Source organism: Amycolatopsis sp. lyj-109 (genome assembly GCF_046548995.1).
Taxonomy (GTDB): domain Bacteria; phylum Actinomycetota; class Actinomycetes; order Mycobacteriales; family Pseudonocardiaceae; genus Amycolatopsis.
On the sequence record NZ_JAJPWR010000013.1, the window covers coordinates 227050 to 282872 of the forward strand.

The 55823-nt window shown below is 71.2% G+C and carries 55 protein-coding genes and 1 tRNA gene (2 of these 56 only partly in view); 25 read left to right on the top strand and 31 right to left on the bottom strand.

Annotated features, from left to right (window positions below):
- Positions 1-141 carry the 3' portion of a hypothetical protein gene (locus tag ACLJQF_RS28340; RefSeq protein WP_410613133.1) on the top strand. 117 nt of this gene lie to the left of the window's left edge, so 141 of the gene's 258 nt are visible here — the last part of the coding sequence; its start codon lies off the left edge, out of view; it ends in the stop codon at positions 139-141.
- Here ACLJQF_RS28340 and ACLJQF_RS28345 read toward each other — a convergent pair.
- The 8 genes from ACLJQF_RS28345 to ACLJQF_RS28380 form a co-directional block, all read right to left on the bottom strand.
- The gene (locus ACLJQF_RS28345; protein WP_410613135.1) at positions 138-1403 is read right to left on the bottom strand and encodes an MFS transporter; all 1266 of its coding nucleotides are present in this window, start codon (positions 1401-1403) and stop codon (positions 138-140) included. The genes ACLJQF_RS28340 and ACLJQF_RS28345 overlap by 4 nt on opposite strands.
- A 49-nt stretch (positions 1404-1452) precedes the next feature.
- The gene (locus ACLJQF_RS28350; protein ID WP_410613137.1) at positions 1453-1965 is read right to left on the bottom strand and encodes an ArsR/SmtB family transcription factor; all 513 of its coding nucleotides are present in this window, start codon (positions 1963-1965) and stop codon (positions 1453-1455) included.
- A 43-nt stretch (positions 1966-2008) separates the two neighbouring features.
- A complete protein-coding gene (gene pqqB / locus ACLJQF_RS28355) occupies positions 2009-2836 on the bottom strand; it encodes a pyrroloquinoline quinone biosynthesis protein PqqB (RefSeq protein WP_410613139.1) in 828 nt (275 codons plus the stop codon).
- Positions 2833-3897, bottom strand: coding sequence for a pyrroloquinoline quinone biosynthesis protein PqqE (gene pqqE / locus ACLJQF_RS28360; RefSeq protein ID WP_410613141.1), 1065 nt, complete (start codon positions 3895-3897; stop codon positions 2833-2835). The genes pqqB and pqqE overlap by 4 nt, the downstream gene beginning before the upstream one ends.
- Positions 3888-4154 (bottom strand): pyrroloquinoline quinone biosynthesis peptide chaperone PqqD, encoded by a 267-nt coding sequence (gene pqqD / locus ACLJQF_RS28365; RefSeq protein ID WP_410613143.1) that lies wholly within the window; start codon positions 4152-4154, stop codon positions 3888-3890. The genes pqqE and pqqD overlap by 10 nt, the downstream gene beginning before the upstream one ends.
- A complete protein-coding gene (pqqC, locus tag ACLJQF_RS28370) occupies positions 4151-4840 on the bottom strand; it encodes a pyrroloquinoline-quinone synthase PqqC (RefSeq protein WP_410613145.1) in 690 nt (229 codons plus the stop codon). Before pqqC ends, pqqD begins: the two co-directional genes overlap by 4 nt.
- Before the next feature lie 3 nt (positions 4841-4843).
- Positions 4844-4930 carry a pyrroloquinoline quinone precursor peptide PqqA gene (gene pqqA / locus ACLJQF_RS28375; protein WP_043776987.1) on the bottom strand — a complete coding sequence of 29 codons (87 nt, stop codon included), beginning with the start codon at positions 4928-4930 and terminating at the stop codon, positions 4844-4846.
- Between the two features lie 107 nt (positions 4931-5037).
- On the bottom strand, positions 5038-6405 hold the full coding sequence (locus ACLJQF_RS28380) for a WS/DGAT/MGAT family O-acyltransferase (RefSeq protein ID WP_410613147.1): 1368 nt from the start codon (positions 6403-6405) through the stop codon (positions 5038-5040).
- Positions 6406-6485: 80 nt separating this feature from the next.
- Between ACLJQF_RS28380 and ACLJQF_RS28385 the strand changes: the two genes are divergently transcribed.
- From ACLJQF_RS28385 to ACLJQF_RS28410, 6 genes are all read left to right on the top strand, one after another.
- Positions 6486-7670: an NAD(P)/FAD-dependent oxidoreductase gene (locus ACLJQF_RS28385; protein ID WP_410613149.1), complete on the top strand. Its 1185-nt coding sequence runs from the start codon at positions 6486-6488 to the stop codon at positions 7668-7670.
- A 137-nt stretch (positions 7671-7807) separates the two neighbouring features.
- Positions 7808-9430, top strand: coding sequence for a thiamine pyrophosphate-binding protein (locus ACLJQF_RS28390; RefSeq protein WP_410613150.1), 1623 nt, complete (start codon positions 7808-7810; stop codon positions 9428-9430).
- A complete protein-coding gene (locus ACLJQF_RS28395) occupies positions 9427-11445 on the top strand; it encodes a hydantoinase/oxoprolinase family protein (RefSeq protein ID WP_410613152.1) in 2019 nt (672 codons plus the stop codon). The genes ACLJQF_RS28390 and ACLJQF_RS28395 overlap by 4 nt, the downstream gene beginning before the upstream one ends.
- Entirely contained in the window at positions 11442-13199 is a 1758-nt protein-coding gene (locus ACLJQF_RS28400) for a hydantoinase B/oxoprolinase family protein (RefSeq protein ID WP_410613154.1), read from the top strand. The genes ACLJQF_RS28395 and ACLJQF_RS28400 overlap by 4 nt, the downstream gene beginning before the upstream one ends.
- A 2-nt stretch (positions 13200-13201) precedes the next feature.
- Positions 13202-13987 (top strand): SDR family NAD(P)-dependent oxidoreductase, encoded by a 786-nt coding sequence (locus ACLJQF_RS28405; protein ID WP_410613156.1) that lies wholly within the window; start codon positions 13202-13204, stop codon positions 13985-13987.
- 4 nt (positions 13988-13991) lie between these two features.
- Positions 13992-14705 carry a GntR family transcriptional regulator gene (locus tag ACLJQF_RS28410; protein WP_410613158.1) on the top strand — a complete coding sequence of 238 codons (714 nt, stop codon included), beginning with the start codon at positions 13992-13994 and terminating at the stop codon, positions 14703-14705.
- Here the strand turns inward: ACLJQF_RS28410 and ACLJQF_RS28415 are convergent.
- Positions 14659-14874: a hypothetical protein gene (locus ACLJQF_RS28415; protein ID WP_410613160.1), complete on the bottom strand. Its 216-nt coding sequence runs from the start codon at positions 14872-14874 to the stop codon at positions 14659-14661. The two genes, ACLJQF_RS28410 and ACLJQF_RS28415, sit on opposite strands and share 47 nt — an antisense overlap.
- Before the next feature lie 118 nt (positions 14875-14992).
- Between ACLJQF_RS28415 and ACLJQF_RS28420 the strand changes: the two genes are divergently transcribed.
- Positions 14993-15979 carry an ArsR family transcriptional regulator gene (locus ACLJQF_RS28420; RefSeq protein ID WP_410613162.1) on the top strand — a complete coding sequence of 329 codons (987 nt, stop codon included), beginning with the start codon at positions 14993-14995 and terminating at the stop codon, positions 15977-15979.
- Here ACLJQF_RS28420 and ACLJQF_RS28425 read toward each other — a convergent pair.
- Positions 15969-17888, bottom strand: coding sequence for an NPCBM/NEW2 domain-containing protein (locus tag ACLJQF_RS28425; RefSeq protein ID WP_410613164.1), 1920 nt, complete (start codon positions 17886-17888; stop codon positions 15969-15971). The two genes, ACLJQF_RS28420 and ACLJQF_RS28425, sit on opposite strands and share 11 nt — an antisense overlap.
- Positions 17889-18061: 173 nt before the next feature.
- Here ACLJQF_RS28425 and ACLJQF_RS28430 point away from each other — a divergent pair, with 173 nt between their 5' ends.
- Positions 18062-19243 (top strand): CaiB/BaiF CoA transferase family protein, encoded by a 1182-nt coding sequence (locus ACLJQF_RS28430; protein WP_410613166.1) that lies wholly within the window; start codon positions 18062-18064, stop codon positions 19241-19243.
- A gap of 33 nt (positions 19244-19276) precedes the next feature.
- Entirely contained in the window at positions 19277-20545 is a 1269-nt protein-coding gene (locus ACLJQF_RS28435; RefSeq protein WP_410613168.1) for an aspartate aminotransferase family protein, read from the top strand.
- 143 nt (positions 20546-20688) lie between these two features.
- Here the strand turns inward: ACLJQF_RS28435 and ACLJQF_RS28440 are convergent, their stop codons facing one another.
- The 7 genes from ACLJQF_RS28440 to ACLJQF_RS28470 form a co-directional block, all read right to left on the bottom strand.
- Positions 20689-21105, bottom strand: a complete 417-nt coding sequence (locus ACLJQF_RS28440; RefSeq protein WP_410613281.1) for a VOC family protein — start codon at positions 21103-21105, stop codon at positions 20689-20691.
- The gene (locus tag ACLJQF_RS28445) at positions 21105-21302 is read right to left on the bottom strand and encodes a hypothetical protein (protein ID WP_004561810.1); all 198 of its coding nucleotides are present in this window, start codon (positions 21300-21302) and stop codon (positions 21105-21107) included. The genes ACLJQF_RS28440 and ACLJQF_RS28445 overlap by 1 nt, the downstream gene beginning before the upstream one ends.
- A 133-nt stretch (positions 21303-21435) precedes the next feature.
- A complete protein-coding gene (locus tag ACLJQF_RS28450; protein ID WP_410613170.1) occupies positions 21436-21939 on the bottom strand; it encodes a GNAT family N-acetyltransferase in 504 nt (167 codons plus the stop codon).
- Between the two features lie 31 nt (positions 21940-21970).
- Positions 21971-22756, bottom strand: a complete 786-nt coding sequence (locus tag ACLJQF_RS28455; protein WP_410613283.1) for an IclR family transcriptional regulator — start codon at positions 22754-22756, stop codon at positions 21971-21973.
- A gap of 132 nt (positions 22757-22888) precedes the next feature.
- Positions 22889-23584 carry a family 16 glycoside hydrolase gene (locus ACLJQF_RS28460; RefSeq protein ID WP_410613172.1) on the bottom strand — a complete coding sequence of 232 codons (696 nt, stop codon included), beginning with the start codon at positions 23582-23584 and terminating at the stop codon, positions 22889-22891.
- A gap of 82 nt (positions 23585-23666) precedes the next feature.
- A complete protein-coding gene (locus ACLJQF_RS28465) occupies positions 23667-25136 on the bottom strand; it encodes a PH domain-containing protein (protein WP_410613285.1) in 1470 nt (489 codons plus the stop codon).
- Between the two features lie 71 nt (positions 25137-25207).
- Positions 25208-25717, bottom strand: coding sequence for a PH domain-containing protein (locus tag ACLJQF_RS28470; protein WP_410613174.1), 510 nt, complete (start codon positions 25715-25717; stop codon positions 25208-25210).
- 175 nt (positions 25718-25892) lie between these two features.
- Here ACLJQF_RS28470 and ACLJQF_RS28475 point away from each other — a divergent pair, with 175 nt between their 5' ends.
- Together ACLJQF_RS28475 and ACLJQF_RS28480 are read left to right on the top strand one after the other, a co-directional pair.
- The gene (locus ACLJQF_RS28475; protein ID WP_410613176.1) at positions 25893-26810 is read left to right on the top strand and encodes a proteasome assembly chaperone family protein; all 918 of its coding nucleotides are present in this window, start codon (positions 25893-25895) and stop codon (positions 26808-26810) included.
- A complete protein-coding gene (locus tag ACLJQF_RS28480) occupies positions 26810-27541 on the top strand; it encodes a class I SAM-dependent methyltransferase (RefSeq protein WP_410613178.1) in 732 nt (243 codons plus the stop codon). The genes ACLJQF_RS28475 and ACLJQF_RS28480 overlap by 1 nt, the downstream gene beginning before the upstream one ends.
- A 197-nt stretch (positions 27542-27738) precedes the next feature.
- Here ACLJQF_RS28480 and ACLJQF_RS28485 read toward each other — a convergent pair whose 3' ends face one another.
- Positions 27739-28719 carry an MCE family protein gene (locus tag ACLJQF_RS28485; protein ID WP_410613180.1) on the bottom strand — a complete coding sequence of 327 codons (981 nt, stop codon included), beginning with the start codon at positions 28717-28719 and terminating at the stop codon, positions 27739-27741.
- Positions 28720-28779: 60 nt separating this feature from the next.
- Complete coding sequence (locus tag ACLJQF_RS28490) at positions 28780-29970, bottom strand: FAD-dependent monooxygenase (protein ID WP_410613182.1); 1191 nt, start codon at positions 29968-29970, stop codon at positions 28780-28782.
- Positions 29971-30086: 116 nt separating this feature from the next.
- Here ACLJQF_RS28490 and ACLJQF_RS28495 point away from each other — a divergent pair, with 116 nt between their 5' ends.
- Positions 30087-30746: a TetR/AcrR family transcriptional regulator gene (locus tag ACLJQF_RS28495; protein WP_410613184.1), complete on the top strand. Its 660-nt coding sequence runs from the start codon at positions 30087-30089 to the stop codon at positions 30744-30746.
- On the opposite strand, the gene ACLJQF_RS28500 is transcribed toward ACLJQF_RS28495, so the two are convergent.
- From ACLJQF_RS28500 to ACLJQF_RS28520, 5 genes are all read right to left on the bottom strand, one after another.
- Complete coding sequence (locus tag ACLJQF_RS28500) at positions 30743-31018, bottom strand: YggT family protein (protein ID WP_410613186.1); 276 nt, start codon at positions 31016-31018, stop codon at positions 30743-30745. The two genes, ACLJQF_RS28495 and ACLJQF_RS28500, sit on opposite strands and share 4 nt — an antisense overlap.
- 363 nt (positions 31019-31381) lie before the next feature.
- The gene (locus ACLJQF_RS28505) at positions 31382-34123 is read right to left on the bottom strand and encodes a beta-L-arabinofuranosidase domain-containing protein (RefSeq protein WP_410613188.1); all 2742 of its coding nucleotides are present in this window, start codon (positions 34121-34123) and stop codon (positions 31382-31384) included.
- A gap of 103 nt (positions 34124-34226) precedes the next feature.
- Positions 34227-35387 carry a right-handed parallel beta-helix repeat-containing protein gene (locus ACLJQF_RS28510; RefSeq protein ID WP_410613190.1) on the bottom strand — a complete coding sequence of 387 codons (1161 nt, stop codon included), beginning with the start codon at positions 35385-35387 and terminating at the stop codon, positions 34227-34229.
- Positions 35388-35600: 213 nt separating this feature from the next.
- Complete coding sequence (locus ACLJQF_RS28515; protein WP_410613192.1) at positions 35601-36083, bottom strand: hypothetical protein; 483 nt, start codon at positions 36081-36083, stop codon at positions 35601-35603.
- A 52-nt stretch (positions 36084-36135) separates the two neighbouring features.
- Positions 36136-36801: a hypothetical protein gene (locus tag ACLJQF_RS28520; RefSeq protein WP_410613194.1), complete on the bottom strand. Its 666-nt coding sequence runs from the start codon at positions 36799-36801 to the stop codon at positions 36136-36138.
- A 207-nt stretch (positions 36802-37008) separates the two neighbouring features.
- Between ACLJQF_RS28520 and ACLJQF_RS28525 the strand changes: the two genes are divergently transcribed.
- A complete protein-coding gene (locus ACLJQF_RS28525; protein WP_410613196.1) occupies positions 37009-40125 on the top strand; it encodes a BTAD domain-containing putative transcriptional regulator in 3117 nt (1038 codons plus the stop codon).
- Between the two features lie 7 nt (positions 40126-40132).
- Here the strand turns inward: ACLJQF_RS28525 and ACLJQF_RS28530 are convergent, their stop codons facing one another.
- On the bottom strand, positions 40133-40543 hold the full coding sequence (locus tag ACLJQF_RS28530) for a hypothetical protein (RefSeq protein ID WP_410613198.1): 411 nt from the start codon (positions 40541-40543) through the stop codon (positions 40133-40135).
- Positions 40544-40728: 185 nt separating this feature from the next.
- Here ACLJQF_RS28530 and ACLJQF_RS28535 point away from each other — a divergent pair, with 185 nt between their 5' ends.
- Positions 40729-41559, top strand: a complete 831-nt coding sequence (locus tag ACLJQF_RS28535; RefSeq protein ID WP_410613199.1) for a DUF4394 domain-containing protein — start codon at positions 40729-40731, stop codon at positions 41557-41559.
- A 96-nt stretch (positions 41560-41655) separates the two neighbouring features.
- Here the strand turns inward: ACLJQF_RS28535 and ACLJQF_RS28540 are convergent, their stop codons facing one another.
- On the bottom strand, positions 41656-42045 hold the full coding sequence (locus ACLJQF_RS28540; protein ID WP_410613201.1) for a hypothetical protein: 390 nt from the start codon (positions 42043-42045) through the stop codon (positions 41656-41658).
- A gap of 75 nt (positions 42046-42120) precedes the next feature.
- Positions 42121-42972 carry a helix-turn-helix domain-containing protein gene (locus ACLJQF_RS28545; RefSeq protein ID WP_410613203.1) on the bottom strand — a complete coding sequence of 284 codons (852 nt, stop codon included), beginning with the start codon at positions 42970-42972 and terminating at the stop codon, positions 42121-42123.
- Positions 42973-43225: 253 nt separating this feature from the next.
- Between ACLJQF_RS28545 and ACLJQF_RS28550 the strand changes: the two genes are divergently transcribed.
- The 3 genes from ACLJQF_RS28550 to ACLJQF_RS28560 all read left to right on the top strand — a co-directional run bounded on the left by ACLJQF_RS28550 (position 43226) and on the right by ACLJQF_RS28560 (position 45604).
- Positions 43226-44377 (top strand): sensor histidine kinase, encoded by a 1152-nt coding sequence (locus ACLJQF_RS28550; RefSeq protein ID WP_410613205.1) that lies wholly within the window; start codon positions 43226-43228, stop codon positions 44375-44377.
- A 59-nt stretch (positions 44378-44436) separates the two neighbouring features.
- Positions 44437-45120 (top strand): response regulator, encoded by a 684-nt coding sequence (locus ACLJQF_RS28555; protein ID WP_410613207.1) that lies wholly within the window; start codon positions 44437-44439, stop codon positions 45118-45120.
- Positions 45121-45238: 118 nt separating this feature from the next.
- The gene (locus ACLJQF_RS28560; protein ID WP_410613209.1) at positions 45239-45604 is read left to right on the top strand and encodes a hypothetical protein; all 366 of its coding nucleotides are present in this window, start codon (positions 45239-45241) and stop codon (positions 45602-45604) included.
- A 78-nt stretch (positions 45605-45682) separates the two neighbouring features.
- On the opposite strand, the gene ACLJQF_RS28565 is transcribed toward ACLJQF_RS28560, so the two are convergent.
- Positions 45683-45758, bottom strand: a tRNA-Arg gene (locus tag ACLJQF_RS28565).
- Positions 45759-45908: 150 nt separating this feature from the next.
- Here ACLJQF_RS28565 and ACLJQF_RS28570 point away from each other — a divergent pair.
- The gene (locus ACLJQF_RS28570; protein ID WP_410613211.1) at positions 45909-47009 is read left to right on the top strand and encodes an epoxide hydrolase family protein; all 1101 of its coding nucleotides are present in this window, start codon (positions 45909-45911) and stop codon (positions 47007-47009) included.
- Here ACLJQF_RS28570 and ACLJQF_RS28575 read toward each other — a convergent pair.
- Positions 47006-47842, bottom strand: coding sequence for an SDR family oxidoreductase (locus ACLJQF_RS28575; RefSeq protein WP_410613213.1), 837 nt, complete (start codon positions 47840-47842; stop codon positions 47006-47008). The genes ACLJQF_RS28570 and ACLJQF_RS28575 overlap by 4 nt on opposite strands.
- 105 nt (positions 47843-47947) lie before the next feature.
- Between ACLJQF_RS28575 and ACLJQF_RS28580 the strand changes: the two genes are divergently transcribed.
- Positions 47948-48367 (top strand): MarR family winged helix-turn-helix transcriptional regulator, encoded by a 420-nt coding sequence (locus ACLJQF_RS28580; RefSeq protein ID WP_410613215.1) that lies wholly within the window; start codon positions 47948-47950, stop codon positions 48365-48367.
- A gap of 153 nt (positions 48368-48520) precedes the next feature.
- On the top strand, positions 48521-49441 hold the full coding sequence (locus ACLJQF_RS28585; RefSeq protein ID WP_410613217.1) for a cation diffusion facilitator family transporter: 921 nt from the start codon (positions 48521-48523) through the stop codon (positions 49439-49441).
- A gap of 4 nt (positions 49442-49445) precedes the next feature.
- Here the strand turns inward: ACLJQF_RS28585 and ACLJQF_RS28590 are convergent, their stop codons facing one another.
- Together ACLJQF_RS28590 and ACLJQF_RS28595 are read right to left on the bottom strand one after the other, a co-directional pair.
- A complete protein-coding gene (locus ACLJQF_RS28590; RefSeq protein ID WP_410613219.1) occupies positions 49446-50159 on the bottom strand; it encodes a DUF305 domain-containing protein in 714 nt (237 codons plus the stop codon).
- The gene (locus ACLJQF_RS28595; RefSeq protein ID WP_410613221.1) at positions 50156-50968 is read right to left on the bottom strand and encodes a DUF3105 domain-containing protein; all 813 of its coding nucleotides are present in this window, start codon (positions 50966-50968) and stop codon (positions 50156-50158) included. Before ACLJQF_RS28595 ends, ACLJQF_RS28590 begins: the two co-directional genes overlap by 4 nt.
- Before the next feature lie 257 nt (positions 50969-51225).
- Between ACLJQF_RS28595 and argS the strand changes: the two genes are divergently transcribed.
- The 4 genes in view from argS to thrC are tightly spaced (at most 5 nt apart) and all read left to right on the top strand, a layout consistent with a single transcriptional unit that may run on beyond the window.
- Complete coding sequence (gene argS, locus ACLJQF_RS28600; RefSeq protein WP_410613223.1) at positions 51226-52881, top strand: arginine--tRNA ligase; 1656 nt, start codon at positions 51226-51228, stop codon at positions 52879-52881.
- 3 nt (positions 52882-52884) lie between these two features.
- Positions 52885-54315: a diaminopimelate decarboxylase gene (gene lysA / locus ACLJQF_RS28605; protein WP_410613225.1), complete on the top strand. Its 1431-nt coding sequence runs from the start codon at positions 52885-52887 to the stop codon at positions 54313-54315.
- Positions 54316-54320: 5 nt separating this feature from the next.
- Positions 54321-55634: a homoserine dehydrogenase gene (locus ACLJQF_RS28610; RefSeq protein ID WP_410613227.1), complete on the top strand. Its 1314-nt coding sequence runs from the start codon at positions 54321-54323 to the stop codon at positions 55632-55634.
- Positions 55631-55823 carry the start of a threonine synthase gene (gene thrC, locus ACLJQF_RS28615; RefSeq protein WP_410613229.1) on the top strand. It continues 869 nt past the right edge of the window, so only the first 193 of its 1062 coding nucleotides appear in the window; the start codon lies at positions 55631-55633; the stop codon falls past the right edge of the window. Before ACLJQF_RS28610 ends, thrC begins: the two co-directional genes overlap by 4 nt.

Consider the following 55823-nt stretch of genomic DNA (forward strand, 5'->3'; position numbering starts at 1 on the left):
CGGGTTGGTGACGGCAAGGCGGCGCTGGTCCCGCTGGAGACCGGCGGCGAGCTGCTGAAGGCGCTGCGCGAGACACTGGAGAGCTGGTGGCGGCTCGACGGTCACCGCGACCTGACGTCCGGACCCCGCGTGGGCCGCTAGCTTCCGCCCGAGCCGCCCGAGCCGCCCGAGCCGCCCGAGCCGACCGAGCCGACCGGTGCCCGGCGGACCAGCCCGCGCACCTGCGAGCTGCACAACACGAGCGCCGTCGCGCCGACGACCAGGGCGGCGCCGCCGAAGAGCGTCGCCGAGCGGCCGGTGTGTTCGGCCAGCGGGCCCGCGCTGATCTGGCCGAGCGGCATCGCGATGAACGAGCCGAGCATGTCGTAGGAGTAGACGCGGGCGAGCCTGTCGGGCGGGATGTTCTCCTGCAGCGACACGTCCCACGCGACGGAGAACTGTTCGATCGCGATGCCCGCGAGGAACATCGCGGCCAGCAGCGGAAGCAGGTACGGCGTCTGGCCGAGGGCGAGCATCGGCAGGGCGTCGACCATGATCAGCGCGACGCCGGCGAACAGCATCCGCCGCGGTTGCCAGTGGGCGGCCAGGACGCCGCCGAGCAGGGAGCCGGCGGTCTGCACGGCCAGCGCGAGCCCCCAGCCGGTGCGGCCGAAGGTGTCGTCGGCGACGAGCGGGCCGATCACCAGCAGCGCGCCCGCGTTCACGGCGTTGACGATCATGAACTGCAGCACCACGAGCCACACCCACGACCGGGCGCGGAACTCCCGCCACCCTTCGGCGAGCTCGGCGAGCGGGCGGCTGCCGGGAACGCGTTCACCGCGCGGCAGCCGGATCCGCCGGTAGGCCAGCGCGGCGGCGAGGAAGAGCAGCGAGTTCCCGGCGAGCGCCCACCCGGAGCCGGCGAAGGCGACGAGCACGCCGGCCAGCCCGGCCCCGGCGATGCGGCCGGTGTTGGAAAGCAGCCGGACCAGGGCGTTCGCCTGGGCGAGCAGCGGAGCGGGCACGGTCAACGGCGTGAGCGAGGCGGCCGCGGGCAGCGAGATGGCCGAGACGGCACCGTTGACGAACCCGAGCCCGGCCAGCAGGGGCACAGAGGCGAATCCACAAAGGACGCTGGCGGCGACGGCGGCCTGGGTGAGGGCGGCGGCGGTTTCGGTGCCCTGCAGGATCACCGACCGGGGAAGCCGGTCGGCCAGCATCCCGCCGAACAGCAGGAGAAGCACGTTGGCGATCGACCGGGCCCCGACGACGATCCCGAGATCGACGGCGGATCCGGTGAGGTCGACGACGGCGAAGGCCAAGGCGAAGGGAGCAACGGCGTTCCCGAAGTCGGCGAGGCTCCGGCCGGCGACTAGGGCGCGGAACCGGGTTTCCCGCAGCGGGGCGAGGAGTGGAGTGGTCACGGCAACGGCTCCGGAGCAAGAAGGCGAGTGGGATGCGCGGCGGCTGACGTCACGAATCCGCGCTCCCCAGCTCGAACAGGGCCAAGCTCGCGCTCACCCGTACCGTCCCCGGCGTCCGCGGTGGCTTCGCCGCGGCGTGCAGCTCCTCGCTCAATGCCGTCGCCTTCTCCAGCAGCCGCGCCCACAGCTCCGGGTCCACCCACAGCTCCGCGTCCGTCAACGACGCCGGGCGGTCGACCGCTCGCGAATCCGCGCGTCTCAGCAGCTCGTTCGCGATCGCCTTCGTCAGGAGCTTCTCCTCGCCCGGCGCGCGGGTAGTCAGGCGCTTGCCCGAGTCCGGCTGGTGGCGGTAGCGCTTGGCCCGGCCGCCGCGGATGTGGACCTCCTCGGCCACCTCCAGCAGGCCGGCGTCGTGCAGGCGGCGGATGTGGTAACTCACGTTCGCCTGTGTTTCGCCGAGTTCGCGGGCCGCTTCCGCCGCGCTCAGGGCCGTGCCCGTCAGCAACGACAGGATGCGCAGGCGCAGCGGGTGGGCCAGGACCCGGAGGTGGTCGTGGGGCATGTCCCCAGTCAACCACAACTGTCAAAGAGTTATTTGGGGGTCGTCAGAACGAGAACCGAGCGCCGTCCGGAGGCAGCGACGCGCCCGCGGCCAGTACCGCGGCGTGCTCGGCCGACGCCGGGTCGAGGACCGGGTTCGTGTTGTTCACGTGCGTGAACGCCCAGGGCCGCCCGGCCACCCGGGGCAGCGTCGCCGTGATCGGCAGGTGCCCCATCGCGAGCTGGTCCGGCCCGCCCACCCCGGCCATCTCGTCCGGCGCGTAGAACGTCCCGTCCAGCACCACGAGAGAAGCGTCCGCCACGAACGCGTCGAACCCGGTGGGCCAGCTCCGCAGGCACGGCGCGTACACGAGCACCCCGCCGGTCGCCGGGTCGGAGATCCGGTAGGCGACCACCCAGGGGCCGTCGGCGCCGGCCGAGGCGTACTTGGGCCGCTTGTCGCTCACCGGCAGCACGTCGACGCGCAACCCGGGAATGTCCACATCGGACGACCACGTCCAGCCGCCGTAGCCGTCCACGATGGCGCGGAACGGCGACAGCGCGGACAGGGCCGCCGGTGGCGCCCACACCGGGAGCCCGCCCGACTCGCGCAACATCAGCAGGCCCAGCGCGTGGTCGAGTTCGGCGTCCGTCAGCAGCACGCCCCGCAGCGGGATCTCGCGCGGCCCCGGCCCGGCCCGCAGCTCCGGCGTCCCGAGGATCTGCGCCCGGATGTCCGGCGAACAGTTCAGCAGGTACCAGCCGACGCCGTCCGCGCTGATCGCGACGCAGTCCTGCGAGCGCGGTTCCAGTCCCGCTACACAGTAGCGGCACGCGCAATTCCACTGTGGACACCCGCCGCCCGCCGCGGTGCCGAGCAGGATCACCTTCACCGGCGCATGACCAGATCGGTCTCCGGCGGACGGGTCAGGATCAGATCGACCACGCCGCGTTCAGGCGACCGCGAGCACACCGGGTCGGTCGCCGCGGCGTCACCGGTGAGCAGGAACGCCTGGCAGCGGCAGCCGCCGAAGTCGAGCCCGCGGCGGTCGCACGTGCGGCACGGCTCGGTCATCCACTCCTCGCCGCGGTAGGCGTTGAACGACGACGAGCGGTACCAGATCTCGGCCAGCGGTGTATCCCGAACGGACGACAGCGAAAGCGTCGAGATCGCCGACGCCGCCGGGCACGGCAGCACCGTCCCGTCCGGTGCCACGGTCAGTTGCCGCGCACCCCAGCCGTACATGCACGGCTTCGGGTACGGCTCGTGGTAGTCGGCCACGACGTAGACGATTTCCATCGTGCCCCGCAGGCGCGCGATCGCCGCCCGCACCAGTGGCTCCGCGGCCGCGAGCTGCGAGGCGGTCGGCATCAGCGCGTCCCGGTTGCGCAGCGCCCAGCCGTAGTACTGGGTGTTCGCCAGCTCCAGCCGGTCCGCGCCCATCCGCTCGGCCAGCTCGATGATCCCGGCGATCTGGTCGTGGTTGCGCCGGTGCAGCACCACGTTCAACGACAGCGGCAGCCCGGACTCCTTCACCAGCGCCGCCGCAACGAGCTTCCGGTCGTGCGCCTTCGCCCCGGCCAGCAGGTCGGCCCGCTCCCGGGTCGCGCCCTGCGCCGACAGCTGGACGTGCGCCAGCCCGCGCTCGACGAGGTCGCCGAGCCGCGAAGCCGTCAGGCCGAGCCCCGAAGTGACCAGGTTGACGTAGCAGCCGAGCCCGCTCGCGTGCGCGACCAGCTCGGGCAGGTCCGGCCGGAGCAACGGCTCGCCGCCGGACATGTGCACCTGCAGCACACCCAGTTCCCGCGCCTGGGACAGCACCGCCAGCCAGTCCGCAGTGGACAGTTCGGCGGCGCGAGAGGTCAGTTCCACCGGGTTCGAGCAATGAGGACAGTGCAGCGGGCAGCGGTGGGTCAGCTCGGCCAGCAGGCCCAGCGGCGGGCTCACGTCCATGCGACGACCCGCCGTTCGTTCAGCCGGGACAGCACGGAAAGGACGTCCTGCGCGAGCACGCCGGAGTAGCGCCGGGAAAGCGCCGCCGTGATCTCGGTGACGGACCGGGCGCCGTCGCAGAGCTCGAGCACCGCGGCCGCGGTGGCGTTCGGCACCAGGACGCCTTCGGGGAACAGCAGCACGTGTGTCTCCCGGACGTGGTCGAAGGACAGCCGCACGCCGCGGCGCAGCTGCGGGACGGACTCGGCGGTGATCACGCGGCCGCCCGCTCGATCGCGTCGAGCATCGACCACAGGACGTCGCATTTGAAGGCCAGCGCGGAGATCGCGCGGTCCTGCTGTTCGCGCGTGACGCAGTGGCGGACCACGATGTCGAGGGTGTCCTTGCCCTCGCCGGCGACCTTGTCGATCCGGTTGGTGAAGTAGGCGAGGTCGTCGGGGGCGATCCACGCATAATGAGCGAGCATGTCCGCCACCCGCTGCTGCATCAGGTGCCCGGCGAACATCTCGGTCAGTCCCGACGCGACGGCCTCCTGCCACGGTTTCGTCCGGGCGAAGGTCACGTAGGCGTCCACGGCGAACCGGACGCCGGGAGCGACGTGCCGTTCATCGAGAACCTCGTCGCGGTCCAGCCCGACCGCCGTGCAGAGCCGCAGCCAGCGTTCGATCCCGCCGGTGCCGGCGCTCACGCCGTCGTGGTAGACGATCCGGTCGAGCCACTGGCGGCGGATCTCCGGCACCGGGCAGTTGCTGATGATCGCCGCGTCCTTCTGGGGCAGCACGCACTGGTAGTACCAGCGGTTCGCCGCCCAGATCCGCAGCGCGCGCTCGTCGAGCTCGCCCGCGTGCAGCCGGCGGTGGAACGGGTGCGTTCCCCAGTACCGGCCGGAAAGTCCGCGCAGGGCGTCGATGAATGCGCTTTCCGGGAGTGGCTCGACCGGCATCGGTCAGTCCGCCATGCGGGCCGCGTAGGCGGTGACCTCCATCGGGGTTTCGTACTCGACGAAGTCCGGGGTCGTCCACTCCTCGGTCATGCCCTGCTCCTCTCTACGGGGGTGATCGTCGCCACCCTAGGAGCGCGCCACAAAGCTGACCAGCGAGTTCGGAAAGATTCCTTCCGATGGGGGAGCCGGTGAGCGGGCTACCTCACCGCGGCTTCGAGTTCCACCAGGGCCGTGTCGAGGTGGGTCAGGATCCGCTGCAGGTGCGGGACGCTGCGGCGGCACCCCGTGACGCCGATGTCGAGGTGGTCGCCGTTGCTGGTCAGCGTGATGTTCACGGCCTGGCCGTCGAGCAGCACCGACGCCGGGTAGATGCCGTCGAGCTGGGCGCCGTTCCAGTACATCTGCTTGCGCGGGCCGGGCACGTTCGAGATCACCAGGTTGAACGGCGGCCGCGTGTTCTTGACGACGCCCGGGATCGGGGAGACGCCGAGCTGCGCGACGTTCACCGCCGACAGCAGCAACGTCTGCAACGGCGTCAGCTCCGAGAACAGCCGTTTGCCGTTGCGCATCGACTGGTGGATCGTGACGAGCCGCTTGCCCGCGTCCGGCAGGTCGGTGGCCAGGTTGCACAGCAGCGCACCGACGCTGTTGCCCGCCGCCTCGCCGGGGTCGTTCTGGCGGCGCAGCGACACCGGCACCATCGCGATGAGCGGTGCGTCCGGCAGGGCGCGCTGTTCGATGAGGTAGTCCCGCAGCGCGCCCGAGCACATCGCGAGCACGACGTCGTTGCGCGACACCCCGGCCGCCGTCGCCACCTGCCGGACGCGCTCCAGTGACCACTTCTGCGCCGCGAACCGCCGCGCGCCGCCGATCGGCACGTTGAGCATCGTTCTCGGCGCCTGCCCCGGCAGGGTCAGGGTGTGTTCGCCGAACGCCTCCCGCGCCACCTTCATCGCGGCCGGAGCCAGGCTCGCGAGCTGGTTGGCCGTCTTGCTCGCGGTCTGCAGGAGCGACCGGGGGCGCTTCACGCGTTCTTCGCCGGAGGGCTTGCGCCGGCTGCCCCACCACGGCGGGCAATCCATGTCCGCGGGGTCGTCCGAGAGCGTGCCCTGCAGCTGGCGCAGTGCCGAAACGCCGTCCATCAGCGCGTGGTGGACCTTGGTGTAGACGGCGAACCGGCCGTCGTCGAGCCCCTCGATGAGGTGGGTCTCCCAGAGCGGCCGGTGCCGGTCGAGCAGGGTGCTGTGCCAGCGGGACGTCAGCTCCAGCAGTTCGCGGACACGGCCCGGCCGTGGCAGCGCCGAATGCCGGAAGTGGTAGTCGAGCTCGAGTTCGGTGTCGTTCGCCCAGACCACGTGGCCCATCGTGTTCACCGGCCGAGCCGGGCGCCGCCGGAACACCGAGCGGATGTTGTCCGATTCGAGCAGGGACTTCCGGATGTCGCGGAGGTACTCGTCGCCGGCGCCATCAGGTTTCTTGAACAGCTGCAGACCGCCCACGTGCATCGGATGCTCGCGCGTTTCGACGAGGAGGAACATCGAATCGGTCACGGGCATCATCGCCATGGGACATCACCTTCCGCACTCGGCACGCCGACTCTACGCGCTCGGCCGCCGCCGGTGGATCACGTTCTACTCTGGCGATTATGACTGCTGTCGGCGCCGGGGGAACGTCCTTGCCACCGATGGCCGAATGCGTCGTGATCGGCGGTGGCGTCATCGGCGTCAGCTGCGCGTTCCGGCTCGCCGAAGCCGGCGTCGGCGTGCTACTGCTCGACCGCGGCGAGCTGGGCGGCGGCTCGACGGCGAAGGCCGCGGGCGGCATCCGCTCGTCGTTCACCAGTCGCGTGAACGTCGAGCTCGGCCTGCGCGGACTGGCCGCGTACAGCGCTTTCTCCCGCGACTTCGGCACCGAGATCGACTTCCGCCGCGACGGCTACCTCTACCTCGTCACCGACCCCGCCGACGTGCCCGCGTTCGAACGCTGTGCCGAGCTCCAGCGCGAGCACGGCGTCCGCAGCCACCTGCTCGACCCCGCCGAAGCGAAGAAGGTGCTCCCGCTGGTGGAGACCGACGGCGTCGTGGCCGCGCTCTGGTCGCCGGAGGACGCCAAGGCGACGCCGGACGCCGTCGTCCAGGGCTACGCGAAGGCGGCCCGCGCGCACGGCGCGAAGCTGCGGACCGGCGTCGAAGTCACCGGGATCGAGCGCGACGGCGACGTGCTGACCGGCGTCGTCACGACGGCGGGGTTCGTCCGGACCGGCGCGGTGGTGTGCGCGGCCGGCGCGTGGTCGGGCCGGATCGGCGAGCTGGCCGGGCTGGACCTGCCGGTGCGCCCGTACCGGCGGCAGGTCGTGTTCACCGGGCCGGTGCCCGGGCTGCCGGAATCGGTTCCGCTCACCATCGAGATGCCGTCGGCCTTCTACTTCCACCGCGAAGGCCCCGGCCTGGCGATGTCGTTCTCCGAAGACGACACAGACGACGGCGTCCCTAGTTTCGACACGCGTTACGACGCGGGCGAGTGGCTGCCGCGGCTGGCCGAGCTCGCGGGCCGCCGGATCCCCGCCGTGCTCGACGCCGGCATCCGGACGGCCTGGGCCGGGCTGTACGAAATGACGCCGGACCGCAACCAGATCATCGGGGAAAGCGTCCTGCTGTCGCGGTTCTTCTACGCGACCGGTTTCTCGGGGCACGGCTTCCAGATGGGCCCGGCCACCGGCGAGCTGATCCGGGACCGCTACCTGCGGCGACCGCCGTCGGTGGACATCGCCGAGCTGGACGTCCGCCGGTTCGCCGCGGGCGCGACGAGTGCCGAACGCAACATCGTCTAGTCACCGTCTGCCGTGGCTGGTGGTCGTGAGTGGTAATTCGGGTTAGAACCCGAATTACCACTCACGACAAGCTGCGGCAGACCGGCCGGCTGGGGGGTGATTGCCAGATCGTTCAACGATCTGGCAGTATCCGAGTCGTGGCTGTGAGTGGTGCTCGGGAGCTGGTGGACGCGCTGGAAGCGCTCGGAACGGAGATCGTCTTCGGCCTCCCGGGGGTGCACAACCTGCCGTTGTGGGAGGCGCTCGGCGAGACCGGCATCAAGCTCGTCGGGGTCCGCCACGAACAGACCGCCGGGTACGCGGCCGACGGCTACGCCCGCGCCACCGGCAAGCTCGGCGTCGCGCTGGTGACCACCGGCCCGGGCGCGGCGAACACGCTCGGCGCGGTCGGCGAAGCCATGGCCTCCGCGGCCCCGGTGCTGATCATCGCCACCGACATCCCCTCGACGCTGCGGCGGCCCGGCGTCGTCCGAGGTGTGCTGCACGAGACGTCCGACCAGCAGGCGATGTTCGCGCCGGTCACCAAAGGCGGGTTCACCGTGCGGGCCGCCGACCAGATCGGCACCACCGTCCACCGCGCCGCCCGGCTCGCGCAGCTGCCGCAGAGCGGCCCGGTCTACCTCGGCGTGCCGACCGACTACCTGCGCGAACAGGTGCCGCACCGGCGGCCGCCCGCGCCGCACCGCAAGCCCGACGTCGACGTCCCCGACCTCGCGCGGGCCGAGGCGATGCTGTCCGAAGCGCGGCACCCGCTGATCTGGGCCGGCGGCGGCGCGCTGCGGTCGGGCGCCGGCGACGCGATCGGTTCCCTCGCCGAAAAGCTCGCCGCGCCGGTGATCACCACGTTCGCCGCCCGCGGGCTGCTCCCGCTCGACCACCCGTGCCTGGCGCCGAACCCGGTGCACACGCCGGAGGTCGGCGAGCTGTGGGACGAAGCCGACGTCGTGCTGGCCATCGGCACCGACTTCGACGGCCTGATGACGCAGAACTGGCGGATGCCGAAGCCACCCCAGCTCATCGCCGTCAACGTCGACGCCGACGACGCCGCCAAGAACTACCAGCCCGACCTCACGCTCGTCGGGGACGCCCGCTCGATCGTCGAGCGGCTCCTGCCGAAGCAGCGGGACGGGCTCGACGACATCACACTGCGGCTGGCCGGTATCGGCCGGCGCGTGCGCCAGCGGATCCGCGACGAGGAACCGCAGGCCTACGACTTCCTGTCCACTTTGGACGAGGTGCTGCCGACGGACGCGGTGCTGGTCTCGGACATGTGCGTGGCCGGCTACTGGGTCGGCGGCTTCCACCGGGTGCGGGCGCCGCGCAAGCTCGCCTACCCGATGGGCTGGGGCACCCTCGGCTACGGCTTCCCGGCGTCGCTCGGCGCGGCCGCGGCCGGCACCGGCCGCGCCATCTGCATCACCGGCGACGGCGGGTTCCTCTACGCCTGCGGCGACCTGGCGACGCTCGCGCAGGAACAGCTGCCGGTCACGGTCGTCCTGGTCGACGACGGCGGGTACGGAATGTTGCGCTACGACCAGGACCGCGAGGGCCTGCCGCGCCGCGGGGTCGACTGGGACAGCCCGGACTTCGTCGGCCTGGCCCGGTCGTTCGGGGTGCACGCCGACCGCGTCTCCGGTTTCGGGCGGGCGTTCCGGCGGCTGCTCGGCGAGTTCGTCGAGTCCGACGAACCGAACGTCCTGGTCGTGAAGGCCAAGCTGAAGCCGCCGCTCAACACCTCGCCGCGGTGGTACCGGACATGAGGATCGGCGTCGACATCGGCGGCACCTTCACCGACCTCTGCGCGCTGGACGAGACCGGGATCGTCGCCGTCGGCAAGGTCCTGACCACGCACGACGAGCCGGCCCGGGCCGTCGAAGAGGGCCTGGCCGCGCTGCTCCCGGACCTCGGCGCCGTCGACCAGGTGGTGCACGGGACGACGCTGGTCACGAACGCCCTGATCGAACGCACGGGCTCGCGGACCGCGTTGCTCGCCACTGCCGGGTTCCGGGACGTCCTGGAAATGCGCCGCGAGCACCGGTACGAGCTGTACGACCTGCACCTGGAACTGCCCGCGCCGCTCGTCCCGCGGCACCTGCGGTTCGACGTCCCCGAACGGATCCTCGCCGATGGGTCCGTCCACATCGGACTCGACGAGGAGTTCGTCGCACGGCTCGGCCGGGAGCTGGCGGACCGCGGGATCGAGGCCGTCGCGGTCTGCTTCCTGCACGCGTTCACGAACCCGGCGCACGAACGCCGGACCGCGGAGATCCTCGCCGAGGTCGCGCCCTCGCTGCGGGTGGCGCTCTCCTCCGAAGTCGTCCCCGAAATCCGCGAGTTCGAGCGGGCCTCGACGACGGTCGCGAACGTCTACGTCCAGGACCTCACCGAGCGGTACCTGCGCGACCTCGAACAACGGCTGCACCGGCTGGGGATCACCCGCGCGCCGCACATCATGCTGTCCAACGGTGGTCTGGCCACTGTGGACACCGCGGCCCGGTACCCGATCCGCATCCTCGAGTCCGGCCCGGCGGGCGGGGCGCTGGCGGCTGCCACATTGGGCCCGGCCGATCTGCTGGCCTTCGACATGGGCGGCACCACGGCCAAGCTGTGCCTGATCGCCGGCGGCGCGCCGCTGGTGACGCACGAGTTCGAAGTGGACCGCAAGTACCGGCTGCTGCCGGGGTCCGGGCTGCCGGTGCGGGTGCCGGTCACCGACATGATCGAGATCGGCGTCGGCGGCGGCTCGATCGCCCGGATCGACGCGCTCGGCCTGCTCACCGTCGGACCCGACTCGGCCGGGTCCGAGCCCGGCCCGGTCTGCTACGGCCGCGGCGGCGCCGAACCCACGGTCACCGACGCCGACCTGGTGCTCGGCTACCTCGATCCCGGCTACTTCCTCGGCGGCGAGATGCGCCTGGACGCCGAGGCGGCCCGTTCGGTCATCCGTGACCGGATCGCCGGGCCGCTGGGCGTGAGCGTCGAAGAGGCCGCGTGGGGCATCCACACCAGCGTCAACGAGGACATGGCCAACGCGGCTCGGGTGCACGCCGTCGAGCGTGGCCACGACCCGGCGAAGCTCCCGATGTACACCTTCGGCGGCGCGGGCCCGGTGCACGGCGTCGGCGTCGCGCGAGCGCTCGGGGCGCCCTCGGTCGTTGCGCCGCCGGCCGCCGGGGTGCTGAGCGCGGCCGGGTTCCTGACCGCGCCGCTGGCGTTCGACTTCGTGCGGTCCGCCCGCGCGGCCGTCCCCGACCTGGCGTGGGAGCAGGTCGACGCGCTGTTCGCCGAGATGGAAGCCGAGGGCGCGGCGCTGCTCGCGAAGTCCGGAGTGGACGAGGTGGCGCACCGGCGGATCGCCGAGATGCGGTACGCCGGACAGGGCTACGAGATTCGCGTTCCGGTCCACGACGGCGAGTGGCCCGGAACGCTGATCGACGAGTTCACCCGCACCTACCGTGCGCTCTACCGGCGCACCGGGCCCGAGGTCGGCGTCGAGGTGCTGAACTGGCGGGTCGTTTCGAGTGGGCCGAAACCGGCCGTGACGCTGCGGTTGACCGCGGCTTCCTCCGGGCAGGCGCGGAAGGGCACCCGCCAGGCATACTTCCCGTCGGCGGGTGGATTTGTCGACACGGCGGTGTTCGACCGGTACCGGCTGGCAGCGGGCACTCGCGTCGACGGACCGGCCATCGTGGAGGAACGCGAGTCCACTGTGGTCGTCCCGCCCGGCGCGCACTGCGTCGTCCGGACCGACGGCGCGCTGGAGGTGACCGTGTGAGCGACCCCATCCTGGCCGGGCTGTTCGGCAACCGCCTGCAGTCGATCCTCGCCGAACAACAGAACGCGCTGGTCAACACCGCCTTCTCCGCGGTCGTCCGCGAGTCGCTCGACCTGGCCTGCGCGGTGTTCGACTCGCGTGGGGAGATGATCGGCCAGTCCGTCGGCGGCACGCCGGGGCACATCAACGCGATGGCGACCGGCATGCACCACTTCGTCGCCGCGTACCCGCCGGAGACCCTCGAACCCGGTGACGTGCTGCTCACCAACGACCCGTGGCAGACCGCGGGCCAGATCAACGACATCACGGTGGCGACCCCGGTGTTCCGGGGCGAGCGGCTGGTCGCGTGGTTCGCGTCCTGCTGCCACGCACCGGACATCGGCGGGCGGCTGGTGTCCGCCGAGGCCCACGAGGTCTTCGAAGAAGGCCTGCGCCTGCCGATCCTGAAGTTCCTCCGCGCGGGCGAGGTCAACGCCGACCTGGAACGGCTGATCCGGGCGAACGTCCGGACGCCGGAAGAGACCGTCGGCGACCTGTACGCGCAGGTCACCGGCAACGAGGTCGGCGCGGCGAGCCTGCTGCGGCTGCTGGCCGAACTGGGGCTGGAAAGCCTGGACGACGTCGCCGCCGAGATCATGGACCGCTCGGAGCGGGCGTTGCGCGACGCGCTGCGGGAACTGCCCGACGGGACGTACACCAACGAGATCGTCACCGACGGCTTCGACGACGAAGAGATCGTCCTGCGCGTCGCGGCCACGGTGGCCGGTGACGAGATCCACCTCGACTTCGCCGGCTCCTCGCCGCAGAGCCGTCGCGGGATCAACGTGGTGCTCAACTACACGCGGGCGTATGCGTCGTTCGCGGTCAAGGCGGCGATCTCGCCGGAGGTGCCGCACAACGCCGGCTCGTTCCGGCCGGTGCACGTCACCGCGCCCGCAGGCTCGGTGCTGAACTGCCTGCCGCCGGCACCGGTCGCGTCCCGGCACCTGATCGGGCACTTCCTGCCGTCGCTGCTGATCGGCGCGCTCCCCGGCACGGCGATCGCGCCGAGCGCGGACGCGCTGTGGATGACCATCTGGCGCGGGCCCGGGTTCATGCTGAACGTCTTCCAGACCGGGGGGATGGGCGCGCGAGCGGACAAGGACGGCCTGTCCACCACGGGGTTCCCGAGCGGCCTGCGCTCGACCCCGACCGAGGTGATCGAGACGATGGCGCCGCTGGTCCAGCACACCCGCGCGCTGCGGACCGACTCCGGCGGCGCGGGCCGGTTCCGCGGCGGACTCGGACAGGTGACCACGATGGCGCTCCGCGGCCTCGTGAGTGGTAATTCGGGTTCTAACCCGAATTACCACTCACGAGCGCCAGGGCTCAGTTCGGCTTCCTGGAGCGTCAACGGGAACGTGGACCGGGTCCGCGCCGCGGCGTCCGGTGTGGACGGTGGCCGGCCGGGTGCGCCGGGTCGCTTCGGCCTGCGCGGCGGAGCGGACCTGCCCGCGAAGAGCCGGGTGGCGCTGACCGCGGGGTCCGTCGTGGACGTGACGCTGCCGGGTGCCGGTGGGTACGGGCCGCCGTCCGAGCGGCCGGTGGCGGCGGTCCTCGACGACGTCGTCGAGGGGTACGTCTCGGTGGCGGCGGCGCGCGAGGTGTACGGGGTCGAAGTGCGTTACCTCGGGGACCCGGATGCCCTCGTCCGGCTGCCCGAGGACTACGTGGTGGACGAAGAGCAGACAGCACGACTGAGAGCAGGGCAGTGAACATGGGTCGGTTGGCCGGCAAGGTTGCGGTGGTCTTCGGTGGCGCGCGGGGCATCGGCCTGGCCACCGTGAAGGAGTTCCTCGCCGAGGGCGCGACGGTCTTCGCCGCTGACATCCGCGAGCCCGCGGAAGCGGTCGACGGCTACCGCCATTCCCTAGTGGACGCCACCGGCGAGGACGCCGTGGCGGCGTTCGTGGCCGGCGTGATAGCCGAGGCCGGCCGCATCGACGTGCTGTTCAACAACGTCGGCATCCACCTCGGGAAGTCCCTTGTGGACACGACGCTGGCGGAGTTCGACCGGATCTTCGCCCTCAACGTGCGGGCCGCCTTCCTCGGCACCCGTGCCGTGCTGCCGCACATGATCGAACAAAAGGCAGGCAGCATCATCACGACGTCGTCGAACGGCGGCGTGATGGGCCGCCCCGGCGACCCGGTGTACAACGCCACCAAGCACGCGCTGGTCGGGCTGACGAAGTCGATCGCCGTCGCCCACGCGCACCAGGGCATCCGGGCCAACACGATCAACCCGGGCGCGATCGACACCGACATGCTGCGCAGTACGCTCAACTCGCCGGAGGAGTTCGAGACCAAGCAGCACCAGCTGGTCGCGAGCACGCCCGCGGCGCGCGTCGGCGAGGCGTGGGAAGTCGCGAAAGCCGTGGTGTTCCTGGCGAGCGACGAGTCACGGTTCGTCAACGGCGTCGTGCTGCCGATCGACGGCGCGAAGGCCGCGGGGGCGATGCCGGGCAACCGCTACAGCCTCGACTTCGAACTCGGCGTCAGGTAGTGCCGTGACCGTCGATGCCTCGGGGCTGGAGAGCGCGCGGCACCTGCTCGAGCGCAGCGGCACGGCCGAGCGGGTCGCGGCGATCCTGCGCCAGTACATCACCGACGGCGTCTTCGCCCCCGGTGAACGGCTGTCCGAGCCGGTGATCAGCTCGGCGCTCGGCGTCTCCCGCAACACGCTGCGCGAGTCGTTCCAGCTGCTCGCCCACGAGCGGCTGGCCGTGCACGAGCTGAACCGCGGCGTGTTCGTGCGCGAGCTGACGACGGAGGACATCGAGGACCTCTACGTCGTCCGCCGCGCCACCGAATGCGGCGCCCTGCGGCGCGCGGCCGAGCTGTCCACAGTGGATCTTTCGGTGGTCGAGCAGGCGCTCCGGGACGGCCGGGTGGCGGCGGCGGCCGAGGACTGGCCGTCGGTCGGCACCGCGAGCATCCACTTCCACCAGGCCCTCGCGGACCTGGCCGGCAGCGAGCGCCTGTCCGCGACGATGCGCCAGGTGCTCGCCGAAACGCGGCTGTTCTTCGTGCTCAACGAGAACACGCGCGAGTTCTACGAGCCGTTCCTGGACTGCCACGAAAAGATCCTGCGAGACCTGCGTCGCGGCCGGTTCGCCGCCGCGGAGGCCGCGCTGGACCGCTACCTGCGGGACGCCGAAGCCCGGTTGCTCGAGCTCAGTGCACCGGCGCCGGGAACCGGGTCACCGGGAACACCACGCTGAGCGCGTACGGCCGGAGGACCGTGACGGGGTGGTACCGCCCGTCGGCGCCGGCCACCCAGCCGTGCCAGGCGATGGTGCGCACGACGGAACACGCGCGGTAGCCGACGGCGGGCGGCTCGGCGGCGTGGGCCGGGGCGGCCGGTGCCGAGGCGAGCAGCACGGCGGCCACGGCGGCGACTGTCCTCGCACGTCGGAAGCACACCGCCTCACCCAACCTCGCGGCAACCCTCGACGGGAAAGGATTCGAGCCGGTTCAAATCCGCCGTCCAGGCTGCTACGGTCGGTGAGTGTTCAAGCTGCGGGTCGACGCCGAAACGGTGGCCAGGACACGGTTTTCCCCGTCGCTGGCGGCGGAGTCCCTCGCTTGGCTGAAGCTCGCCGGCGACGCGGGCCGGCACCCGGTGTTCGGCGACCCCGGCCCGCTCGCCCGCGCGGCGCTCGCCCACCCCGACGTCGCCCTGCTCCTGGACCTGCTGCCGCGCCCCGGCGAGGTCTACACCCCGGACCTGCTCACCCCGCAGCCGGGCACGGCCACCCGGCCGCGTGACCTCCTCGACGAGCAGATCGCCCGGATCGAGGCGGCCACGCAGGACGAGGTCGAGACCCAGGTGCTGGCCTACACCCAGGTCCACTGGACCAGACCGCTGCCGGTCGGCGCCCGGCGGAGCGTCGAATCGGGGTCGATGCCCCGGCGCCTGGCCAACGGCCTCGCCCGGTTCTGGCGCGACGCGCTGGCCGAGGACTGGACCGGCCTGCAGGCGGTCCTCGACCGGGACATCACCCACCGCGCGCAGGCCATCGCCCGCCACGGCATCGGCGGGGTGCTCGGCAGCCTGCACCCGACCATCGGCTGGGCCGGCGACGCGATCACGGTCGTGAAGCCGTTCGACGGCGAGGCCGACGTCTCCGGCCGGGAGCTGGTCCTCGCCCCGGGCGTGCTCAGCTGGCCCGGCACCAGCATCCAGATCGACGTTCCCGGCCAGGTCGTCCTCGGCTACCCGGCCCACGGCGTCGGCACGGGCGCCGACCGGCGGCCGGGCCGGATCGCGCCGGTCGTCGGCGCGGCCCGGGCGGCGCTGCTGACCGATCTCGAACCCGCGCGGTCGACCGCGGAGCTCGCCACCCGGACGGGGTACAGCCCGGGCACCGTCTCCTACCACCTGAGCGCGTTGCACCGGGCGGGCCTGGTCAGCAAGGTCCGGGACGGCCGGTACGTGCTCTACCGGCGGACCGCCCAGGCCGTCACGCTCCTCGAAGGAGCCTTCAGCACCTGACGTTCGGCGCGATCCAGTCCGCGTACTCCTCCGCCGAACCGTCGCCGCCGTCGTCGACCGCGATGGCCAGCTGCTGCACGCCGGTGACCGGGATCGTCAGCTTCTGCGGCGCCGTGCCGCGCCGGACGATGCCGGTCGAGAACAGCTCCCGGCCGTCGCCCAGCACCCGGAACGTCACCGTGGCCTGCGCGCCCGAGGCGTCGTCGACGCCGTACTGGGTGGTGAACGACGTGCACGCCCCGCCCAGGTACAGGCGGATCACCGAAGGTGCGTGCACGCCGATCCCGCTGTTCGGCGCGTAGCCGACGCCGCCGACCGCCATCGCGCGCCCGTTGGCCACGCTGCCGCGTTCCACCGGGCCGAGCCCGTTTTCCGAGTACAGCCACGGCCGCGTGTCCAGGTACGTCGTCCCGGTCCCCGGCGCGGTCACCAGCGGTGCCTCGGCGGAGCCCGCCGCGGACCGCGGGCCGAACTCGCTCGTGTACCCGCCGCTCACCCCGACCAGCACCTTCGCGGCCGGTGCCGCGACCGGCCGCAGCGTGATTTCCCGCGTCACCGTGCTGCCGGGGGAAACCCGGGGGACGTCGACCTGCGCGGGGCCGTCCAGCTCCCAGCCGGACGGCACGGTGATCGCGTACCGCGCGTCGGTGATCGGGGTGTCGCCGTCGTTGGTCAGCGTCACGGTGCCCGGTACCGCCTGGCCGGCCAGGAAGCCCTCGGGCAGGTCCACGCCCAGCGTCACCAGCGGCTCGGCGGGGGACGGCTGACCCGGCCACACGCGAAGGAAAGTCCCGGAACTCGCCCGCGCGGACGTGCGCAGCGTGCCGGTGCTGGTCAGCTCGGCGCCGGTCCACAGGTCGCGGACCCGGTAGGCGGACGCCGCCGCGACTCCGGATTCCGCGAGGTCGAACGCGATCGTCCGGGCGGACCGGCCACGGTTCAGCAGGAGCACGGCGACCGAGCCGTCGGACATCGGCTTCGCCCAGACCTCGGCGTCGCCGAGGTCGCGGATCTTCCGGCCCGGGGTGCCCGACCAGTCCTGGTCGACCGCGATCACGTCCCGGTTGCCGAGCGTGTCCAGCGGGAACGCCTCGTTCGGCATGAGCGGCGCGTTCAGCAGCGCCCACAACGAGAACTGCGCGCGCCGCACCCACGGGTCGAGGATGCTGAAGTTGAGGTAGCCGGGGTCGCTCCAGCCGCCGGGGCCGGTGTGCCCGGCGAGCGGGATCTGCTTGTCCACGGCCTGCATCACAGACGCGAAGTTGTCCGAAAGGTCGCTGGTGAGCTGCCACGTGTGCGCTCCGGCTCCGGGGGCCCACTCCCACTGGCGGTAGTTCGCCGAGAAGGTGTCGATCATGGCGAAGGTGATCGGCCGCCCGGTGCGCTTGAGCGCGTCGCCCATCTTCTTGGCGGCCGCCGCGACCCCGTTCTCGCCGCCGCACGTGTCGTACTCGAGGTAGTCGACGCCCCAGCCCGCGAACGTTTGCGCGTCCAGTTCCTCGTGGTCGCGCGAGCCGGGCATCGCGCTGCCGCAGACGAGCGCGCCGGTGCCGCTGTGCAGTCCGAACTTCAGGCCGTTGGCGTGGACGTACGCGATGAGCCCCGGCAGGTCCGGGTACTTGACGGGATCGGGCACGAGCCTGCCGTCGGCGGCGCGCGTCTTCGCCGCCCAGCACCCCGCGATGTCGACGTAGGTGTACCCCGCGTCCTTCAGGCCGCTGGTGACCAGCATGTCGACCGCTGCGCGGACCTTGGCGTCGTCGATCCGCGGGCACTGGTTCCAGCCGCGGGACCACGAGATCCCCATGGGCGGGGTCGCGGCGATGACGGGCTCGTCGGCGGCCGCGGGCGCGGCGACCGCCGTGCCGAAGGTGAGGAGCGTGAGCACCAGGACCCCGAACCGTCGCATGGTTCCCTCCCCGGGACTGCGGACAAGATCTCCAGGGTGACGTGGAGGCGAACCGGACATGAGGGGAGAAATGCCGCCCCCGGGCGGGTGGCCGCCGTCTCCGGGCGGTGGGTGAATTCCCGAAAGGTGCCGGGTAGAAAGGACCGAACGCCGAGCCTGAGGAGGAGCCGTCGATGCCCCCTGCTGTCCGCCCGCTGGACGGGATCAAGGTCGTCGACCTGTCCCGCATCCTCGCCGGGCCGTACTGCACCCAGTACCTCGGCGAGATGGGCGCGGACGTCGTCAAGGTCGAGCCGCCCGGGCACGGCGACGACACCCGCGGCTGGGGGCCGCCGTTCGTCGGCGACGAGGCCGTCTACTACCTGGCCGCGAACCGGAACAAGCGCGGGATCGTGCTCGACCTCAAGAGCGACCGCGGGCGCGAGGCCCTGCGGCGGCTGGTCGCGGACGCCGACGTCCTGGTCGAGAACTTCCGGCCGGGCACGCTCGAGAAGTGGGGCATCGGCTACGCCGAGCTGTCCGCGCTGAACCCGCGGTTGATCCACGTGTCGATCACCGGGTTCGGGCAGACCGGCCCGTACCGCGACCGCGCGGGGTACGACCTGGTCGCGCAGGCCCTCGGCGGCGTCATGTCGCTGACCGGCGAGCCGGACGGCGCGCCGGCGAAGGTCGGGCTGCCGGTGGCGGACCTGAACGCGGGGACGTGGGCGATCATCGGTGTGCTGATGGCGCTGCAGGCCCGGCACACGACCGGCCGCGGCCAGTACCTCGACGTGTCCCTTTTGGACAGTCAGCTGGCCTGGCACGTGTACGCCGCGGGCGCGCACTTCTACGACACGCCGCGGCCGCGCCGGATGGGCTCGGCGCACCCGAGCATCGTCCCGTACCAGGGCTACCACGTCGCCGACGGCTGGCTGATCATCGCGGTCGGCAGCGAAAAGCTGTGGCACGCGTTCTGCGGGGTGCTCGGCCTGGACATCGCTTCCGATCCGCGGTTCTCTTCGAACGCCGCCCGCTCGGCCCACCGCGAGCCGTTGAACGCGCTGCTGGAACCGGTGCTCCTGACCCGCACGGCGGCGGAGTGGATGACGGCGTTCGACGCCGCGGGCATCCCGGCGGCGCCGATCAACGAGATCGACGACGTCTACGCGGACCCGTGGGCGGCGGCGCGCGAGCAGGTGGTCCGGCTGCCGCACCCGACGGTGGGGACGTACGTGGGCACGGGCTTCCCGGTCAAGGCGTCGGACACCCCCGCGCGGCCGACGTCCGCCCCGCCGACGCTGGGCCAGCACACCGCGGAAGTGCTCGCCGAGCTGGGCTACTCGCCGGCGGAGATCGCGGAGTTCCTGGACTGATGGTAGGGATGGGGGCAGGACTGAGGAGGACCGATGTCAGCACAGCACGCCCTGTGGCACCCGTTCGCGGACATGGGCGCGGTCGACGGCGACCGGATGGTCATCACCCGAGGCGAGGGCTCGTACGTCTGGGACGACGCGGGCCGCCGGTACTTCGACGCGACGGCGTCGCTCTGGTACGCGAACTTCGGCCACGGCCGCCCGGAGATCACCGAAGCCGTCTCCCGCCAGCTGGGGGCGCTCGACTCGTGGAACCTGTTCGGCTACAACGCGAACCGCCCGGCGATCGAGCTGGCGGACCGGGTCGCGGCACTGGCGCCGGAACCGGGGTCGAAGGTGTTCTTCGGCTCGGGCGGCGGCGACGCCATCGACACGGCGGTGAAGCTGGCCAGGGCGTACTTCGCGCAGACCGGGCGGCCGGAGAAGAGCCACGTGATCGGCCGCACCCAGGGCTACCACGGAACGCACGGTTTCGGCACGGCGGTGGGTGGCATCCCGGCGAACGCGGCGGGCGTCGGCCCCCAGCCACCGGAGTTTTCGCACATCCCGTACGACAACGCGGCGGCGCTGGAGGCGGAGATCCAGCGCGTCGGCGCGTCCCGGGTCGCGGCGTTCTTCTGCGAGCCGGTGATCGGCGCGGGCGGGGTCCTGCTGCCACCGGAGGGCTACCTCGAGGAGGTGGCGGCGATCTGCCGCCGGCACGAGGTGCTGTTCGTGGCGGACTGCGTGATCGCGGCCTGGGGCAGGCTGGGAACGTGGTTCGGCATCGACCGCTGGCCGGTCCGGCCGGACATGATCACGACGGCGAAGGGCATCACCGGCGGAACGATCCCGCTGGGAGCGCTGGTGGTGGCGCCCCGGGTGGCCGAGCCGTTCTTCACCGGTGAGCCAGGAGCCCCGATCTTCCGCCACGGCCCGACGTACGCGGGCCACCCGGTGGCGTGCGCGGCGGGCTTGGCGACGTTGGACCTCTACGAGCGCGAGGGCTTGATCCCCCGCGGCCGCGAGCTGGAGAAACCCCTGGCGGACGCGGTATCGGGCGTCAGCGGGCACCCGTTGGTGAAGGAGATCCGGGCCGGGTTGGGCTTCCTGGCGGCGGTCGAGCTGACGGCGGAGGTCGTGGACGCGGACCCGGGAGCACCGGTGAAGCTCCAGCGAGCATGCCGCGACGAGGGCGTGATCGTGCGCAACCTGGGCCGGGGCGTGGCGGTGTCGCCGCCCTTGGTGGCGGCCGAGCCGGAGCTGGACTTGCTGGCGGCGGCACTGCCGAAGGCGTTGGACCGCTTGGCGGCGCAGGTGTGACGTCTTGAATGACTCATTCAGGACCTCCGAGGTCCTGAATGAGTCATTCAAGACGTTTGTGCCGGCCCCGGCCCCGGCCCCGGCCCCGGCCCCGGCCCCGGCCCCGGCCCCGGCCCCGGCCCCGGCCCCGGCCCCGGCAGGCGTCAGGAGACGCAGAACTCGTTGCCCTCCGGGTCGGCCATGGTCACCCAGCTGTGCGGGCCTTGCCGCCCCCGGTGCAGGAAGGTCGCTCCGCGGGCGACCAGCTTTTCCATGGCCGTCTCGACGTTCTCCGCGCCCACCCATACATCCACGTGGACCCGGTTCTTCACCGTCTTCGCCTCGGGAACTTCCTGGAACAGGATCCGTCGCGGTGGCCCCTCGGGTGGTGAGTCCGGATGCCGGATCCCCGCCCCCGCTCTCCACACCAGCGAGCCCCGATAAGTCCGGGTTTCCGACTCCGTCGCGTACCCCTTCGCGATCATCTCGCGGACGAAGTCCTCGTCCGTCGGTTCCACGGACCAGCCGAGCGTCTCGGCCCACCAGTCGGCGAGCACGTGCGGGTCGGCCGAATCCACCACTACCTGGAAGTCATGCGCCATACCGGCACATTAACGACCGAGTCCGACATTTTCCGGAGCATCGGGTCCTCGGGCACGACCGTGAAGCGCCACTTGTCCACGCCGCCGCCCATGATTTCGGCGTACCGGCGGGCACCGTCGGCGTTGGCGAAACGCACCTGCTGGCCGTTCGTCAGGTGGGTGATCTTGACCGCCACGACTACCTCCCGAAGTTGGTGGGCCGGCCCGCGGAGCTTCCCCCTCCGGGACCGGCAGGCACAGTAGAACACATGTTCGACCAGGCGCGCCACTCTCTCCCCCGACTAGGGGAGAAATGGAAGAAACCGCAGGTCAGAGCGGTCGGATCAGGGCGACACGCGGCCAGGCGTCCAGGCCGCGGGCCGCTTCGGCGCGGCGGATCGAGCGCAGGCCGTCGCCGATTTCCGCGTCCGGGATGACCCGGAACCGCAGTCGTTCGTAGTACGGCGCGTTCCACGGCACGGTTTCGAACGTCGTCAGCGTCAACGCGGTCAGCCCACGTGAAACGGCCCACTCCGCGAGCGTCTCGATCAGCGCGCTGCCCAGCCCGCGCCGCGCGTGCGACGGCCGGACCGAGACCTGCTCGATGTGCGCGTACCCGTCGACGACCTCCGCGACCAGGTAGGCCACCGGCCGGTCGGCGGCGTCGACGCTCACCCACGCGCGGCCGGCGGACTGGTACACCGCCAGCTCCGCCACCGAGCCCGGGTCGTCGTCGGCGATCGCGGCCATGCCGACGTCGTGGAAGAGCGCGCCCGCCTCCCGTTCGACGTCGATGAGCGCGGGCAGGTCGCCGGGGCGGGCCAGTCGGATCACCCGGGCAGTTCTACGCGCCCGGGCGGGTTTCTCACACCGAATAAGACGCGATCGCCCGCTGGATGCGGATCGCGTACTCCCGGAGGGTGGTGATCGCCGTGTGCCGCGTCTCTTCGGTGATCCGGGCGGCCGGCCCGGCCATGCTCAGCACGGTGGGCCGCCTGCCGATCGTCTGCACCGGCACCGAGCAGGCCCAGACGCCTTCGTCGAGCTCGCCGGAGCTGACCGCGTACCGGTTCTCCAGCGCCTGCTTCAGCTCGTCGCGCACGGCGGCGCCGCGCTGCTCGACGACCGACGCCCACCGCCGGTCGCGTTCGATCTCCGGCAGCAGCGCGAGCAGCATCTTGCCGGACGCGCCGACGCCGAGCGGCAGCGAATGCCCCGGCTCGAACGTGAACCGCATGGCGCGATCGCACTCGACGCGGTCCGCGCACACGGCGGAGTCGCCGAACTGCTGGAACAGCATCACCGTCTCGCCGAGCTCTTGGGCTGCTGTTTCAAGGGCCGGCCGCGCGAGCTGCACCATGTCGTTCGCCAGCTGGGCGGCCCGCGCCAGCGGCATCACCTGGCTCGTCAGGTGGTAGTGCCCGGCCCGGCCCTCCTCGAGCAGCTGGAGCTCCTTGAGCAGCGCCACGTACCGGTAGGTCGTCGCCACCGGGGTGCCGATCGTCGCGGCCAGCTCGGCCACGCTCGCCTCCCATCGGCGCTCCGAAAAGGCCAGCAGCAGCTGGAGGACCTTGCGGGAACTGCTGGCACCGGGGGTGCGTCGGGGGGAAGTGGTGGCGGAACCGTCGACGGTACTGACGGCAGGCGTCATCATGACCTCTCGGTGAGACAAAAACGACCTTCGCTATCACACGGGGTGAATAAATTAGCACGTAGTGTGAACGGAAAGCCAGTAAAGCCGGCGGCAACCCCCGGAAAGGAGCTGCCGCCGGCAAAACCGGGGTCACTGGGTGAGGAATTCGCCCGGTTTCGTCACCACGGGTGACTCGACGTAGAGCCCGCGGTACTCGTCCTGGATCCCGGAGTTGTGCACCTGCAGCGCCAGCGGGCCGACGCGCCCGGCGGTCTTGTCGGTGAACCGCAGCACTTCGACGCCCTTGCAGGTGATGGCGCTGCCGGTGAGCGGGCAGCACGCCATCCGCGCGACACCGGTGGCGGCATCGCCGATCAGCTCGCACTGCGCCCACTTCTTGATGTCGATCGTGGGGTGCGACAGCTGCTGGAACAGTTTCCCGCCGCCGTTGTTGTGCCCCGGCCGGTAGTCCCAGTGTCCCCCGTTCGGCGGTTGGAACTGGATGGCGCTCAGCGCGTCGCGGATCGGTTCGGTGGTGCCCCAGATCAGCACGGTCGGTTTGTGGTTGCCCTTGACCTGCCGGACATTGAATATCCACCGAAACGTGCCGACCTGCTGTTTGTTGTAGTACAACCAGCCGCGCGCGGTGCCATTGCCGTGGACGACGCCGTTTTTCGCCGACCAGAGACCGGCTTTCGACGACGTCCACGCGCTCAGGTCCGTGCCGTCGAACATCGAGACCAGGTTCGGGTCGCCGTAGGGGTTTTCCGCGGCTTCCGCGACCGGCGCGACCATCGAGGTCACGACGATTCCCGCGGCCAGCACACCGAGGAGTTTCCGGAACATCCTGCCGTCCTCTCGTGAACGCGAACTGCGATCAAAGGGTTCGGACGGCGGATTTCACGTTAGGAGGAGCGCGGGTGGAGCGTCAACCGCGGTCCCGGTCACCGGTGAGGAACGGCGTCAGCAGGCCGGGCAGAGCGCGGTCGGCGAGCGCCAGCCCGTCGGCCGCACCGATGTCGAGCACCTCGTACTTGCCCTTGCCCGCGGCGACCGGCGCGATCAGCGTGACCAGCCCGGCCCGGCGCTGGAAGTACGAACGCTCGACGACGATCCCGGTCAGCCCGTCGCAGCGGACCGCCGCCGTGCCGCGGTCCAGGGAACCCGACCGCGTCACGAGGTAGCGGCCGGTGAACGCGTGGCCGAGGCCGCGGTAGCGGTCCCAGCCGACGAGCGCGGCGAACGGCACCAGCACCAGCGCGGCCTGCCACGGCCAGTCCGGCAGCACGCCGAGCCAGGCCAGGCCGTAGAGCGCCGCGGCGAGCAGCAGCACGCCCAGGACGGCCCGGGACAGCCGCCGGTACAGCGCCCGGCGCGGGTGGCGCACCAGCGGCGTCGCGACCGGGTCCTCGCCGAGCACCTCGGCGACGACTTCGTGCGCGCGTGCCAGGGGCGCGGGCGGCAGCAGCAGGCCGCCGCCCTTGTCCGCGCTCTTGCCCTCCCGCAGGCCGGCGGCGATGGCGACGCAGCGGGCGCCGCCGGCCAGCCGCAGCGGCAGCGGCTCGCGGATCTCGGCGCCCCGCAGGCGGTCCTCCTCGATCGACACCGACCGCGTCGTGATCAGCCCGCGCCGGACGTGCAGCGTCCCGGCGGGCTCGCGGGTGAGCCGGAAGTTCCAGAACGACAGCACGTACCCGCCGATCGACAGCAGCGAGACGAGCACCAGCAGCCCGGCCGCGGCCAGCACCAGGCTCAGCCACCCCGGAGTGTCGGCGAAGTGCCCGACGACCGCCTGGACCAGCGAGAACTGGATCGGGTCGAAGTGCAGTTCGTGCGCGAAGTGGTACACGGTGCCGACGACCGCGCCGACCACCGCGAGCCCGGACAGCGTGAACGGCGCGTACCGCAGCCAGCGCTTGTCGACCGCGGCGATCAGCTGGTCCGGCGGCGCGGCGGCGGCCGCGGCAGCGTCATCGGAGACGGCCTCGGCTTTGCGGTGCAGCAGCAGCGTCCGCAGCCGCTGCGCCTCGGCGATGGTGACGGCGTCGAGGACGAGCTCGTCCTTGTGCCTGCTTCCGTTCGAGTGCCGCCCGGTGCCGATCCGCGCGGCGGCCAGCGAGAACAGCCGGTGCTTCGGTTCCGAGGTGACGTCGACCGTGCGGATCCGGTCGCGCGGGATGGCCCGGTGCTTGCGCGACAGCAGCCCGGTGCGCCATTCGACCTGCGCCCCGGTGATCCGGTAGCGCGAGGTCAGCACGTGCGAGACGCCGGTGAACACGGTGATCGCGGTGAAGACGAGACCGACCCACTGCCACAACTCGCCGTGACCGAACAGCAGGGCGCCCAGCAGCACCGGCAGCGATTTCACCAGGTCGAGCACGGGCCGGATGAGCAGCATACGGCGGTCGAGGTGGTGCCACGGCGCGTCCTGGGTGCCCTCGGCGGGCGGCGTCTCGACGGTCTCGGTGCTCACGTCGCGTCCCCGCGGACGGCCTGGGTCGTCTTCGTGAGCTCGTCGGCCAGCGCGAGCGCGCGGTCGTGCCTCAGGCCCGCGATGCGCAGCGGGCCGGCCGCGGACGCCGTCGTCACGGTGATCTTCGCCAGCCCGAACAGCTGCTCGAACGGGTCGCGCTCGATGTCGACGGTCTGGATCCGCGAGACCGGCGCGATCCGCCACTCCTGCTTCAGCCAGCCGACCTGCGTGTAGACGGCCTCATCGGTGACCTCCCAGCGGTGCACGCGGTAGCGCCACTGCGGCATCACGACGAGGTGCAGCGGGGCGAGCACGCCGGAGAGCACCAGCGTGACGGTCAGGAACGACGGCGCGTCGTCGCTGGTCACCACGATGAGCGTCTGGATGCCGATCAGGATGATCCACAGGATCGAGGCGGTCACCGTCCAGTAGCCGATGGCCCGGCGGCTGACCCGGTGCGCCGGCGGCCGCAGTCCGGGCGCCGTGGTCGTGCTGTGTTCGCTCACCGCTCAAGCGTGCCCGATCGGGGCCTTGCGTGCCCAGGACACTTGTCACGATGGCGACGCGGTCCGGCCTCGACCGCGTGCCGTTACCATCGGCGACACCGTCGGCGGAATGGAATCCCTCCTGGGGTGTGTTGTGCTTGACGGATAGCCATGTGGGAGAGAGCAGGAGGATCCGGTGGGACTCGATCCCGACGACCTGTACGAGGTGGACTCGGACGTCCCCGACCTGACCGGGGCGGTGCTGCTGCACCACTTCGAAGGGTTCATGGACGCCGGCTCGGCGGGCCGTCTGCTGGCCGAGCACCTGCTGGGCGGTGAGCACCGGGTGGTCGCCCGCTTCGACGTCGACCGGCTGATCGACTACCGCTCGCGGCGGCCGACGATGACCTACGCGGTCGACCACTGGGAGGACTACGACGCGCCCGAGCTGGTCGTGCACCTGCTGCACGACGCCGACGGCACGCCGTTCCTGCTGCTGTCCGGCCCGGAGCCGGACCACGACTGGGAGCGGTTCTCGGCGGCGGTCCGCAACCTGGTCGAGCGCTGGGGCGTCCGGCTGACCGCCGGGTTCCACGGCATCCCGATGGGCGCGCCGCACACCCGCCCGCTCGGCGTCACCGCGCACGCGACCCGCAAGGACCTGATCGGCGACAACCAGCCGCTGCCGAACCGGCTGCAGGTGCCGGGCAGCCTCGCCGCGCTGCTGGAGTACCGGCTCGGCGAGTGGGGCCACGACGCCATGGGCTTCGCCGCGCACGTGCCGCACTACCTCGCGCAGTCGACGTACCCGGCGGCGTCGCTGATCGTGCTCGAAGCGCTGAGCCGGGCGACCGGGCTGAGCCTGCCCGAGGGCGAGCTGCGCGCGGCCGCGGACCTGGCCGACGCCGAGATCAACCGGCAGGTCGCGGAGTCCGACGAGATCGCCGACGTCGTCCGCGCCCTGGAGCGGCAGTACGACACGTTCGTCGAGGCCTCCGACCGCGACAGCCTGCTGGCGGAGTCGGTCGAGCACATGCCGACGGCCGAGGAGCTCGGCTCGCAGTTCGAGCGCTTCCTCGCGGAGCAGAACGGTGGCGACGGGCCCGAGCGCTGATGACGCGCTACGACGAGATCGGCGTCGGCTACGCACAGGGCAGGCGGACCGACCCGCGCTGGCTCGAGCCGGTGCTGTCCGCGCTGGGCTCCGCGGGTTCGGTACTGGACGTCGGTTCGGGAACGGGGTCGTACGAGCCGCCTTCGCGGGACGTCGTCGCGGTCGAGCCGTCGGCGGAGATGATCCGGCAGCGCGCTCCCGAGGCGGCGCCGGTGGTGCGGGCGGTCGCGGAGGCGCTGCCGTTCGGCTCGGGCACGTTCGACGCCGCGCTGGCGGTGCTGACCGTGCACCACTGGAGCGACTGGCGCGGGGGCCTGGCCGAGCTGCGCCGGGTCGCTCGCCGTCAGGTCGTCCTGGCCTACGACACCGCGCTGCACAACGACTTCTGGCTGGTGCGGGAGTACGTGCCGGAGGTCGCTTCGCTCGAGGGCTCGCGTCCTTCGGCGCCGGAGATCGCGGAGTTCCTCGGGGCGTCTTCGGTGCTGCCGCTGCCGGTGCCGTGGGACTTCACCGACGGCGTCTTCCCGGCGTACTGGCGCCGGCCGGAGGCGTACCTCGACCCGGGCGTGCGCCAGTCGTGTTCGGCGCTGGCCCAGACGTCCCCGGCGGCGGTTTCCCGCGGGATGGCCCGGCTGCGGGCCGATCTCGAGTCCGGGCGCTGGCACGCGGACCACGCGGAGCTGCTGGACCTGACGGAATGGGACGCGGGGTTCCGGCTCATCGTCGCCTAGTACTGCAGGGCGAGATCTTTGTTCGGTGCGGCCGAAGAGCGCCTGCCAGGACAATCCTGGACGCCGGCCTGCCGGTCTGCCGCAGCTGGTCGTGAGTGGTAATTCGGGTTAGAACCCGCAGTACCCCGCACCCACAGCAGCCGCGGCAAACGGTGACCTTGTTTCCCCAGGTCACGCACACAAGTGTCCCTGCAGTACTAGCCGTGGCAGCCTTCTTCGTTGAGCGGCCCGAACGAAGGCAGCACGAGCCCGCACAGGTAGCCGTCGATGAAGCGCCCCGTTCCGGCGAGGTTGGTCCCCAGCCGGACGAACGGCGCGAAACCCCGGATCCCCGCGGCCAGTGCGTCCTGGTTGCGTTGCAGCATCGACGTCAGCTGGTCGAGCTGGGTGAGCAACGGGCCGATGCGAGACTCGCTGATCAGCCCGGACAGCTCCGTCGCGAGCTGCCGGGAGCCGTCGAGCAACGTGCTGATCGCCGTCTCGCGGTTGATCACCGCCGCGAGCAGCTGGTTCCCGTCGTCGAGCAGCCGGCGCACCGCCGCGTCGCGGTCGACGAGCGTCCGCGAAACCACCCGCGTGTTGCCCAGCAGCCTGGCGAGCTGACCGTCGCGCGAGGCGAGCGAGTCCGACAGCCGCGAGAGCCCGGTGAGCGCGGCGCGGACGCTCTGCGGAGTGTTCGCCAGCGTCGCCGACAGCGTGTCGAAGCTCTTCGCCAGCTGCGTGGTGTCGATGCGGTCCACTGTGGACGACAGCTCGCCGAACGCCGCGAGGATGTCGTAGGGCACCGTGGTTCGGGATCGTGGGATGGGCGACCCCGGGTCGAGCGTGCTCTCGCCCTGCGGGTCGAGGGCGAGGTACTTCTGGCCCAGCACGGTCTTCAGCCGGATCGCCGCGCCCGTCGCGTCGCCCAGCCAGGCACCCTTGGCCTTGAACGAAACCAGCACGTGGTCGCCGCGCAGCCGCACGGCCGACACGCGGCCGACCTCGACGCCGGCGACGCGGACGTCGTTGCCTTCGCTCAGCCCGGCCGCTTCGGTGAACTCGGCCGAGTAGGTCGTCCCGTCGCCGATCACCGGCAGGGAACGCGCGTTCAGCGCCGTGACCGCGCCCAGGGCCAGCAGCACCAGACCGGCGAGCGCCGTCCTGACCGGGGCATCGGCGGCCCGACGTGGTGACATGGGTGTCAAGAGTGACCCACCTCACGCCGGGCTGCCAGCCGAGTCCCCCGAAGAGCGGAATCACGCGGCGGTGAGCGCCGGGTATTCACGGTATTCGAGAGCGTTGGCCGCCCGGTCGGTCATCCAGGCGAAGACGCCGCCGAACAGCCGGGTGCTCAGCATCCGGTAGGCGCGGTTGCGGCTGCGGATCTTCGCGGCCGTGCGCGGCGCGAGGAAGTTGCCGGAGCCCTTGCCGTTCTTCTGCCCGACCGTGGCCGGCTTGCGCAGCCGCTGCTCGTACTTCGCGAACGCCGTCACGTGGTCGCCGCCGGCTGCCGCGAGCTCGCCCGCCAGCACCTGGGCGCCCATCATCGCGAGCCCCGTCCCGGACCCGCCCGGCCCGGCGCACCAGGCGGCGTCGCCCAGCAGCACGACGCGCCCCTTCGACCAGCGGTCGAGGTGGATCTGGCTGATCGAGTCGACGTACAGGTCGTCGGCCGCGGGCAGCGCTTCGAGCAGCTTCGGCGTCTCCCATCCGGTGTCCGCGAACAGCTGCGCGAGTAGCGTGCCCTGTTCGCCGGGTGTCCGGCGGTGGAATTCGACGCCGTCGGCGGCGAAGACCAGGCCGACGTGCAGCCGGTCCGGCCGCCGGTGGCTGCCGACCATCAGGCCGCGGCCGGGCTCGTTGTACAGGACGCTGGTGTGGTCGAGCCCGAGGTGGTTCGGCGCGGTGTAGCCGGCGATGCCGAAGCCGAGGTCATGCCGGAAGTCCCGCTCCGGTCCGAAGGCGGCGGCCCGCACGCCGGAGTGCACGCCGTCGGCCCCCACGACCAGGTCGAACTTCCGCGGTGCGCAGTGGCGGAAGGTGACTTCGACGCCGTCCGCCGTCTCGGTGAGGCTCGTGACGCGGTCGCCGAAGACGTATTCGGTGTGGTCCGCGGTGTGCTCGTACAGGATCCGGGCGAGGTCGCCGCGCAGGATCTCGACCTCGCCGCTCCAGGCGGCGCCGGGCACGGTCAGCGCGGGACGGCCGTCGAGACCGAGCACGGTCTGCTCGCCCATCGCCGTCTCGTACCGGCGGATCTCGTCGAGGACGCCCATCGCGGCCAGCAGTTTCACCTGCTCCCCGCGGAAGTCGACGGCCTGGCCGCCGGGCCGCAGCGCGGGCGCGGACTCGACGACGGTCACGCGGTAGCCGCCGCGGTGCAGCCAGTGGGCCGCGGACGGGCCGGCGATGCCGGCCCCGGAAACGAGCACGGTCTTGGTGGTCATCGGAGGGGTTCCTCTCGGTTCGGTGGGTACCGACGCCGAGACTGAGGGCCGCCACTTACCGTCTTCGCACGATCCGCTGACGGTTCGGTCAGTGCGGCGCGGTTGCAGTCGCTAACATGACCCGCGTGGACCGCGCCACCGACGGCCGGATCCAGGAGGACGGCGAGGACGTCGTCGAGGCACGCATCCTGGATGCCGCTGCACACCTGATCGCCGAAGAGGGCTTCGGCAGGTTGAAGATCGGCGGCGTCTGCGCCCGCTCCGGTTACGCGCGGTCGGTCGTCTTCCAGCACTTCGGCGACAAGGACGGGCTCGGGCAACGGCTCGTCGAGCACGCCGTCGAGGAGTTCACCGACGCCTACAGCGAGGCTGTCGCGGCCCGCACCGGATCGGCGAACGCGACGCCGATGGACATGTTGCGCGCGCTGCTGGACATCATCTTCGAACTGATCCGCACGATGCCGACGCTCAACCAGGCGTTCCTGGCGCTGTGGGGCGACGCGGCGGCGGAGTACTCGGGTTTGCGCGGCGTCCTGACGGAGGCCGACCGCCGGTTCCGGTTCGCCATCGCGCAGACCGTGGCCAGCGGGGTCGCGGACGGGTCCATCACCGGCGTCCGCGACCCGGATTCCTATGCTTCGGCGCTGCTGGCCCAGCTGCGCGGGATCTCGATGCAGGCCCTGATCGACCCCGACGGCGTCGACCTGCGAGGACTCCGCGCGGAGCTGGAGCGCAGCGTCGACCGGCTGTCCGCGGGGTTCCGCGGCACGCCCTAAAGGGCGTACACGATTCCCCGCAGCACGATCACGCCGATGAAGACGAGCGTGAAGGCCAGGTCGAGCGAAATCCCGCCGAGCCGCACCGGCCGCACGACCCGCCGCACCGGCCCGATCACCGGCTCGGTCGCGGCGTAGGCCAGGCCACGGGCGCGCCGCGCCCACGGCGGGGTGTTCCCCACCACCGCGACCCAGTCCAGCACCATCCGCGCGATCAGCACGAGCAGGTACAGGCTCAGCGCGAACCCGAGCAACGTCCCTAGAGCACCCATGGCCCCTCCGTTTCCACTACCCGGAGAACGCGCGGGGGACGCGGGGAGTGCCAGGTCTGTCCGGTTCACAGCTTTTCGACAGGATCGAGCGCCCCAGTGGCGTTGGGTGCATGTGACCATGCTGTTGGCGAAGTCGGGCCAGGGTCCGGCTTACCGTCCTGCCGCGGCTTGTCGTGAGTGGTATTTAGGGTTAGAACCCTAAATACCACTCACGACAAGCCGCGGCAGACCACCCGACTACCGCATCCGACGACTTCGCCAACAGCACCGTCACATGCACCCAACGCCACTGGGGCGCATCAGGTCAGGCGTCGTGAGGGTGCCCTTCATGGCGTTCGGCGAGGGCCGGCGGCCTGAGCCGGTTCAACAGGCGTAGTGCGCCTGCCGGGCCGTCGCCAGGACCTTCGCGGTGTCGGCGCTGCCGAGCCCCCAGGCCTCGACCTTCGCCTTGACCTGGCGCAACAGTGCCTCCTTGGTCGCGAACGGCGCGTCCGCCCAGATGTCGTCGAGCAGTGTCGTCCCGGCCGCGGCCGGGTTCGCGACCCCTGAATCGAGGCCGCCGAAGACCACCGTCGGCTCGGCGCGGTGGAAGTACGCGTGCGTCGGATCCTCCGTGCCTTCGAAGAACGGCGCGAACTCGACGTCGCCGAGCCGGAAGTGCAACGGCTTGCCGGGGACCGGGGCGAACGACGGGAGCAGGTCCCCGGACAGCCCGGCGTTCCGGTACAGCCCGAACTCGAGGAACGTCGTCCGCGGGTCACGCGCCACCAGGTTCACCGGGCCGAAGAACAGCGTCTGCGTCTTCGGGTCGTCGAGCGCCCGCTCGGCGTGCAGCCGGAACGGCGTCCGGACGACGACGGTGTCCCCGTCACGCCAGGTGCGGGTGAGCACCGGGCCCGCCGGCTTGCCGTTCACCTTGACCGAGAAGGTGTCACGGCACCAGGACGGGACCCGCAGCCGGAGCGTGAACCGCGCGGAGCCGTCGCGGACGACGAGCGTCGACCCCTGCTCGTACGGGAAGTTCGTCCGCTGCTCGATCGTGACGCCCTTCCACGACAGCTTCGACGGGCTGTACAGGTTCACGTAGAGCGTGCTGTCGTCCGCGCTGCGGAAGTAGACCGTGTCCTGGTACTTGGTCGCGCTCTCCATTCCGGTGCCTTCGCAGCACGTCGTCCCGGCCTTCGGCGTGTAGTCGCGGACGTGGCCCGGGTTCAGCCCGATGAAGTAGGTGACCAGCGGCTTCTCGGCGTCCGGCCGGTCCTGTTTGGACCCGAGGACCTGGTTGTACAGCCCGCGCTCGTAGTAGTCGAGGTAGCGCGGGTCCGGCTCGTGGAAGAACAGCATCCGGCTCAGCTTCAGCATGTTGTACGCGCAGCACGTCTCGGCGTTGGTGTCGCCGAGCGTGCCGGCGATGCTGCCGGGCTCCTTCCAGAACTCGCCGAGGCTGGTCCCGCCGATGCCGTACATCCGCGTCGGCACCACCATGCCCCAGAAGGTGCGGGCGGCGTCCAGGTACCGCTTTTCGCCGGTTTCGTCGTACAGCCGCACCAGGCCGGTCAGGATCGGGATGTGCTGGTTCGCGTGCATCCCGGTGAGGATGTCGGTGCCGGCCACGCAGCTGTCGATGAGGTGGTCGAGGTCGAACAGCTTCGCCAGCGCGAGGTGCTCGGCGCGGCCGGTGACGGCGTGGACGTCGCAGATCGCCTCGACGATCCCGCCGAACTCGCCGCTGGAGAAGATGCCCCACATCCGCTGCAACGTCGTCTTCGGCAGTTTCGACAGCCGCGAATACATCCAGTCGCACATGCCGGACGCGAGGTCGAGTGCGCGCTCGTCGCCGGTGGCGCGGTAGGCCTCGAAGAGCCCGCGCAGGATCTTGTGCGCGGTGTAATAGGGCGCCCAGACGACGGTGTAGTTCCCGCTCGTCATCGACTCCAGCGTGCTGAACTGCGTCTCGGGGTAGGCGGCCAGGAACCCGGGGTGACTCGGACCGCCCCAGGTGCGGCGCACGACCGCGGGACCGGACCGCCCGGTCCGGTCGGTGAGCGTGTCGAAGGCGTACGACGCGAGATCGCCGTCGCCGGCTTTCGCCTGCAGCGCACCGACTTCGGTGGCGGACAGCGCCCGGGACCAGACGTCGAACCCGCCGAAGGCGCCCGCGAACACCGGGTCCGGGTAGAGCGAGCGCCCCAGCCAGTGGTTCGCCAGCGCGCCGAGCGCCGCCGGGTTGAGCGTCATCGCGGTGTTCGTGCCGGCCACGGACCCGTTGACGTACAGCGTTCCGGTGGTGCCCGCGATCGTGACGGCGAGGTGGCTCCACTCGCCGACGGGCAGCGGAGTGGTCCCGTCGATGCCCTGCTCGCGCCCGGCGCCGCCGGTCGTGATGGCGAACCGCGGGACGCCGGAACCGTTGCGCGCGGCCAGGTACAGGTACTTGGTCGTGTTGTCGCCGAAGTCGAACACCCGGGCCCAGTTGTCGGCGTGGCTCGGGCGCACCCACGCGGCGATCGTGAGCTCGGCGGCGTTCCCGAGCACGGTGGCGGGCAGGTCGACGTACTGGTACGAAGCGCGGGGCTGCTCGATCGCGCCGCCGAACCGGCCGGGGACGACGAGCGCGGCCGGATCGCGGCGAAGCGCGTCGCGCACCTCGCCGAGGGCGCCGACCACGTACCGGATCCGGTCGCCGAACCCGGCCTCGCCGGTGCTCGCGTAGGCCTGCGAAAGCATCGTCAGGAAGTGTCCGGTGTAGTGCCCGCGCAGGTTGCCGTTGGCCTCGCCGTCCAGGCCTTCCCAGCCGCCAGGGGCGACCGCGCCGCGGGTGTCCAGGCCCGCGTTGGCCCGGAAGACCTGCAGCAGCCGGTCGACGTCGTAGCCGCGGGCGTGGTCGAGCATCAGCGTGCGTTTGGCCGCGAACAGGCCGTCGCGCAGCTTCACGTCGCCGAGTTCGAACGGCCGGACCGCCCACGATGCCGGCAGGGGTGCGGCGGTAGTGGCAGCTGCCGCCGCCGCCGTTGCCGGTGCGTCGAGCGTGATGCCGAGCGCGGGCACAGCGGTGGCGACGGCGGCGCTGCGAAGGACGGCGCGTCGCGTCATCGGGACTGCCATGGTGGCCCTCCAGGGTTCGAGGGCCGAATGTTAACGTGAACAATATCGTTCGAGTGATCCAGTTCACTCGAATGGCCTACTCGCCAGGTCGGGTCAGGGCGGCTCAGCCGAAGGTGACCACGAGCCGGCCGTCGGAGGCGAAGGACCACTTCAACGTGCCGGCGTAGGACGTGCACCGCGACCCGTTCTTCCCGGTCCAGAACTGGTCCGAGCCGTCGACGTTGCCGACCGTCTTGTCGTTCGACCCGCCACTGGCGAAGCGGCACGAGGTGTCGTTGCGGAACACCGACGTCCCGGTGTCGAAGGAGAAGTTGCGTTCGGCGTTGTCGATGCCGACGTTGTCCGAAACGGACATGGAGCCGGGGTTGCTGTTGTAGGTGAACCCGTGGTGGCCGTTGCGGTAGGCGATGTCGCGCCGGACGATGTGGTTGACCGCGATCTTGTCGCCGCCGAGCTTGTAGCCGTTGCGGTCGCCGTTCTTGTTGACCGTGCCGTTGCTGAGGGTGCCGTTCGCGTAGGCGAGGGAGTCCTCGATGGTCACCGGGCCGATCGGGCCGGTGTCGGTCTTGGTGTAGAGGTCCCAGCCATCGTCGATGTTGTTGTGGGAGACGTCGTAGCGGAAGACGTTCCCGGTGCCCGAGGTGAGTTTCGCGGCGAAACCGTCGGCGTCCTCGCCGTCGGAGTCGGCGTTGTCGTGCGATTCGGAGCTGACGACGAGGTTGTTCGACGGCCACTGGTCCTTCGGCGTGCTCGACGCGATCCGGGAGATCTGCAGGCCGGAATCGCGGTTGAAGCGGGTGACGACGCGTTCGATGACGTTGTTGCTCCCGCCGACGAAGATCCCGTTGTCCCCGGCGCGTTCGACGACGATCCCGGCGACGCGCCAGTAGGAGCCGTTGACGGCAAGACCGCGGTTGGCCGGGTCTTCCGCCATGGCCGAGAAGTTCAGCACGGGCTTCTCGCCGGGGTAGGCGGACAGCGTCTTGCGTGCGCTGGAGGTGCCGTTGTTGCCGGGGGCGATGGTGACGGTCTGGGCGTAGGAGTAGGTACCTCCGCGAAGGGAAATGGTGCCACCGGAACCGATCCGGGTGAGCGCCGAGGGCAGGGTGGTCGGATCCGCCTGTGTACCGGCGGCGGAGTCCTTGCCGGTGGGCGCCACGTACAAGGTGGTGGCCGCGGCGGCGGATGGCGGTGCCAGCGCGGCCACCGTGACCAGTGCGGCGACTGCTGTAAGCGCTTTCTTGGTGCTCCCGTACGAACTCATGCGCGCCTCCTTGCGGGCAAGAATCGACACCGAATCCGAGAGCGCTCCCAATGTTGCGGGGAACGGGATCTTCGGTGAGGCGACGGTAGCACCGGGTGCGCCGGACGCGAGTGGGCCAAGCGGGTCGTCTGTACTGAAAACGCTTTCAGAACTCCGGGCGCGAATCGGCCCCTGCCGCGTCTTTCGCGGGCAGGGGCCGTCCGCGCGGCCGGGTCAGGCCTTGTGGACCAAGGTCGCGCCGGTCCAGAAGTCCTCCAGGACCGCGGTGATCGACAGGTGCCGTGTCACGCAGGTGTAGCCGGGTACCTGAAGTCCCTTGACTTCGAGTGGCAGCTTGGCGGTACCCACGACGGTGCCGTCGTCACCGATCGGATATTCGGCCACCTCCAAGATGGTCGCGGACTTGCGAATGGTGAGCGTCGACTGACCCCGCGTGCAGACGACGCTCACGTCGACGGTCACCTTGACGGAAATCACGGTCGTGTTGCTCTCCACCGCCACGTCCACCTCTCGGAACGAGACGGTGGCGACACTGCCGTCCCAGGCGGCTTCGGTGGCCTCCGCCACGAAGTGCGCGTCGGCCGCCAGTGCGACGCCGGCGCCGCCGGCCAGGAGGGCCATGGTTGCCGCGGCGGCCGTGGCGGCCCTCGCGAGCCCCCGCTGTGCCGCTCCCGTCGATTTCCTGATGGAAAGCATGCCGACCCCTTGTCCGGTGTCAGTGCGGATGGGAAGAGTGGTCCGTTCCCGGTCAGACCGGCTCGAAGTCCACCGGAACATCGTTGTTGTCCTGGTCCTTGGCACCGCCGGACGCCCCGTTGACGACCGTGAAGTCCTTGGTCGTCCCGTTGAAGTTCAGCCTCAGCGTTTCGAACCCGATCCGCAGGGTGGACACGCCTCGCAGGTTGGCGGCCGAGACCTTGAACTTGATGTCGATGGTGACATCGATCAGCTGCTCGCTGCGGAAGGTCTCCTTCAGGACGCTCTGGCTGGTGTCCTTCTTGAAGCTGAGCACCCACACCTTCCAGCCGGACGACGACGGAAGGTTGTAGACCTGCCACAGGCTCTTGAAATTGTAGCTCCGGAGCCGGCCCTGAATGCGTCCTTCGAGATCGAAACCCTGCGACTGGATCGTGAGGCTCTGGAAGGTGCTGAAACCGTGGAATGCGGTGACTTCGTCGGCCGCGATGGAGTTCGCGACCCGGCCGTTCGGCAGGACGAGGTCGAACTGGCCGTGGGTCACGTCGATCGCGGACGAGCTCGGCGCGCTGACCGGGGCGGCGGCAGCCACCGCTCCCGTGGCCAAGGTCATTGCGCTGACAGCGATTGCCACTGCTGCCCGGGTGCACACTTTCCATGCACGGTTGTCCATGTCCGCCTCTTTCATTTCCGTTTTGATTGCCGTCGAAAACTTCATCAGGAGGTACTGGACGGGTACTGGACGGCGATTGGACGGTCCGGGGAACCGCCGGACGGCGGCTCGTGCCCGCCCCGGGCGCCTCCGCCGCGGGTGGAACCGGGTTCCATCGCCGGAATCGGCCTTTAGCCCGAGCGGAGCCACTTGCTTGTGTGCCGGCGGCCGGGCCCACTACGTTTGGTCAGCAGCCGATAGCGGGGAACCACGGTGACAACGAGGTCGGTACGCATCCAGGTGCTGGGTTCGCTGCGGGCTTGGCACGACGGCGCCGAACTCGATCTCGGGCCGCCCGGCCGGCGCGCGGTTCTCGGGCTGCTCGCGCTGGCTGGCGGGGATGCCGTGGCCCGGCGGGACCTCGTGGACGCTCTGTGGGGCGACCGGCCGCCCCCGACCGCGGTGAACGTCGTCCAGACCCACGTCAAGCACCTGCGGCGGCTGCTGGAACCCGGGCGTGCGCCGCGGGCGGGCAGTGGGGTGCTGCCGCACGTCGGCGGGGGTTACGCCGTGCAGCGGGACGCCGTCGACGTCGACCTGTGGCGGTTCCGCGAGCTCATCGCCGAGGCGAACGACGCGCAACGCGACGCCGACCCCGTCCGCGTCGTGGCTTCGCTCGGCGAGGCGCTCCGCCTGTGGCACGGCAGGCCGCTGGCCGATCTGCCGCCGCTCACCGGCCACCCGAAGGTCGTTTCGCTGGTCGTCGAGCGCCGGGAAGCGTTTTCCCGGTACGCCGGGGCGATGATCGAAACCGGTGCCGCCGCCGAGGTCCTGCCCGGCATAGCCGAAGCCGCCGCGGAGCAACCCCTCGACGAAGCCGCGCAGGCCCTCCTGATCCGCGCCCACCACGCACTGGGGCAGCGGGGCGAGGCGTTCCGGCTTTACGGGCAGGTGCGGACGCGGCTCGTCGACGAGCTCGGGATCGACCCGGGGCCGGAGCTGCTGGCCGCGCACGCGGCCGTGCTGCGCGCCCCCGTCACCGCGGTCCCCGCCGAACCCCGGCAGGCGCAGCGGGTCCCGAAGCAGCTGCCCGCCGAACCGCGCGGGTTCACCGGCCGGACGGCGGAACTGTCGTATTTGGACAGTCTGGTGACCGGCGGCATCGCCGCGGTCTCCGGCACGGCGGGCGTCGGCAAGACGGCGCTGGCCGTGCACTGGGCCCACCGCGTCCGGGTCCGCTTCCCGGACGGGCAGCTGTACGCGAACCTGCGCGGCCACGCACCGGGCTCCCCGGCCGCGCCGGCCGAAATCCTCGCGCAGTTCCTGGCCGCGCTGGGGATTCCGCCCGAGCGCGTGCCCCCGGACGTGGAAACCGCGGCCGCCCTGTACCGGACCCTGACCACCGACCGGCAGCTCCTGGTCCTGCTGGACAACGCCGCCGACCCGGACCAGGTCCGGCCGCTGCTGCCGGCCGGGCCCGGGTGCCTGGTGGTGGTGACCGCGCGCGACCGCATGACGGGCCTGGTCGCCGTGCACGGCGCGCGCCGGCTCACCCTCGACGTGCTCAGCCCCGACGACGCCGTCGAGCTGCTCGCGGGCGTGCTGGGCCACGGGCGGGTCCGCGCCGAGCCGGAGGCGGCCCTCGAGTTCGCCAAGCTGTGCGTCCACCTCCCGCTCGCGCTGCGGATCGCCGCGGCCAACCTCGCCGATCGGCCCGGCGCCGGCATCGAGGACTACGTCGCGGAGCTGCGCGAGGGCAACCTCCTCGCCGCCCTCGCGGTGCCGGGTGACGAGCAGACGGCGGTGCGGACCGCGTTCGACCTCTCCCACGCGGCTCTGCCCGCCGACGCCCAGCGGCTGTTCCGGTTGCTGAGCCTGGTCCCCGGCGCGGACGTCGGCGCCGAGGCCGTGGCCGCGCTGGCCGGCACCGAGACCACGCGGGCGGTCGCCCTGCTGGACCGGCTCGCCGCCGCGCACCTCGTCGAACACCACGCGCCGGGCCGGTACCGCTTCCACGACCTGCTTCGCCGGTACGCCGCCGAGCAAGCCGGCCGGCTGGAGCCCGCCGCGGACCGCGAGCGGGCGCTGCGCCACCTGTACGACTGGTACCTGGCGGCGGTGGACGGCGCCGCCCGCCTGCTCTACCCGCACATGCTGCGGCTGCCGGTGGACGGTGTCCCGGCCGCTTTTCCCGGGCTGGGCGAGGCGTCGGCGTGGCTGGACGCCGAACGCGGCAACCTCGTCGCCGCCGTGCGGTTCGCGGCCGACCGCGGACCGCGGCCGATGGCGTGGCGGCTCGCCGACGCGTTGCGCGGGTACTTCTGGATGTGCATGCGCGGTGTCGAATGGCTCGCGGTCGCCGAAGGCGGCCTCAGCGCCGCCAACGCCGACGGTGGACCTCGCGCGCGGGCCGTCACCCGGCTCAGCCTCGCCGACCTGCACTTCCGCCAGGGCCGGTACCGGCAGGCGGTCCGGCAGTACACGGCCGCGTTGCTGCTCGCGCGGCAGGCGGACTGGGCCGAGGCGCAGGCCGCGGTGCTCGGCAACCTGGGATGTGTCTACTGGCAGTCCGGGCGGCTCGCCGACGCCGCGTCCCGGTTCGGCCGCGGGCTGGCCCTCAGCAGGCGGATCGGCCAGCCGGCGGGTGAAGCCGTCGCCTTCGGCAACCTCGGGCTCGTCCACTGGGAAATGGGCAGGCTCGCCGAAGCCGCCGACCACTACACCCAGGCGTTGCGCCGTTATCGCCGGATCGGGTCCCGGTACGGCGAAGCGATCAACCTCGCCAACCTCGGGCAGACGCAGCGCGCCCGCGGGCGGACCGCCGAGGCGGTGGAGCTGCTCTGCCGGTCCCTGGACCTGCAGTGCGAGGCGGGAAACCGGGGCGGCGAAGCGGAAACCCGCAGCCGGCTGGCCCTGGCACACGCCGATCGCGGCCATCGGGCCGTGGCCCTCGAATGCGCGGGAACGGGGCTCGCGCTGGCCCGGGAGGCGGGGGATCCGCGGACCGAGGCGGAGGCCCTGGCGGCCTTGGCGGCCGTGCTCGCCCGCTTCGGCGACCGGCCGGAGGCGGTCCGCCGGTACGGCCAGGCCCTCGACCTGATCCGCGAGACCGGCGATCGTTACCCGGAGGTCGACGCGCTCATCGGTCTGGCGGCGGTCACCGCGGATCCGGGTCCCGCCCAGCAGGCGCTCGTGCTCGCCGAGCGGGCGGGCTACCGGGCGCTGCAGGGCCACGCGCTGACGGCGCTGGCCGGAGCCCTGCTCGCCCGCGGCGAGCCCGGTGCCGCGGCCGAGCACGCCCGGAGCGCGCTTGCGTTGCACCGGGAGACCGGGCACGGGCCGGGGGAGACGCAAACGCTCGCTCTCCTTTCCCGGCCCGAGACGAGGTGAATGACGGCTACCAGCGGATGCCGCTCTTGTCCACGGTGTAGCTGCCGTTCGGCTGGACGGTGACGATCACCCACGGGTTCACGCCCTTGGCGCCGATCGCGCCCGGGCACGTGAATTCGCTCTGGTCGTAAACGGTCCGGCCGATGCCGTCCTTCGCCGGGGTGTCGGACTCCTCGATCCGTCCTGCCCAGCTGCAAGCCTGGTTGAGCACTTCGTGCGTGACCGTCACCTCGACCGACGTGATCGCCGCGCCCCGCGCGCACCACGAGACCTGGTTGGAGTACTTCCACACTCCTTCGTTCGTCAGCACGATCGGTGCGGTGGACCAGCACCCGTCCTCCGCCGCGGCGCCCGTGATGAACGGGATGGCGGCGAGCAGTCCCGCTGTGACGGCTGTGAGTGCGCCGGCTCTTCGCATGGCTTTCCCTCATTTCCGTGTCCTCCCAATGTGCTGACTCCCCGCGGGGCCCGCAAGACGCCGATCCGGCCAGTCCAGCCGACGTCCAATGCTTGTCCAGTTCGCGCGAATAGCGTGCGGGTGGCCTACGGAGCCCTAGGAGGGGACGAACGATGAAGGCACGGCTCAGGAGAAGGATCGCCGTCGTGGCCACGGTCCTGTCGGCCGCCGGTGCGGTTTCGATCGGCACGGCGGGCAGCAGTGGTGCCGCCCAGGCGGCCGGCCTGCGCGCGTTCGGCATCACGGCCGACGGCACGTTGATGGCCACGTTCTCCACCGACCGGCCACAGGTGCTCGACTGGGTCCGGGTCGTCACCGGCCTCAGCGGCGACACGGCGTTGCTCGGGATCGACTTCCGCGTCCAGAACGGCTTGCTGTACGGCGTCGGCAACGCCGGCGGCATCTACACCATCACCACCCCGCCGACGACCCCCGACGTCGTCGTCAAGAAGGTCTCGCAGCTCAGCGTCCCGCTCTGGGGCACCAACTTCGGCGTCGACTTCAACCCGGCCGCCGACCGGCTGCGGGTGGTCAGCGACCAGGGCCAGAACCTGCGGCACAACCTCGCCGACGGCACCACGGCCGAAGACGCCATCCTGACCACCCCGCCGGCACTGGGGCCCACCCGCGGCGTCACGGCCGCCGCGTACACGAACAACGACCTGAACCCCGACACCGCGACCACGCTCTTCGACCTCAACACGGCCACCGACCAGGTGGTCATCCAGTCCCCGGCCAACAACGGCACGCTCGCCCCGACCGGCGCACTGGGCGTCGACGCGGGCCCGAACGCGGGCTTGGACATCTACAGCGAACTGGTCAACGGCAAGGCGGTTTCGGCGACCGCGTTCGCCACGTTGGTCTCCGGGAGCACCAACCAGGCATCGCTGTACAGCGTGAACCTGCTGACCGGAGCGGCGACCGCGGTGGGGCAGTTCCCGCTGGCCAACACCGACATCGCCGTCGCACTGGGCTGACCCCCACGGATCGGAACTACCGGACACGCCCGGAGGTGGGCAGGGTGCCGCCCTGCCCACCTCCGCGACTTACGGACACAACTTCCGGCAGCCTGCTCAGCAGTGGCGCTTCTCGAACCGGCCGTTCCCGTTGTCGTCGTATTCGTGGATGGTCATGTTGCCTGCGTACATCCAGCCGGAATTCGCCTGGTTCTCTTCGCGGACCCAGTACCACGTGTTTTGGGAACTGTTGACCACGTAGCACCAGAGCCAGACCTTGGTGCCCGAGGGCAGGTTGTTCGTCGCGCTGCAGTCGACGGAGGGCCCGGTCCGCAGGCTGTGGGTCCCGTTCACGATCCCGTATCCCTCACCGTTGGCGGCGTGGTTCGGGCTTCCGGGGCACGCCTGGGCGGTGGCCGACGCCGTGGCGCCGCCGGTCACCGTCAGCGCCGTGCCCAGCGCGATCGTCGCCATCGCCGTGGTGAGCATTTGTCTGACAACCGTCATGTTCTTTGTCCTTTCCTCGTCCAGTCGGTTCAGTGTGCGGTGGCGCGGACCGGCCGGTATTGGAAGAAACCGAACTCAGTGCGCGAGAAGGGGCGCGCTGGTGACGTGTCCGGCCAGCCGATCGGTCAGCAGCGCCTGCATGGCCGGGGTTTCCGCGCGGATGCGGCGGAACTGCGCGGGTGTGCAACTGGTGAGGGCCTTGAAATCGGTACCGAGGTGCGCTTGGTCGTAGTAGCCGGAATCGACGGCGATCTGCGCGAGTGGCCGATTCCCGGCGGTCAGCATGCGCAGCGCGTTCTGGAGCCGGAGGATCCGGGCCAACCGTTTCGGGGGCAGGCCGAGCTGTTGCCGGAAGCGGCTTTCCAGGTGCCGTCCGCTCCACCCCACATCGGCCGCGAGCGCCGAGACGGCCAGCCGTCCCCGGCTGAGCCGGAGCCGCCGCCAGAGGTGTTCGACCTGCGGCGACCAGGTCGGGCCTGTGTCGAGCCGGGCCAGGAGCAGTTCGTCCAGCCGCGCGAACCGCTCCGGCCAGTCCGGCAGGGCCGCCAACGCGCCCGCGGCGACCGGAGCCGGGAAGCCGTGCGGTTCCGTGAGGTCGACGATCCGGTTGGTCAGCTGGTCGACCGGCAGACCGAACAACGTGAACGCGGCGAGCGACGTCATCGAGACCTCGATGCCGCACATCCTGCCCGCGTGTTCGCCGATCACCGCGCCTTCGTGCGGTCCCGCGAGTAGTGAGATTACGGTGGACGGGGGCATCGCGTGCGTCCCGGCGCCCTGGACCCGCAGCGGCTCGCCGAAGCCGAGGAACATCGTGACCACGTCCACCGGGAGTTCCAGCCGCCGTCGCGGCACCTCCATGCCGAGACGGCAGCCACGGTAGCCGAGCACCTGCCCCCGCAGCCGCGGATGCGGCGGCCAGGACACGACTTCCCATACACCGGCGGCCGTTACGCCGTGCCTGACCTGAACTCGCATGGGCCACCCGTCCGGTAGCGTGGGTGGTCCCCGATCGGGTCCACCGGTGGCGAATGACGCTACGGAGATCGAGAAGCCGGATCGTCCGGCGCCCGTAGGAGATCCGGCTGTGGCCGGCGGAGTAGGTGCGGACCACGTGTCAACCACAGGGGTACGCCGGAAGTGGGATGCGCTCGCTCGCGGAGCTGACTAGTGTCGGCCGGTGCACCGGATCGCCCTCGTGCGCCGGGAACTCCGCGCCGTGGACCTGGCGCTGGCCTTGACGCAGCTCGCCATGATGTGTCTCGTCGGCGCGCTGTTCCGGCGCGAGGGTGACCAGCCTTTCGACTGGTGGGCTTACGTGCTGACCGGCGTGATCTGCCTCCCGCTCGCCGCCCGCCGCGCGGCGCCGATGGCCGTCCTGCTCGTGACGTCGGCGGCGTACGTGATCTACGCGGCGGCCGGGTACCTCGCGGGCTTGCACCTGTGGGGCCCGCTCGTGGCTTTCTACAGTGTCGCCGGGCTGAAACCGCCCAGGGTGACGGCGATCGGCGCCGGGGTGACCGCGGGGGTGATGGTCGCCAGCGGCTTCGCGATGCGAGGGCCGTTGGTCGCGATCATCGCCGAGGCGGTCGCCGTTCCCGCGGTGGGGTGGGCGCTGGGCAACGTCTCCCGGCAGCTGGAGCAGCGGAACCGTCAGCTCGCCGAAACCACCGCGCAGCTGGAATACGAGCAACGGCAGCACATCGAACAGGCGCTGGTGCAGGAGCGGTTCCGGATTGCGCGTGAACTGCACGATGTCGTCGCACACCACATGTCGATGATTTCGATGCAGGCGGGGCTCGCGGGATACGTGTTCGATTCCGACCCGGAAACGGCACGGACCGCGGTGGATACCATCGGCACCACCAGCCGGGAAACGCTCGACGAGATGCGCCGCCTGCTGGTCCTGCTGCGCGAGTCGGATCTGGAAGACGCCGCCGGGGCGCCCGCTCCTGCGCCGGGCCTGAACCTGTTGCCGTCCTTGGTGGAGCGGGCCGAGGCAGCGGGGATCGACGTCGCGTTGACCACCTCCGGTGACCTGGAAAGCCTGCCGTCCGGTCTGCAGCTCGCCGTGTACCGGGTCGTCCAGGAGGCGGTGACGAACGTGATCAAGCACGGTGGCCGGTGCGGGGCCGAGATCTCGATCCGCCGCGAGCCCGGGGTGATCCACGCGACGGTCCTCGACGACGGGCCCGGAACCGGGCGGCCCGGCACCGGGGGATTCGGCCTTACGGGGATGCGGGAGCGCGCGAGGTTGTATGGTGGGACTCTCACGGTGGGGGCGCGACCCGGCGGAGGATTCTCGGTGAAGCTGGCCGTCCCGTATCCCTGACGCTCGAGCGAAAACCCGTTCCGCATCGGAAGAGTCCCACCGGGGGAGGACGACTCCACATGGTTTCCGTACTCGTCGTCGACGATCAGCCGCTGGTGCGCGCCGGCCTGGCGGCACTGCTGCACGCGGCCCCGGATCTCGACGTCGTCGGTGAGGCTGCCGACGGCGAACAGGCCGTCGTCCGGGCCGCGGCCACCAGCCCCGACGTCGTCCTGATGGACGTCCGCATGCCGGGCCTGGACGGGATCACCGCCACCCGCCGGATCCTCTCCGGTGCCGCCGAACAGCCGCCGCGGATCCTCATCCTCACGACCTTCGATCTCGACGAGTACCTGTACGACGCACTGGCCGCCGGCGCTGCCGGTTTCCTGCTCAAGGAGGCCGAACCGGCCCGCCTGCTGTCCGCGATCCACACCATCGCCGCCGGCGACCTGCTCTTCGCCCCGGTCGTCACACGAAGGCTGATCGAAACGTACGTACGGCATCGCACCCCGCTCGGCCGTTCCGGCGCACTGCGGACCAGGCTGAGCACGCTCACCGACCGGGAGTGCGAGATCCTGCGGCTGGTCGGCACCGGAATCACCAACGGAGACATCGCACAGCGGCTCGCCATCACCGAGGGCACCGTGAAAACACATCTCAGCCGCGTGATGACGAAACTCCACCTCCGCAGCCGGGCCCAAGCGGTCGTGATGGCCTACGAGACGGGACTGGTCGTGCCGGGAACGGTCGAAACACTGTGACGAGCGCGCGACCGCACCGCGTTCGCCCGCGACAACGCGGTGGATGCTCGATCGTTGCCATCGGGGCAGGGGCGGAGCATTGACCTCGCCACGGGCAGACCCGCGCACCCTCGTCGCAGTGGGCGTGATCGCCGCGTTCACCGGCGCCGGCACCGGCGTCTTCTGGGTCGCGATGTCCGGCACGTACGACCGGTTGTGCGCCCCAGACAACGCTTTCTGCTCGCTCGGCCAGTTGATCGTGGGCGCGGGGATCTTCCTCGCGACCGTCACCGGGACATCCTTGCTCACGCTGTTCGCGCTGAGCATGACGCGACTGCGGCCGAAGCGGCCGGTCGTCTTGACCGCTCTGCTGGCGCCCCTGGCGTTCTTGGTCGCGTACAACCTCACCGACGCCCTCGGCGCCTACCGGATCGCGCTGCTGGCCGCGGTTTCCGTGGTCCTGCACGTCGGGGTGGCCTGGGGCGCTCGGACCGCTGTGCGCTAGCCGTGGTCAGCCTTGTAGGACATGAATCGGCCCCTACCGTGTTCTCGCTGGTAGGGGCCGGTTTTGCGTGTTCAAGAATGGTGCCCTCGGCAGGATTCGAACCTGCGACACCTGCCTCCGGAGGGCAGTGCTCTATCCCCTGAGCTACGAGGGCCCATCGCTGGGCGACTCCGAAAGCTTAGCGCATGCCCCGCAACCCCCGTCCCGCAGGTGGTCCGACAGACAACTGCCCTGGTCAGCGCTATGAAGTTGATCGATTCGGCGGTGCGTCGCTAGCGTAGGAGGCCCACCTGAAGGAGCCGAGATGGCCGAGCCGTTCCAGGTAGCTCTCGACGAGGGCGACGTCGCCGATCTGCGGGAGCGGCTGCGGCGGACCCGGTGGCCCGAGGCCGAGACCGTCGATGACTGGTCGCAGGGGGTTCCGCTCGGCTACGTGCGTGAGCTCTGCCGTGACTGGGGCGAGGAATACGACTTCGGGTTCGCCCGGCGGCTCAACGCCTTTCCGCAGTTCCGGGCCACCGTCGACGGGGTCGGCCTGCACTTCCTGCACGTCCGGTCGCCGGTGGCCGATGCGCTGCCGCTCGTGCTCACGCACGGGTGGCCCGGGTCGGTGCTGGAGTTCCTCGACGTCCTCGGGCCGCTCACCGATCCCGCCGCGTACGGGGGTGATCCCGCCGATGCCTTCCACGTCGTCGCGCCGTCGCTGCCCGGGTTCGGGTGGAGTGACAAGCCCGCGCTGAAGATCCGGCGGGTCGCCGAGCTGTGGGACGAGCTCATGACGTCGCTCGGCTACGACCGCTACGGCGCCCAAGGCGGTGACTGGGGTGCCGCCATCACGAACGCGGTGGCGCGGTCCGGCCACGTCGCCGGGGTGCACGTCAACTTCGCGCCGGTGCGGATGGACACCGCCGATCCGACGCCGCGGGAGCGTCAGGCGCTCGCCGACCTCGAGGAGTTCCGGCGGACCGGCAGCGGCTACTCTGCCCAGCAGGGCACGCGCCCGCAGACGCTCGGGTACGGCCTCACCGACTCGCCCGCCGGTCAGGCCGCCTGGATCGCCGAGAAGTTCTGGGCCTGGACCGACCACCGGGGCAACCCGGAAGACGCCGTCGACCGGCAGCGGATACTGGACGCGATCTCCGTGTACTGGTTCACCGCGACGGCGGCCTCGTCGGCGCGGATGTACTGGGAGAACACCGACCGCGATCTGTCCACAGTGGATGTTCCGGCCGGGATTTCGGTTTTTCCCAAAGAGATCGTCCGGCCGTCGCGGCGGCAGGCCGAGCAGCGCTACGCCGATCTGCGCTGGTTCGAGGAGCTGCCCGTCGGCGGGCACTTCGCCGCGCTGGAGCAGCCCGGGTTGCTCGTCGAGCAGGTTCGCGGCTTCTTCCGGCTGGTGCGTTAGGCGAGCCAGCCGCCGGTCAGCCGCTGCACGGCCGAGCCGTCGAGGTCGGCGAACTTGAGTGCCGCGAAGTCTTCGGCCCACTTCGACGTCTGGATGCGGAACGCGGGCGCCTCCGCCGTCATCGCGCCCAGGATCACCTCGGCGACCTCGTCGGCCGTCTGCGCGCTCTGGAACGACTTGGTGACGCTGGCGATGTACTTCTGCAGGGACTCGGCGTACGGCCCGGCTTCGGCAAAGAGCCGCTCGTCGACGCCGACGTTGTTGACGAACTCCGTCGCGACCGCGCCCGGCTCGACGACGCACACCGTGACGCCCTGGGCCGCGGCGACCGGCGCCAACGACTCCATCAAGCCTTCGACGGCGAACTTCGCCGCGCAGTAGGCCTCGTTGAAGGGCTGGCCGATCACACCGCCGACGCTGGTCACCGTGATCAGGCGGCCGCCGCTCGCGCGCAGGGCCGGCATCGCGGCCTTGGTCGCCTCGGCTACGCCGAAGAAGTTGACCTCCATGGTCTCGCGGACCGCCGAGAGCGGCTCCTGCTCGAGCGTGCCGAGGTGGCCGGCGCCGGCGTTGTTGACCAGCACGTCGAGCCGGCCGTAGTCGGCGAGGACGCCTTCGAACGCCGTGCCGACGGAGCCGGCGTCGGTGACGTCGAGCCGGCGGACGTCCAGTTCGACCCCGGCGTCGGCGGCGGCCTTGCGCAGGCGGTCGGCGCGGCCGGTGTCGCGCAGCGTGGCGACCGTGCGGAAGCCTCGCCGTGCTGCCAGCACCGCTGTGGCCAGGCCGATTCCGGTGGACGTGCCGGTGATCAGGGCGACGCGGTCGTTGCTCATCCGGGAACCTCGATCTGTTCAGGGGAGTGATGGTTAATGTAGTGAACTAAAATGACTATAGGCATGGATGGTTCATGCAGTCAACTATCGGCATACACTCGGCGGATGAGTGCTGATCCGGTCACCGAAGACGTCGTGGCCCTGCTCGGGCGGATCGTCGACCGGTTCGTCGAGTCGTACGAGTCCGCCGCCGCGGCGCAGGGCCTGACCACGGTGCAGGCCAAGGTGCTCGCCGCGCTCGAAGAGCCGCTGCCGATGCACCGGATCGCCGAGAAGCTGAAGTCCGAGCGGTCCAACGTGACCGGGATCATCGACCGGCTCGAAGCCCGCGGTCTGGTGGAGCGCCGCCCGGGTGAACGCGACCGGCGGATCAAGAACATCGTGGCCACGCCGGACGGTGCCGAGCTGGCGCGCAACTTCCGGCGGGCACTGGGTTTCGCCGCCGAGCCGCTGGCCGCGCTCGAGCCGGAGGAGCGCGTCCGGCTGCGGGCTCTGCTCACCCGGATGGTCGGCGCCGAAGCGTGACGGGTCCGCCTGGCGGGAAACCCCGCCTGGTGGATTGGGTGGCCACCCCGCGCGCGGTAGCTTGCGGGTGGGTGAACTTAGGCTGACCTCTGTTGCACATATGCGCATCCGACTATATGTTTGGCCCGACGGTGAACCGGGAACGGAGGCGGCATGGGTCAGGGACACGGCCACGGGCACACGATCGCGCCGGCGAGCGCGTCGGGGCGCCACGTGCGGGGGCTGGTCATCGCCCTGGGCATCGGCGCCGGGTTCATGGTGCTCGAGTTCGTCGTCAGCCTGACGACCGGCTCGCTGGCCCTGATGTCGGACGCGGCGCACATGTTCACCGACGTCCTCGGCGTCGGCATGGCGCTGGCCGCGATCATGCTGGCGCGGCGCAGCGGCCCGACGGTCGGCCGCACGTTCGGGCTCTACCGCGCGGAGGTGCTGGCCGCGCTCGCCAACGCGCTGCTGCTGTTCGGCGTTGCGGGGTACGTCCTGCTCGAGGCGATCGGCCGCATCAGCGACCCTCCGGCCGTCCCGGGCCTGCCGGTGCTGGTGGTCGCGGCGGCCGGCCTGGTCGCCAACCTGGTGTCGTTCGCGGTGTTGCGCGCGGGCGCGAAGGAGAGCATCAACGTCCGCGGCGCGTACCTCGAGGTCCTGGCCGACCTGATCGGCTCGGTCGGCGTACTGGTCAGCGGCGCGGTGACGCTGCTGACGGGCTGGCGCTACGCCGACCCGATCATCGGTGTCGCGATCGGGCTGTGGGTGCTGCCCCGCACGTGGACGCTGGCCCGCCGGGCGCTGCGCATCCTGTTCCAGCACGCGCCGCAGGGCGTCGACGTCGGAGCGATCAACGCGGAGCTGTCGGCCCTCCCGGGCGTGGCGGACGTGCACGACCTGCACGTCTGGACCCTGACGTCGGGCATGGAGGTCGCTTCGGCGCACCTGACGCTGGCGCCACCGGCGAAGCAGTCGGACGTCCTGACGGAGGCGCAGAACCTGCTCTCGTCGCGGTACGCGATCGAGCACGCCACGCTGCAGGTGGAAGCGCCGCAGTGCGCCCGCCGCTGCCAGGAGCTGTCGTGGTGAGCCGCTAAGCGGGCAGCGGCTGGGCGCCCCGGCCGGTGAGCATCAGCTTGATCTGGTCCACTTCCGCGCCCTGCGACGTCAGAATGCTGTTCACCAGCGCCTTCAACGCCGGCAGCGTCGAATGCGCCGCCGCGTACTGGGCCATCGACGCCCCGCCCTCGTGGTGGCGCAGCATCAGCTGCAAGAAGAACACGTCGAAAGCCTGGCCCGACAAGGACCGCAGCTTCTTCAGATCCGTATCGGTCGCCATGCCCGGCATCAGCGGACCGCCGGCCGGGTTGACCGACGACGGGGCCATCGACATTCCGTCATGGCCCGTCATCGGTTCCGTCATCCACTGCATCGGGGCGCCGATCGGCTGCTCGGGCTGGTCCCACAGCATGAGCCAGCCCTTCATGCGGCCGACCTGCTCGACCTGCGTCCGCTCGATGTCGAACGACAGCTGCTTGATCTGCGGGTCGGTGGTGCGGTCGCGGGCGATGCCCGCCATCGTCACCGCCTGGAGGTGGTGCGTCGACATGTCCTGGGCGAAGCCGACCTCGACCGAGCCGGCGGCGGGGGTGGCCGCGGCCGGCTCGTCGACGGCGCGGGTGAGGAACATCCCCGCCGTCGCGCCGATCAGCAGGACCGCGAGGAGCGTCCCGCCGATGATCACCCAGCGCGACCAGGTCGGCTGTCCGGTGACCTCTTCGGTGTCGAGGCCGGCTTCGATGGTCACTTGGTCGCGGTGGGGGAAGCGGGGGCGGAGGTCGGCGGCGCGGACGGGGCCGGCGCGCCGTTCTCACCCTGGGCGGCGGTGCTGCCCTTGTAGTCCATCGGCTTCGCGTCGGGGCCCGGCTTGGACGGGTCGAACGGCGGCGGGTTGTCCGGGTCGAACTGGCCCGGGACCGCGTCGCAGGACGCGCCGACCTCGGGGTAGACGCCGTTCGGGTTGCTCCGCAGCGCCGCGATGAACTCGTCGATCCGCGGGTCGTTGACGTCGTCCAGCTTGAGCTGGTGGCCCCACGACTGCAGCGAGATCGGCTTGTCCAGGCCCGGGTAGGGCGACATCATCGTGTACGGCTTGTCCTTGGCGCGGACGCTCAGCAGGTTGACCGCGTCACCCGAGATCTGCTGCGGGTTGTAGGCGATCCAGACGGCGCCGTGCTCGAGGGCGTGCACCATGTTCTCGGTGCGGACGGCGGTCGGGTACACGATGCCGGTGCAGGTGGCCCACGTCTGGTCGTGCGGGCCGCCGAACGGCGGGGTCTTGTCGTAGGCGACGCGCTCGGTCGGGAGCACGTGGACGCTGCCGGTGTAGGTCGCGGTCACCACGCCGGGGATGCGCTTCGAGGGATCGGGGTCCTGCGCGGTCGGCGCGAACGACGCGGCGGCGGCCTCGCGGTCTTTCTGCTCACGCTTCGGCGCGGACTGCACCATGTAGTAGATGATCACCGAGGCGGCCAGCGCCACGATGGCGACCACGGCGATGATCGTGCCCCAGGGCGTGCCCTTCTTGCTCACCACGGAACCGCGGGCCGCCTTCACCGCCGACCCCTTTTTCCGAGTTGTCCCGTTCGCCATGGCTCCCGCGTTCTCCCTCTGGTGGCTGCGGACGGATTCCCGCCCGGGCCAGTGTAGAGACCACGCGTCTGATCACGGTTAACGCCTCACACACCCACTGTGACATCCGAGGCTTCGCCTCGGGCCGGGGGCTTCGCCACCCGGAACCCCCAAAGGCGCTCGTCGTGATGTCCCCGAGACCGATGAAAGCCTCCGACCAGGGCACACCTAGAATTCGACGAGTGACTCCCGCCGCTCTCGCCGACCTGGTCCGCAGCTCCGCCGTGCAGGTGCTCGCCGCACGCGGCATCGACGACGCCGTGCTGCCGGAGCAGGTGACCATCGAACGCCCGCGCAACCCCGACCACGGCGACTACGCGACGAACCTCGCCCTCCAGGTGGCCAAGAAGGCCGGCCTCAAGCCGCGCGACTTCGCCGAGGCGCTCGCCGCGGCGGTCTCGGCGGACGACGGCGTCGCCTCGGCCGAGGTCGCCGGCCCCGGCTTCCTCAACTTCCGGCTCGCCGCGGCCGCGCAGGGCGACATCGTGCGCCAGGTGCTCGACGCCGGCGCCGCGTTCGGCCGCGGGGACGCGCTGGCCGGCACGAAGATCAACCTCGAGTTCGTCTCGGCGAACCCGACCGGCCCGATCCACCTGGGCGGCACCCGCTGGGCCGCGGTCGGCGACGCGCTGGGCCGGGTGCTGGGCGCGCAGGGCGGCGAAGTCACCCGCGAGTACTACTTCAACGACGCCGGCGCCCAGATCGACCGGTTCGTCCGGTCGCTGATCGCCGCCGCGAAGGGCGAGCCCGCGCCGGAGGACGGCTACGCGGGCGGCTACATCAACGACATCGCCGCCGAGGTCATCAAGGCCGAGCCGAGTGCGCTGTCGCTGCCCGAGACCGAGCGGCACGAGACGTTCCGCCGGATCGGCATCAACCTGATGTTCAGCGAGATCAAGCAGAGCCTGCACGACTTCGGCACCGACTTCGACGTCTACTTCCACGAGAACTCGCTGCACGAGTCCGGCGCGGTCGACGCCGCCGTCCAGCAGCTGAAGGACTCCGGGAACCTGTACTTCAACGACGGCGCGTGGTGGCTGAAGTCGTCGGAGTACGGCGACGACAAGGACCGCGTCGTCATCAAGCAGGACGGCAACCCGGCCTACATCGCCGGCGACCTGGCCTACTTCAAGGACAAGCGCAACCGCGGCTTCGACCTGTGCATCTACATGCTCGGCGCGGACCACCACGGCTACACCGCCCGCCTCAAGGCCGCGGCCGCCGCGTTCGGCGACGACCCGGGCACGGTCGAGGTGCTGATCGGCCAGATGGTCAACCTGGTCAGCGACGGCAAGCCGGTGCGGATGTCCAAGCGTGCGGGCACCGTGATCACCATGGAGGACCTCGTCGAGGCCGTCGGTGTCGACCCGGCCCGCTACGAGCTGATCCGGTACTCCGTCGACTCCACTTTGGACGTCGACCTGGACCTGCTGCGCAAGCACTCCAACGACAACCCCGTCTACTACGTCCAGTACGCCCACGCGCGGCTGGCGTCCCTGCAGCGCAACGCCGCCGATCTCGGCTTGAAGTCCACTGTGGATGTCGACTTCGGACTGTTGACGCTGCCCGCCGAAGGCGACCTGATCCGCACCATCGGCGAATTCCCGGAAACCGTGCGCCGCGCCGCCGACATGCGGGAGCCGCACCGGATCGCGCGCTACCTCGAAGAACTCGCGGGCGCCTACCACAAGTTCTACACCGTGGGCCGCGTGCTGCCCATGGGCGACGAAGAGGCGACCCCTCTGACGTACGCCCGGCTCGCGCTGTGCGAGGCCGCCCGCCAGGTCCTGGCGAACGGCCTCGCCCTCCTCGGTGTCTCCGCTCCGGAACGGATGTAAGAAATGGCGCACCCCGCGGGCCCACGGCACGCCGACGTCTACCCCCACGCCGACACCTCCGGGCTCCAGCCGTCCGGGGTCAAGGAACTCGACAACCTGCCCGCGAAAGTGTGGCCGCGCAACACCTTCCGTGCGGCCGACGGCGTCGTCCGGATTGCCGGCGTCGACGTCCGGGAGCTGGCCGAGCAGCACGGCACGCCCCTGTTCATCGTCGACGAGGCCGACTTCAAGTCCCGCTGCGCGGACTACGCCGAGGCGTTCGACGACCCGTCGCTCGTGCACTACGCGTCCAAGGCGTTCCTCTCCATCGAGATCGCCCGCTGGGTGGCCGAGCAGGGGCTGAGCCTCGACGTCTGCAGCGGCGGCGAGCTCGCCGTGGCGCAGCGCGCGGGCTTCCCGGCCGAGCGGATCACCCTGCACGGCAACAACAAGTCGCCCGCCGAGCTCGAAGCCGCGGTCGTCGCCGGGGTCGGCACGGTGGTGCTCGACTCCTACTACGAGATCGCCCGGCTGGCCGATATCGCCGCGCGCCACGACGTCGTGCAGGCGGTGCTGATCCGGGTCACCGTCGGCGTCGAGGCGCACACCCACGAGTTCATCGCGACCGCCCACGAAGACCAGAAGTTCGGCTTCTCCCTGGCGAGCGGCGACGCCGCCGAGGCGGTCCGCCGGGTGCTCAACGCGCGTTCGCTCAAGCTCGTCGGCCTGCACAGCCACATCGGCTCGCAGATCTTCGACGCCGACGGCTTCGAGGTGGCCGCTCGCCGCGTCGTCGGGCTGCTCGCCGACCTGGCCAAGGAGCACGGCCCGGAGCTGCTCGACCAGCTGAACCTGGTCGACCTCGGCGGCGGGTTCGGCATCGCCTACACCGAGAAGGACAACCCGCCGCCGCCCGCGCAGATGATCACGCAGATCCGCGAAATCGTTCGCAAGGAGTGCGCGTACGCGGGTCTGCCGGTGCCGCGGATCGCGGGCGAGCCGGGCCGCGCGATCGCCGGGCCGGGCACGGTCACGCTCTACGAGGTCGGCACCATCAAGGACGTCTCGCTGGGCGACGAATCGGTGCGGCGGTACGTCAGCGTCGACGGCGGGATGAGCGACAACATCCGCACCGCGCTCTACGACGCGGTCTACGACGTCCGGCTGGTTTCCCGCTCCGCGGGCGACAACGATCAGCCGGTGCCGGCCGTGCTGTCCCGGGTCGTGGGAAAACACTGTGAATCCGGCGACATCGTCGTACGAGACTGCTGGCTGCCCGACACGCTGGCTCCCGGCGACCTGCTGGCGGTCGCGGCGACCGGCGCGTACTGCTATTCGATGGCGAGCACGTACAACCGGATGCCCCGCCCGGCCGTGGTCGCCGTGCGCAACGGCAGCTCACGGCTGCTGCTGCGGCGGGAGACGACCGACGACATGCTCCGCCTGGAGGTCTGAACACAGTGGCTGCCCCTGAGGAACGCCCCGCCATCCGCGTCGCCCTGCTCGGCTGCGGGACGGTCGGTGGCGAGGTCGCCCGGCTGCTCACCGAGCAGGCCGACGAGCTGGCCGCGCGGGCGGGCGCGCCGGTCGAGCTGGCCGGCATCGCCGTCCGCCGCCCCGACAAACACCCCGAGCTGCCGCCGGAGCTGCTGACCGCCGACGCCGAGAAGCTCGTCACGTCCGACGAGGTCGACGTCGTGGTCGAGCTGGTCGGCGGCATCGAGCCGGTGCGCGGCTGGCTGCTCGCCGCGCTGAGGGCGGGTAAGTCCGTCGTCACGGCGAACAAGGCGCTGCTGGCCGAGCACTCCGCGGACCTGTTCGAGGCGGCCGACGCCGCGGGCGCCGACCTGTACTTCGAGGCCGCGGTGGCCGGGGCCATCCCGCTGCTGCGCCCGCTGCGCGAGTCGCTGGCCGGCGACCGGATCACCCGCGTGATGGGCATCGTCAACGGCACCACCAACTACATCCTGTCGGCCATGGACTCGACCGGCGCCGGCTACGCCGAGACGCTCGACGAGGCCAGCCGGCTCGGGTACGCCGAGGCCGACCCGACCGCCGACGTCGACGGCTACGACGCCGCGTCGAAGGCCGCGATCCTCGCGTCCCTCGCCTTCCACACCCGGGTGACCGCGTCGGACGTGCACCGCGAAGGCATCGCCGACGTCACCGCGTCCGACCTCGCGGCGGCCCGGGGCCTCGGCCGCACGGTGAAGCTGCTGGCCATCTGCGAGCGGGTGACCGACGACGACGGCGTCGAGTCGGTGTCCGCCCGCGTGCACCCGGTGATGATCCCGCGCAGCCACCAGCTGGCCGGCGTCGGCGGTGCGTTCAACGCCGTCTACGTCGAGGCCGACGCCGCGGGCGAGCTGATGTTCTACGGCCAGGGCGCGGGCGGCGCGCCCACCGCGAGCGCGGTGCTCGGCGACCTCGTCGCGGTGGCCCGCAACCGGGTCGTCGGCGGCCGCGGCCCGCGTGAATCCGCGCACGCGGCCCTGCCGGTGCGGCCGATGGGCCAGACGCCGACCCGGTACCACGTCAGCCTGTCCGTCGCGGACCGCGCCGGTGTGCTCGCCCAGGTGGCGCAGGCGTTCGCCGACCACGGCGTGAGCATCGCGGCGGTGCGGCAGAGCGACGTCGGCGACCGCGCGAGCCTGGTCGTCGTGACGCACCAGGCGCCCGACGCGGCGTTGCAGTCCACTGTGGACGAAATTGCGAAGCTCGACGTCGTCCACGAAGTTGTCAGCGTGATGCGGGTGGAAGGCGAAGACCAGTGATCAGGCAGCCCTGGCCGGGAATCATCGAGGCGTACCGGGATCGCGTCCCGGTGCCGGACGGCGCGCGGGTCGTCACGCTCGGGGAGGGCAACACGCCGCTGCTGCCCGCCCACCACCTGTCCGAGCTGACCGGCTGCGAGGTGTACCTCAAGGTCGAGGGCGCCAACCCGACCGGCTCGTTCAAGGACC

Bases quoted from the DNA above. Each gene is read 5' to 3' on its own strand.
- ACLJQF_RS28350 (WP_410613137.1), bottom strand. From the start codon at position 1,965: ATGCCCCACGACCACCTCCGGGTCCTGGCCCACCCGCTGCGCCTGCGC.
- pqqE (WP_410613141.1), bottom strand. From the start codon at position 3,897: ATGGACGTGAGCCCGCCGCTGGGCCTGCTGGCCGAGCTGACCCACCGC.
- pqqC (WP_410613145.1), bottom strand. From the start codon at position 4,840: ATGCCGGTCGAGCCACTCCCGGAAAGCGCATTCATCGACGCCCTGCGC.
- pqqA (WP_043776987.1), bottom strand. From the start codon at position 4,930: ATGACCGAGGAGTGGACGACCCCGGACTTCGTCGAGTACGAAACCCCG.
- ACLJQF_RS28380 (WP_410613147.1), bottom strand. From the start codon at position 6,405: ATGGCGATGATGCCCGTGACCGATTCGATGTTCCTCCTCGTCGAAACG.
- ACLJQF_RS28385 (WP_410613149.1), top strand. From the start codon at position 6,486: ATGACTGCTGTCGGCGCCGGGGGAACGTCCTTGCCACCGATGGCCGAA.
- ACLJQF_RS28395 (WP_410613152.1), top strand. From the start codon at position 9,427: ATGAGGATCGGCGTCGACATCGGCGGCACCTTCACCGACCTCTGCGCG.
- ACLJQF_RS28405 (WP_410613156.1), top strand. From the start codon at position 13,202: ATGGGTCGGTTGGCCGGCAAGGTTGCGGTGGTCTTCGGTGGCGCGCGG.
- ACLJQF_RS28425 (WP_410613164.1), bottom strand. From the start codon at position 17,888: ATGCGACGGTTCGGGGTCCTGGTGCTCACGCTCCTCACCTTCGGCACG.
- ACLJQF_RS28430 (WP_410613166.1), top strand. From the start codon at position 18,062: ATGCCCCCTGCTGTCCGCCCGCTGGACGGGATCAAGGTCGTCGACCTG.
- ACLJQF_RS28435 (WP_410613168.1), top strand. From the start codon at position 19,277: ATGTCAGCACAGCACGCCCTGTGGCACCCGTTCGCGGACATGGGCGCG.
- ACLJQF_RS28455 (WP_410613283.1), bottom strand. From the start codon at position 22,756: ATGACGCCTGCCGTCAGTACCGTCGACGGTTCCGCCACCACTTCCCCC.
- ACLJQF_RS28460 (WP_410613172.1), bottom strand. From the start codon at position 23,584: ATGTTCCGGAAACTCCTCGGTGTGCTGGCCGCGGGAATCGTCGTGACC.
- ACLJQF_RS28465 (WP_410613285.1), bottom strand. From the start codon at position 25,136: ATGCTGCTCATCCGGCCCGTGCTCGACCTGGTGAAATCGCTGCCGGTG.
- ACLJQF_RS28480 (WP_410613178.1), top strand. From the start codon at position 26,810: ATGACGCGCTACGACGAGATCGGCGTCGGCTACGCACAGGGCAGGCGG.
- ACLJQF_RS28485 (WP_410613180.1), bottom strand. From the start codon at position 28,719: ATGTCACCACGTCGGGCCGCCGATGCCCCGGTCAGGACGGCGCTCGCC.
- ACLJQF_RS28490 (WP_410613182.1), bottom strand. From the start codon at position 29,970: ATGACCACCAAGACCGTGCTCGTTTCCGGGGCCGGCATCGCCGGCCCG.
- ACLJQF_RS28495 (WP_410613184.1), top strand. From the start codon at position 30,087: ATGACCCGCGTGGACCGCGCCACCGACGGCCGGATCCAGGAGGACGGC.
- ACLJQF_RS28500 (WP_410613186.1), bottom strand. From the start codon at position 31,018: ATGGGTGCTCTAGGGACGTTGCTCGGGTTCGCGCTGAGCCTGTACCTG.
- ACLJQF_RS28505 (WP_410613188.1), bottom strand. From the start codon at position 34,123: ATGGCAGTCCCGATGACGCGACGCGCCGTCCTTCGCAGCGCCGCCGTC.
- ACLJQF_RS28510 (WP_410613190.1), bottom strand. From the start codon at position 35,387: ATGAGTTCGTACGGGAGCACCAAGAAAGCGCTTACAGCAGTCGCCGCA.
- ACLJQF_RS28515 (WP_410613192.1), bottom strand. From the start codon at position 36,083: ATGCTTTCCATCAGGAAATCGACGGGAGCGGCACAGCGGGGGCTCGCG.
- ACLJQF_RS28520 (WP_410613194.1), bottom strand. From the start codon at position 36,801: ATGAAGTTTTCGACGGCAATCAAAACGGAAATGAAAGAGGCGGACATG.
- ACLJQF_RS28530 (WP_410613198.1), bottom strand. From the start codon at position 40,543: ATGCGAAGAGCCGGCGCACTCACAGCCGTCACAGCGGGACTGCTCGCC.
- ACLJQF_RS28540 (WP_410613201.1), bottom strand. From the start codon at position 42,045: ATGACGGTTGTCAGACAAATGCTCACCACGGCGATGGCGACGATCGCG.
- ACLJQF_RS28555 (WP_410613207.1), top strand. From the start codon at position 44,437: ATGGTTTCCGTACTCGTCGTCGACGATCAGCCGCTGGTGCGCGCCGGC.
- ACLJQF_RS28570 (WP_410613211.1), top strand. From the start codon at position 45,909: ATGGCCGAGCCGTTCCAGGTAGCTCTCGACGAGGGCGACGTCGCCGAT.
- ACLJQF_RS28575 (WP_410613213.1), bottom strand. From the start codon at position 47,842: ATGAGCAACGACCGCGTCGCCCTGATCACCGGCACGTCCACCGGAATC.
- ACLJQF_RS28580 (WP_410613215.1), top strand. From the start codon at position 47,948: ATGAGTGCTGATCCGGTCACCGAAGACGTCGTGGCCCTGCTCGGGCGG.
- ACLJQF_RS28585 (WP_410613217.1), top strand. From the start codon at position 48,521: ATGGGTCAGGGACACGGCCACGGGCACACGATCGCGCCGGCGAGCGCG.
- lysA (WP_410613225.1), top strand. From the start codon at position 52,885: ATGGCGCACCCCGCGGGCCCACGGCACGCCGACGTCTACCCCCACGCC.